The following is a 55,630-nucleotide window of genomic DNA, read 5'->3' on the forward strand; positions in this document are numbered from 1 at the left end:
CCACCGGTCGACCGTGCCGTAGACCGCCGGGACGGGGAAGTTCGACAGGTAGGTCGGCACCACCAGGCCCGCGGTGTCGCGGGTCGAGAGGGCGGTCCGGTTCGTCGTCGCGCTGTAATTGTTGAAGCGGGGATCGAGCGGGTTGATGGCGGGATTGTCGCCCTGGTAGCGGGCGAAGATGCGCTTGGCCGGCTCGGTCGAGCCGCTGGCGCGGGCGACGTCGTCGATGAAGGCGACGGCCGCCGCGAGCGGTGTCGCCGTGCCGTTGCCGAAGGTCCGCGACCCGGCATTGGCGTTGTTGCCGGTCGCGATGTTGGCCGCGTAGTCGGCGAGCGTCGTGGCGACGTAGGTGGTGGGCGTCAGGCTCGTCGGGGTCGTGCCGGAAAACGAGGCGCCGGCACCCGTGAGATAGGCCGAGGTCAGCGGCCCGAGGCCGTTGAGGATGCTGTAGGCCTGGCCGGTGCGGTCGTCGTGGATCGCCGCCAGGGTCTGCGCCTCGGTCCGACCCTGCGTCATGGTGACGACGGTCTGGTAGTTCTGGGTCAGCACCGCCGGGTTGCCGGCGAGGAGCCCGGCATAGGAATCGAGCACGCGGTTCAGCACCGTGCCCGGATTGACCGAGGTGCTGTTGGCAAATCCCACCGGCGGCGAGGTCGGCACGGTTTGCGCCCAGGCTTCGACCGGGAACAGGCATGTCGCCGCCAGCAGGGCGACGTTGAGTTTCGATCGCATGAGCCCCTCGGAGTCTTTAGTCCGTTCGGAGCCGCCGCCTAGCTTGGCCGTATGAAGTCCGGATGACGATCATGCTGGCGGATACATCGAGAAACAATGTGCAGCGATTGATTATCCGGCATCATATCAAGTATTGCGGTCGATTTTTTGTCCCGCCGTCGTTTCGCCGGACAGTCGAGCGATCCCTTCGCCGCACCATCGGACGGGGCGCGGCGATCACTCGGTCTTTCCCACACCCTGATGTGGCCGGACGGCATCGTCATCGGGAGAAGGCGGACATTTATCCGCCGCCCGGGATCGTATCGGTCCCGGGCGGCAGGTCACGGATGACTGTCTTCATGCCGGATCGCGCGCTCGCATGGCGGTCGGCGAGCCCGCGAGGCCCGGCATTACGCCGCCCGGACGGTGGCGAGGAAACGGTTCACCTCGGCGCCGAGATGCTCGGACTGCCGCGACAGCTCGGAGGATGCCGCCAGGACTTGGGACGCCGAGATCCCGGATTGCTCGGCGACGCCTGCGACCGCCGCGACGCCGTGGGTCACCTCGTCGGTGCCGGCCGCCGCCTGGGAAACGTTGCGGACGATCTCCTGGGTTGCCGACCCCTGCTCCTCCACCGCCGCCGCGATGCCCGTCGCGACGGTCGAGATCTCCTCGATCCGCGCGGTGATCCCGCCGATCGCGCTCGCCGCCTGGCCGGTCGAGGCCTGGATCGCCGCGATCTGGCTGGTGATCTCCTCGGTGGCCTTCGCGGTCTGGCCGGCGAGTTCCTTCACCTCCGCCGCCACCACGGCAAAGCCGCGTCCCGCCGCGCCGGCCCGGGCCGCCTCGATCGTGGCGTTGAGCGCCAGGAGGTTGGTCTGGCTGGCGATGGACGAGATCAGCCCGACCACGTCGCCGATCCGGGCGGTGGCCTCGGTCAGCGTGCGCACCTCCCGGGCGGTCTGCCCGGCTTCCGCGACGGCGGCCTGGGCGAGCCGCGCCGAGCCGTCGACCTGACGGCCGATCTCGCCGACCGAGGCGCCGAGTTCCTCCGCGGCGGCGGCGACCGTGCCGACATTCGCGGCGGCCTGGGCGGCCGCGGCCGCCACGGCGTTGGACTGGCTGGCGGTCTCCCGCGCGGTGGCGGTCATGGCCTGCGCCGTGGCCTGCAACTCGGTGGCCGAGGCCGAGACCCGGCCGACGATGCCGCCGACCGCCGCCTCGAAGGCATCGGCCATCTGGCGCATCCCGGCGCGGCGCTGCTCCTCGGCCGAGGCGCGGGCCAAAGCCGTCTCCTGCTCCAGGGCGCGGGCCCGCAGCATGCTCTCCTTGAACACCTGCACGGCCGCGGCCATGGCGCCGATCTCGTCGCGGCGCGCCGTTGCCGGCACCGTCTCGTCGAGCCGGCCGGCGGCGAGCGCCGCCATGCTGCCGGAGAGCCCGACCAGCGGCCGGGCGATGCTGCGGCCGATCAGCGTCGCGGCGGCGGCGACGAGGAGCGCCACCAGGCCGGCGCCGACGAACAGGTTCTTCAGCCAGCCATGGACCTGGACCGCGGTGTCGTCGGCATAGATGCCGGAGCCGACGACCCAGCCCCAGGGCCGGAAGCTGCGGGCATAGGATACCTTCTCGACCGGCACGTCGGAGCCCGGCCGCGTCCACGTGTAGGTCTCGAAGGCCGCGCCGTCCGCCTCGACCTTGCGCATCATCGCGGCGAAGAACTTGCGGCCGGACGGCTCGGCGAGGCCGCTGACGTCCCGGCCGACCAGCTTGGCATCGGCATGCGCGACCAGCCGCGACTGCATGTCGTTGATCCAGAAGAACTCGCCATTGCCGTAGCGCAAGGCGCCGATCGCCGCGGCGGCGGTCTTCTGGGCGGAGTCCCGGGTCATCCGCCCGGCACGCTCCTCGGATTCGAAATGCACCAGCAGGCTGTGGGCGGCGTCCACCAGGTCCTTCGTCTTGAGGGAGCGGCCGCTGGTGACCGCGCCCGCGAGATCGTAGGCGGACAGGCCGAGGATGAGGAGGAGCCCGACCAGCGCGACGCCGGTCAGGGCCTGGATCCGGGCGGCGATCTTGAGCGACATCGAGGGCCTTGGGTGAGGGCGAGCCGTCCCCGGGCGTCGGAACGCGGCCGGTCCGGGTCGCCGACGGGTTGCAGGCAGACGGCCGGTGCCGCAGGACGGACCCGGCCGAGAGAGTGCCCCGATTCAATCGAGCGCGTCGCGACCATGCGGCCTAACCGTTACAAGGACGATAACGCAGAGGCATCCGGTCTCGCGGGACAATCCTCGGCAAGGAGCGCCGGGGCCGCGACGAGGCCGGGCGGCGGGCGCGGCCGGCGGCTTTCGCCGCCGATGAGCGGTTTTGTTTCCTTCTTGCCGTCACTGCACCTTTTCTGTCGATCATCCCCGTAAGCATTTGTTCGGGACTGGACGGGTAACTGATGAGGACAGAAGGGGCCGTGCGGCCGCCGGGAGGGACGCGATGCCCGACGAGAGGACCTTCGTCCTCGTGACCGACAGGCCGGACCGCAGCGCCGCGATCAGCGCGGCCCTGCGGGCGATCGGGATCTGCGACGTCGTCGGACCCGAGGAGACGTGGCGGGACCGGCGGGCTCTGGCCGGCGTCGTCTCCGACCTGACGCTGTCGCGGCCGGAGGCCGATCATTGCCTGCGCGCGCTCCAGCGCCGCTTCGCCGACCGGCCCCTGCCGGTGGTCTGCCTCCTGCGCAAGGCGACCCAGGATGCGCTGCGCCACGCCAAGACCCTCGGGGCGACGGTGTGCATGCCCGCCTACGTGCCGCCCGAGACGATCGTGGCGGCCCTGGCCAACCAGGCCGGGATCATGGCCGGCGCCGCCGAGCAGGCGGTGAGCCAGGGCGTCGTCCGGGCCGGGGAGGCGCTGACCGGCCTCATGGCGGAGACCCGGGCCGGCCTGCCGATCCGCATGGGCACCGTCGAGGCCGGCCTGGGCCCGATCCTCACCGCGGTGCAGGAGGGCGGCCTCGCCCGCTGGCTCGACACGGTCTGGACCCACGACGACGCCACCTACCAGCATTGCCTGCTGGTGGCCGGCCTCGCCGCGCAATTCGCGCTGCATCTCGGCTTCCGGCACGAGGACCAGTTCCGCTTCGTGCGCGCCGCGCTGATCCACGATGTCGGCAAGGCCCGCATCCCCCTCGAGATCCTCAACAAGCCCGGCCGCCTCGATGCGGACGAACTCGCCGTGATGCGCACCCATGCGGCCATCGGCCACGAGGTGCTGCTCGCCGGCGGCGAGCGCGACCCGATGACCCTCTCGGCGGTGCGCCACCACCACGAGATGCTCGACGGCTCCGGCTATCCCGACGGCCTCGCCGGCGACCGGATCGGCGACATGGTCCGCCTGCTCACCATCTGCGACATCTACGCCGCCCTGACGGAGCGCCGCCCCTACAAGTCCCCGATGCCGATGGCCGACGCGATGGGGATCCTGTCGGCCATGGACGGCAAGCTGGAGGCGCGCCTGGTGCAGTCCTTCGGCGAGGCGATGGCGGCGGCGGTGTGAGCGGGCCCCCGGGTGGGAGTGTCGTCCGGGGATGTGTCGCGTCCGGCCTGAGATCAGGTGCGGCGCCCCGGGGATAGAAGGCCTGTTCGCCCCGACATGGTTCTGGCTTACGCGAGATCGACCGAGCGCAGGTGTATCGAATAGGGTCGGGATGATCCAGGCGATTCCTGCGTTATGCCAACGGCCCGAGATGCTGACGCATCGATTCGATCTCGGGCAGGCCCGAGATCGACGGGACCGTCGACCCATCTCGAATTTTCGACACCAAGCCCAGAAGTCCGGGACCTCGGGCTTGGCGTAAATTTGAGACTTGGCGAAAATTCGAGACCGGAACCAAAGGTCGTTTTCAACGACCGTTGGTATTAGACAGCGCGTTTCACCCCTTCTCTTGGAGGAAATGTGGCCCGGATAGACGAAAAGTCCCGGACTTCCTGGGTCCCCGGATCGCTGTCCCGCCTGGCGAAGGGCGCATGCACCCTCACGCCGAGCGCCGCTCCTCCGGCCAGCAGAGGGCCGCGAACGCCGCCGCCGGCATCGGCCGGCCGAACAGGTACCCTTGCGCTTCCGCGCAGCCCTCCGCCGAGAGTTGCCCGGCCATCGCCTCGGTCTCGACGCCCTCGGCGATCACCGAGAGGTCGAAGCTACGGCCGAGGGTCAGCACCGATCGCACGATCGCCCGGTCCTTGACCGCCTGATCCTGGCCTGAGCCTTCCATGCCCTGCACGAAGGACCGGTCGATCTTCAGCCGCGTCAGCGGGAAGCGCTTGAGCAGGCTCAAGGAGGCGTAGCCGGTGCCGTAATCGTCGAAGGCGAGGCCGATGCCGAGGTCGCGCAGGGCCCGCAGCGGGGCGATCAGGGCTTCGTCGTGCTGCAGGATGATGGTCTCGGTGATCTCGAGTTCGAGGGAGGAGGCCGGCAGGCCGGACTCGGCGAGCGCCGCCCGGACCTCGTCGACGAGGCTCGCCGAGTGGAACTGCGCGCCGAAGAGATTGACGCCGACGCGCAGGTCCGCGGCGCCGGCCCGGTGCCAGGCGGCGGCCTGCGCGCAGGCCTCGCGCAGCACGAAGCGTCCGACCGGCGCGGCGAGCCGGCTCGCCTCCAGGGGAGCCAGGAACGCCGCCGGGGCGAGGAGGCCGAGCCGGGGATGGCGCCAGCGGATCAGGGCCTCGGCGCCGACGATCCGGCGGTCGGCGAGGCGCACCTGCGGCTGGTAGAACACCTCGAATTCCCGGGCCGCCAGCGCCCGCGGCAATTCCTGCTGGCGGGCGGTCCAGGACAGGGTGGCGTCGCGCAGGGCCGGCGTGAACACCCGGTGGCAGTGCCGCCCGCCGCGCTTGGCCTCGTAGAGCGCCATGTCGGCGCAGGCGAGCAGCGCGTCGGTGAGGGGGCCGTGCACCGGGCTCAGCGCGATGCCGATGCTCGCCCCGATATGGAGGGGCTGGCCGTCGACCGGGAACGGCTCGGAGAGGCTGTGCAGGATCGTCTCGGCGACCGTGACCGCGGCGGCCTCGTCGCAGCCGGGCAGCAGCACCGCGAACTCGTCGCCGCCCATCCGGGCGACGAGGCCGTCCCCGGCAAGGCAAGCGCGCAGGCGCGCCCCGGCCTGCCGGATCAACGCGTCGCCCGCCTCGTGGCCGAGGGTGTCGTTGACCTTCTTGAAGCCGTCGAGGTCGATCATCAGGGCGGCGGCCGGCGCGTCCGGTGCAGCGGCGAGGCGGGCCATCGTCAGGGCGAGGCCGCGGCGGTTGCTCAGGCCGGTCAGACCGTCGGTCTCGGCCTGCCGGCGCAGGGTCTCCATCAGGCGGGCGCGCTCGCGCATCCGCTCCTCCAGCACCGCGAGCGCGTCGAACAGCCGCCGGATCTCGACGATGCGCAAGGCCGGGCCGAGGGTCGGACGCCTGGCCGGCACGCCGCCCTCGGCGAGCGCCATCGCGGTCTCGCGGGCGATCAGCAGCGGGCGCAGCACCGAGGCGCGCAAGGATTGCAGCAGGGCGACCAGCAGGGCCAGGACCGCGACGGCGCCGCAGGCGACCCCTGCGAGCCGCATCCGCACCGCGTCGCGCTCGGCGGCAAAGCCCGCCACCATCCCGGCGAGGTAGCGGTCGCGCAGGGCCTCGACCGGCTTCAGGGTCGGCACGTAGCGGTGGGTCAGCTCGTCCGCCGAGAGGCCGTAGCGGCCGGCGGCGCGGCCCTCCGCGATCGTCGCCTCGATGAGGCCGAGCCCCTGCCCGGCGAAGGTCTCCTCGACCTCGCGAAAAAGCGCTTCGAGGGGCTGCCCGGGCCCGAACGCCGCCTGCCCGCGCAGGAGCCGCAGCAATTCCAGGATGCGCCCCCGGATCTGCGTGGCGTCGGTGAACTGGCGGGTATCGAGGGGGCGGTGCACGGCGACGGCCGGGATGATGGCGGAGCCGATCCGGCCGCCATACTCGCGCAGGTCGCTCACCGCGTGGCCGATCAGGGCCGATCCGGCGAGGGCGGGATCGGCCCGGCCGATCGCCTGGATTTCCCAGGCGACCACGCCCTGGAACGTGTCCACCGCGGCGATCATCCGGGCGATGGCGCTGGCGAGGCCCTCGAGGTCCCGCTCCGCCTCCGGCAGGCCGGCCACCCGGTCCACGTCCCGCCGCGCCGCGTGGAGCCGGGCGGCGGTCGCCGAGAGGAGGCGGGAGGGCAGGGCGTGGCCGGCCTCGTCCGCCGCCGGCTCGCGCAGGGCCGCCAGCGCCCCGTCGCTCGCCGCGCGGAACGCGGCCAGTCGCGCCTCTGCCGCCGGATCGCTGCCGGGCGCGATCGACATCATGACGTTCGCCGGACCCCGCTCCGCCGAGAGGCGGTTGGCGGCCTCCAACACCTGCCGCAGCCGGCTGATGTGCAGGAGGTTGCGCTCGCTGCCGCGATAGGCGGTGACCGAGGGCGCGATGACGATGGCCGTGAGGGTGAAGAGCCCCGCCGCCATGAGGAGGGCGGTGCCCCAGAGGCGGCGCCCGAGCCTGACCTCCCGCGATCCGGACGACGCGCGGCCGAACCGTCTCGAGGGAGGGGCCGGTGCCGGAGATGGGTGCTGCACGGGTAACCCTCGGGAAGAGCCGGAGCGACGCGCCGGCCTGCTGCCGTCGTTGCTGATGGGCTACGCGGCAAATCTTTCCGAATGCTGAGAGCCGCCGACGGGCTGCCGGGAGAGGCTCGCTCCCGGTGCCCGCTACCCGCTTGATCTCTCGGAGGAAATCGTCCGCGGCGTCGAGACGGACGCTGCGACCCTGCATGAGCCATCGTCCACGATCGGTTAGCTCGCGGTAAGACGCGCCTCGGCGAGGCAAGCGGCCAGGGAAGCGGCGAGGCAAGCGGCGAGGCGGCGGATGCCCGCCCGGATCGCGTCCGGCTCGCTGCCGGCAAACCCGAGGAGCAGCCCGGCCCGGTCCGGCCGCGCCGCCGCGACGTGGTAGAGCGGGCCGACCGGGTAGACGCCGATGCCCGCCGCCCGCGCCGCCGCCGCCATCCCGGCCTCGGCGGCGGCCGGCACTCCCTCGAACCAGGCGACGAGGTGCAGGCCCGCCGCCGCGCCCTCCACCCGCACCGCGTTGCCGAAGCTCTCGGCCAGCGCCGCGAGCAGGGCGGCGCGGCGGCCGGCATTGCGCCGCCGGGCCTGGCGCAGGTGGCGCTCGTAGCCGCCCTCGGCCAGGAACTCCGCGAGGGCGGCCTGTTCCAGGCCCGGCGCCTGCCGGTCGGCGAGGCGCTTGGCGTCCGTGAAGACCTCGCCCAAGCCCGGCGGCACCACCAGGTAGCCGAGGCGCAGCTGCGGCGAGAGGGTCTTGGAGACCGTGCCGGCATAGATCACGCGGCCCGCCCGATCGAGGCTCACCAGCGCCTCCACGGGCCGGGCGTCGAAGCGGTACTCGCCGTCGTAATCGTCCTCGACGATCATCGCGCCGCACGCTTCCGCCCAGGCGAGCAGGGCCTGCCGGCGGGCGGCGGGCAGCACGCCGCCGAGGGGGAACTGGTGCGAGGGCGTGACGTAGGCGAGGCGCGCGGGCCCGATTCCGGCGAGGCGCCCGGTTTGCAAGCCCTCCGCATCGACCGGGACCGGCAGGAGCGCGGCGCCGGCAGTGGCAAAGGCCCGGCGCGCCGCACCGTAGCCCGGATCCTCCATCACCACCCGGTCGCCGGGATCGACGAGGAGCCGGGTGCAGAGGTCGATGCCCTGCTGCGAGCCGTTGACCACCACGATCTGGTCGAGGCCACAGCTCACGCCCCGGGCGCGCCAGAGATAGGCCTGCAACGCGGCGCGCAGCTCCGGCAGCCCGCGCGGATCGCCGTAGCCGAGGCGCGCCGGCCGGCGCAGCAGCACGGCGTTGAGCGCCCGCCGCCAGGCGAGGACCGGGAAGTCGTCGCCCGAGAGGTCGCCGTAGCGGAAATCGATCGCCGGCGCCGGACCTGAGGGCGGCGCGGGCTCGGCGAGCAGGCGCCGCCCGAAGGCGGAGAGACGATGCGGCGGGATCGGAGCGGCCGTAGCCGGCGAGGCCCCCGCCAGGATGCCGGCGGCGACCCGCGTCCGGGCCCCGGGCCGGGTCTCCAGGTAGCCCTCGGCGACGAGCTGGTCGTAGGCCGCCGTCACGGTGGTGCGCGAGACCCCGAGCTCGGCCGCCAGCGCCCGGGTCGAGGGCAGGGCGCTGCCCGGCGGATAGACCCCTCGCGCGATCTGCGCCTTCAGGTCGGCGCCGATCCGGGCGCTGACCGGCAGGGGGGTGGGCGAGGGGCGGGGCGAGGGGGCGTCCAAACCGGCCTGGTCCTCGACGGCCTGACCCGGACGGGTCGTCGAAGGCGGCCTCAATACGCCTCGCCCGCCATTCCCGCCGTCACCAGCGCCACGCCCGAGCTGGTGCCGAGCCGCGTCGCCCCGGCGGCGATCAGCGCGCGGGCGGCCTCGAGGCTGCGCACGCCGCCCGACGCCTTGACTCCGACGGCGTCGCCGACGGTCGCACGCATCAGGGCGACGTCCGCCCCGGTGGCGCCGCCGGTCGAGAAGCCCGTCGAGGTCTTGACGAAATCGGCCCCGGCCTCGACCGCCAGGGTGCAGGCGAGGCGCTTCTCGGCCTCGTCGAGCAGGCAGGTCTCGATGATGACCTTCAGGACCCGCCCCCGGCAGGCCGCCCGGACCGCAGCGATGTCGGCCCGCACGGCCGCGTGGTTCCCCTCCTTCAGGGCCCCGAGCGCGATCACCATGTCGATCTCGGCCGCACCGCGGCGCACCGCGCCCGCGGCCTCCGCCGCCTTGTCCTCCGGCGTCGCCGCCCCGAGCGGGAAGCCGACGACGGAGCAGGGGGCGACCTCGCCGCCGGCCAGGATCCCGGCGGCGAGCCCGACATGGACCGGGTTGACGCAGACCGCCTTGAAGCGGTGCGCCAAAGCCTCCTCGCACAGGCGCCGCACCTCGGCCGAGGTCGCGTCGGCCCGCAGGAGAGTGTGGTCGATCAGGCGGGCGAGGGCGGATGCGTCCAAGGGAATCCTCTCCGGGCGACGCGAGCCCGGATGCCCGGCGCCGCGACGGCAGGAGTGCAATCGCGGCGGCCGGACCGTCAAGCGCCCGAAGCAGACTTAACGTCGGCAGGCCGACGCGACGTCCGCTTGGATTCTTGTTTCGTCGCAGGTTCTTATCGCAAGACCGGCGGCGACTTTTGCGAAACCTGCCGAGGATCAGCGCCTGCCGGCCTGCCGGATCGCCGCGACGATCGTCTCGACGAAGGCGACGCCCGGCGCGGTGAAGGTGATCGCGTCGTCGCTCAAGGTGGCGAGGCCGCGCTGCTCGACCTCGGCGGCGCCCTCCGGGTCGGCGTGGTGGCCGTTGCCGTCCCGGCGCACCACGGAGCTGACCGGCTGGCCGCTGATCAGGTGATGGTAGGCCGCGAAGGCGAAGATCGACAGGGCGCGGTCGGAGAGGGCGCGGTCGGAAACGGGATTGCTGTCGGCAGCCATCGGGTCGGGCCTCGGGGAAGGGGCCGCCGCAGGATGCGGGGCGCGGTCCCGACCCAACGCCCGGGCTCCGGAAAGGGCCTGCGCCCCCAAATGACGCAGCCCCGACGGGGGCGAGCCCCGCGCGAAAGCCTCACCGCAGCCGGGCCGGGAGCGGCATCGCCGAGGTCTTCTCGTCGTAGACCACGGCGTAGCTGCCCGCTTCCAGGTCGAACAGCGCGTAGTCGAGGCCCTTGATGGTCTCGGTCCGGAAATGCACCCGCTGGCCGCCGCGGGTGATCGCCGCGAGGCGGTGCGACAGGGCCGAGACCGGCAGCATCCCGGTCACCCGCTCGGGCCCCTCGGCGAGATCGACCCGGAAGGTCAGGTCGTGCCCGTTCCAGGCCAGGGCCTCGAACCGGGTCGCCTCCCGGCGGTCGAGCCAGCGCAGCATCTGGGCGGCCGAGATCATCGCGACGCCCCGCTCGCGGGCGGCCGCGACCAGGTGGTCGAAATAGCCGTCGGTGTAGTCGTAATGGGTGCCGAAGGCGCCGAAGAACTGCTCGGGGCCGAGCGCCCGGTCGAGCATCGCGTCGATGCCGGCGCGCTGGTCGATGCCGTTCTCGTTCACCAGGTGGCTGGCGGCCTGGTAGATGTCGAGGACCCGGCCGTCGAGGTCGGCAAAGCGCATCGGGAAGCCGGAGCCGTTCATGAAGCCCGGCCGGCGCCGGATCCACGAGCCGGGCCAGTAGTAATAGCCGAGATCGAGGCGGATGCCCGCCGCCCGCTCGATCTTGGCGGTGTCGGCCCAGCCGTTCCAGGTCACGCAATGCAGGCGGTGGGTCTCCTGCGCCGGCAGGCCGAGCTGCCGCCCGATGCCGCCGACCTGCCGGCTCAAGGCCAGGCCCAGGGTCGCGGCATCGACGTCGCGGCAGCCGGTATCGGCGTGGATGCCCGTCTCGAAGCCGAGCGCCGCGTAAGCGTGCGCCTGGTCCGGCGCGAGCCGCGTCGCCGGCGTGACGTAGGAGGTCGCCCGCGCGCAGTCCCAGGTCTCGGGCCGGCAATCGAGCGGGCTCTCGGCGACGAGGCGCTTGTAGGCGTCGAGGGTGCCGCGGCGGGTGGCGTGGTCGTCGCCCGCCATGATGAGGGCGGCGCGGCGCTCGTCGGGCAGGTACCAGACCCGCGGCAGCGGCAGGCGCTCGGCGCTCATCGTCACGATCAGGTTGGCAAGCAGCCGCTGCTGCTCGTCGGCCTGCGGGATCGCCACCCGCGAGAGGTCGAGGTAGTCCGGGAAGAACAGGTCGTTCGGCCGCCGCGGCGGCAGCCCGTCCCGCTCCTGGCCGGCGAAGGCCGGGTTGCCCTGGCGCAGGCGCACCACCGAGGTGGCGAGGTCGAAGGCGAAGGCCGCCGCCTGGCCCTGGCCGGCCCGGTGTAGCGAGACCGCCGGCCAGGGTAGGGTCTCGGCCCCGGTCGAGAGGCGGGCGAGGATCGTGGCGTCTTCCGGCACGTAACGGCTCGCCGGCCCGTGGAACTGCATCGCCTGGCGGGCGATGCCGCGGGCGGCCGGCGCTCCCGCATCGACCTGCAGGTAGCGCTCGACCGGAGGCGCCTCCCCGGTTGCTGCAAGGCCGAACAGCGGCAGCCAGACGCCCTCCGGCCGGATCGCGATCAGGTTGCCGCCCTCCTGCACCCAGCCGGAGAGACGCGCGGCCAGGGCCTCGTCCGGCGCTTCGGTCATCAGCACCAGGGTGGCCCGGGCGAGGCGGTCCGGGGTGAGATCTCCCGTGGCGACCACCGAGAACAGGTTCAGCCCCTCCGCCCGCAGGATCTCGGCGTAGTAGGGCCCGAAGGGGTTTTTCGGCCCGACCGCGACCAGGACCGGCGCCCCGGGCATCGCGGCGAGGCGAGGGGCGGCCGCCACGGTGAAGCGCCCCTCCGCCGGCTCGGCGAGGGACAGCCCGAGGGCGCTCTCAGGCCGGCTCCCGGTCCCGACCGCGATCCGGTAGGTCGCGCCGGGCCGCAACGGCACCTTCGGCACCAGCCGGGCCGCGTGCTGGTCCGCATCGTAGCCGATCGCCGCCGGCACGGCCGCGCCGCCCTCCTCGTGCAGGGCGATCGTCTCAGGGCCGATCGTCTCCGGTGCCATCGCGCGGGAGAAGCCGACCGCGATCGGCAGGCCGGGATAGACTTGCGCCGCGCCGTCGTTCGGCATCACCGCCAACACACGTGGAGACAGGGAGCCGTACAACAGACGGGCCGATGTCGCGAACATCAGGCACACTATTGCCGACACCAGCAGGCGCACGACCATTCGCTGCATCACATCTCTCGCCGAGCATCGATTGTTGGTATGACCGATGCTTAGCAGGCCGATACACATGAGGACAGCCGGGACGGCAACGGCGCGCGCATCCCTTGGGTGTACGGGGTAAGCCCCGCTACCTCTTTGGTCGATGGTGGCCGAAACGCGCGACGAGGCGGCGGCCTAGGGCCGCGGCGATCGTGTCAAGCAGCATTATACGGAAGGTCCGGCCGGTGGCGCTCCCAAGGGGACTCGAACCCCTGTTTTCGCCGTGAGAGGGCGACGTCCTAGACCGCTAGACGATGGGAGCTGGCCCGGCGGGATGACGGGGGTATAGCGACGGTTCAGACGGGGCGCAACCCTCTTGGTCGGCGATTTCGGCGGCCATGTCGGCCATCCATGTCGGTGGGTCAATTCGACCGGCTATGGCACCGGAGCTTGGCGTGCCGGAGGCCCGCACGCCCTGGGGCGGCGATTGTCGAGAAAGCAAGCAGGAGTGGTTTAACCCTGCCGCTCAACACCGCGCCGCGTGCGTGGATGGCCCTGCTCCCGATCGGATGCGATCGCGTTACCCCTGGTATCGCTATGACGTTGCGGCATGTCGGAGCCTGGGTTGGGATGAGCGAGGGACCAATCATCGCGGCCGGAGGTAGAGCGGATGCTCGGGTCCGTTCCCCCGAAGACAAGCGGAGCCGGCGCCGCTACGGCACGGTGATGCCGGCGACGGTGGTTCTGCCCGATTACGGCCGCATCCCTTGCGTCGTGCGCGACCTGTCGGCCACCGGCGCGAAGATCAATCTCTCCCGCCGCCACATGCTGCCGGACCGCATCTGGATCGTCATCCCCCAGATGACCGTCACGCGGCGGGCGAGACTGGTCTGGCGGAACGGCGAGTTCGCCGGGGTCGCGTTCGACCGGCCGTTGGAGTGATGCGGTCCTCGCTCGACGCGAAAAGGCCCGGGACGGGGGCCGCCTAAAAGGCGGCCCCCGTCCCGGGCCTCATCGTCGTCCGGCTATGTCGGAACGTCTATTCCGCCGCCTCGATCTGCGGCCGCTCGTGCTGCCGGCGCTCGCGCTTGACGAGGTCGGCGGTCAGGAAGGCCACTTCCAGCGCCTGCTCGGCGTTGAGGCGCGGGTCGCAATAGGTGTGGTAGCGGTCGCGCAGATCCTCGGCCGTCAGGGCGCGAGCGCCGCCGGTGCACTCGGTGACGTTCTTGCCGGTCATCTCGAGGTGGATGCCGCCGGCATGCGTCCCTTCCGCCTGGTGGATGTCGAAGAAGCCCTGGATCTCCTTCATCACCCGCTCGAACGGCCGGGTCTTGTAGCCGCTCGCCGTCACGGTGTTGCCGTGCATCGGGTCGCAGGACCACACGACGTTCCGGCCCTCGCGCTCCACCGCCCGCACCAGGGCGGGCAGATGGTCGCCGACCTTGTCGGCGCCGAAGCGGCAGATCAGGGTCAGGCGGCCGGCTTCATTCGTTGGGTTCAGCAAGTCCACGAGTCTAATCAGGTCGTCGGCCTTCAGCGACGGGCCGCATTTGAGGCCGATCGGGTTCTTGATGCCGCGAGCGAACTCGATATGGGCGTGGTCGGCCTGGCGGGTGCGGTCGCCGATCCACAGCATGTGGCCCGAGGTGGCGTACCAGTCGCCGCTGGTCGAATCGACCCGGGTCAGGGCCTCCTCGTAGCCGAGCAGCAGCGCCTCGTGGCTGGTGTAGAAATCGGTCTGGCGCACCTCCTGGTGCGTCTCCGGGTTGATGCCGATCGCCCGCATGAAGTCGAGGGTCTCGGTCATGCGCTGCGCCAGGTCGGCATAGGCCGAGGACTGGGGCGAGTCCTTGACGAAGCCGAGCATCCAGCGATGCGCGTTCTCGAGATTGGCGTAGCCGCCGGTCGCGAAGGCGCGCAGCAGGTTCAGCGTCGCGGCCGATTGCCGGTACGCCTCGATCTGCCGGCGCGGGTCGGGAATCCGCTCCGCTTCCGAGAAGCCGATGCCGTTGACGATGTCGCCGCGGTAGCTCGGCAGGGAGACGCCGTCGACCGTCTCGGTCGGCGAGGAGCGGGGCTTCGCGAACTGCCCGGCGATGCGGCCGATCTTCACCACCGGCGACCCGCCCGCGAAGGTGAGCACCAGCGCCATCTGCAGGAAGACGCGGAAGAAGTCGCGGATGTTGTCGGCGGAATGCTCGTCGAAGCTCTCGGCGCAGTCGCCGCCCTGGAGCAGGAACGCCTCGCCGGCCGCCACCTTGGCCAGGTTCTGCTTCAGCTTGCGCGCCTCGCCGGCAAAGACCAGCGGAGGAAAGCTCGCGAGCTGCCGCTCCACCGCCGCAAGGGAAGCGGAATCCGGATAATCCGGGACCTGCTGAATCGGCAGCCGCCGCCAGCCAGTGGGGGTCCAACGCTCGCTCATCGTCCTCTCCTCGCGCACCTCTTCGATAACCGGTCAGGTCGGTCGCGGAAGCCGGGCTTATAGGGGGGTTTGGGCGATCGCGCGAGGGGTCTTTCCGCAACGGGCGGGCAGGTCGCCGCGTCCCCGGCGCCGTTGCGGCGGTCCGTGCGCGCCTTACCTGCGGTTGTGCTTGTCCCCGGCCTCACTTGCCGCTGGATCCGATCGTCAGTACATGACAGTCTTCGCACCGGATCGGTGCCGCCATGATTGCCTCTATATTGATCATCAGCTCCGCCGCAACGCTTCGGATTGTTCGCTCTTCGATCGCGCGAGGCCTGCCGCGATGAGCGGGCGCCGACGATCGCCGCCGCCGGCCGGCCCCGCCGCCGCGGCACCCGGAACGGGCGCGCCGGGCGGGATGGAGCGCTGCCTCGCCGCCATCCTGGTCGCCGACGTGGTCGGCTATACCCGGCTGAGCGAGATCGCCGAGGAGGCGACGTTCCGCCGCCTGAAGGCCCTGCGCGGCGGGATCATCGATCCCGGGGTCGCCGCCCATGGCGGCCGGATCGTCAAGAACACCGGCGACGGCTTCATCGCCGCCTTCCCGGCGGCCGCTCCGGCGGCGGATTGCGCCCTCGCGCTCCAGCGCCGGATCGCCCGGGCGACCGAAGACGATCCCGAGGAGTCGCGGCTCCTGTTCCGGATGGGGGTCAACCTCGCCGAGGTCATCGTCGAGGACGGCGACGTGTTCGGCGACGGCGTCAACGTGGCGGCCCGCCTGCAGGCCTATGCCGAGGCCGGCGACGTGATCGTGTCGGAGGCGGTGTTCGCCGCGGCGAGTGCCGAGGCGAGGGCGCGGGCGATCGATCTCGGGCCGCTGCCCCTGCGCAACCACGCCCGGCCGGTGCAGGTCTTCGCCCTGCGGGCCGGCTCCGGCCCGCGCACCGGCGAGAGCGCGCCGGGCACCGAGGCGCGGGCCTCGATCGCGGTGCTGCCGTTCCGGGGCGGCCAGCCGGGCCGCCCGACCCTGGCCGACGGCTTCACCGACTGGATCGTGCGCGCCCTGTCGTCCTTGCGCGACCTGTTCGTGATCTCCCGCGGCTCGACCCTGGCCTATCGCCGCCGGCACACCGACCCGGCGGCGTTCGGGCGCCGCCTCGGCGTGCGCTACGTCATGGACGGGGCGATCCAGCACCATGGCGGCCGGCTGCGGGTCTGCACCACGCTGATCGAGTGCGGCACCGGCGCGGTCGTCAGCGCCGACCATCACGAGGGCCTCGTCGACCAGGTCTTCGCCCTCCAGGATGCCATCGCCCTCAAGCTGATCCGCCACCTCGCGCCGCATGTGCGCGAGCGCGAGCTGCAGCGGGCCCTGCGCAAGCACCCGGCGAGCCTGACGAGCTACGACCTGCTGCTCCAGGCCCTCGACCAGCTCCACAAGATGGATCCCGACAGCTTCGCCCGGGCCGGGGGGCTGCTGCAGCAGGCGATCGCCCTCGATCCCTCCTACGCGCCGCCCTTCGCCTACGCGGCCTGGTGGCACGTCCTGCGGGTCGGCGAGATGGGCTCGCCCGATCCCGACGGCGACGGACGGGCGGCGGCGGAGCGGGCCCGGGCGGCGATCGCGCGGGACGGCGACGATCCCCTGGCGCTGGCGATCTACGGCCACGTCCAGGCCTTCAGCCTGCGCGACCCCGCGACGGCCCGGCGCTTCCTCGACCGGGCGATCGAGGCCGGCCCGAGCGTCGCCATCGCCTGGACGATGAGCAGCGCCGCCCACGGCTTTGCCGGCGACGGCCGGCTGGCGGTGCGGCACGGCGAGGAGGGCCAGCGCCTGGCGCCGAGCGACCCCTACACCTTCTGGCACGAGGGCCTGCTCGCCCAGGCGCACTACGTCGCGGGCGACTACGACGAGGCGGTCGCCTGGGGCTTGAGCGCGGTGGCCCGCAACCGCGCCATCCGCTTCACCCTGCGTATCCTCGCGGCGAGCCTGGCGGCGGCCGGCCGGTTGCCGGAGGCGCGGGAGGCGGCGGGCGAGCTGATGCGGCTGCAGCCGGATTTCCGTCTGAGCGTCTACGCGCCGCGCTGCCCCTTCGCCCCGCCGGTCCTGACGCGCTGGCTCGACCATCTGCGGGCGGCCGGGCTGCCCGAGTGAGGGGAACGAGGCGACCCTCGCCGAAAGGATGAGCGGCCTGCGCCGGAAGCGGGTCTGGCCCGGATGCGGGCCGGCGGCACCATCCGGAACGGCCTCATCCCGGCTTCCCGGAAGGTCCGGGCCGGACGGGCGAGACTGGGACGCGAGACTGGAACTTGAGCCGGGGAGGGGAGCGATGACCGGCAACACGGGGAATACGGGCAACACCGGCAATACGGGCAATACCGGCAATGCAGGCCTCGACGGCGATGCCGGCGGCGGCTGGTTCGTGCCCGACCGGGCCGATTTCCCGTTCTCCCTCGAGGTGACGGGGACCGGCGAGGAGATCGGCTCCCTGCGGCGCCGGGTGTTCATCCGCGACGAGACCCCGCCGGGGGACACCCGCAAGACGCTCGCCTTCCGCGCCGCCGACACGCCGAACGGCCGCTCCCTGGCCTTCGAGAACCGCGCCTGGGCCGGGCGCTGGTACGCCTACCGGGTGCTGCGCGAGTTCGCCGCGTCCGCCTGGGACACCGACGCGCTCAGCGACCACCTCGCCGGGATCCTCCTCGCCCTGAACCTCAAGACCAAGGACCCCGCCCACCTGAAGACCGACCAGGAGATCGAGCTCGACGAACTCGTGGCGATGGCGCGCAACGAGCGCGCCGCCGCCCTGGGCGAGATCCTGGCCCAGGACGTCGAGTTCGTCACCGCCTTCATGGAGGCCCTGTCGATCACGCCGGGCTCGCATCCGCGCACCTACCGGGTGCTGCACGCGGCGAGCCTCGTCGGCTCGTTCGCGGCCCTGCGCTTCAAGGAGGCGTTCGACCGGCCGCGGCCCTCCTTCCTGTGCCCGGCCCTGCTGCCGCCCGTGCCGGTGCCCGGGCATGCCTCGTTCCCGAGCGGCCACGCCACCCAGGCGCGGCTGATGGCCCGCTGCGTGGCCTATGCGCTGCGCCTCGCCGGCCTGCCCTACGCCGAGCGCCTGCCGGCCAACGCGACGCTCAAGGCGCTCGCCCGGCGCATCGCCCGCAACCGCGAGATCGCCGGGCTGCACTACCCCAGCGATTCGACCGCCGGCCGCGTCCTCGCCGACGCGGCGTTCCGGGTCCTGTCGCAGCATGCCGGCACCGGGCTCGCCCGGGCGGACTATGCCCTGCCGGCCTTCGGCGATGCCGTCATCAAGGCCGCCCGGGAGTTCAACCCCGAGTTGGTCCTGCCTTAGGACGCGCCGTGATCAGGGAGGTGGACGCGATGACCCAACCCCCCAAGCAGCCTCTACCCAAGCAGCCTCTACTCAAGCCCCCGTCGCCGCTGCCGATCCGGCCGCTGCCGCTGCCGCCCGCCGGTTTCGACCCGTCGACGGCGCAGCCCACCCTGGTCCTGCGCTACGGCCTGCCGGCGCCGCGGCCCGGGGACGGCCCGGCGGCGGCGGCGTTCCGCCGTGCCTTCCTGGCCCCGCCCGCCGGCCGGCCCCTGCTCTTCGTCGAGGCGGTGCCGCCGGGCGCGGCGCCCGGGCCGGTGACCGTCCGCACCCACGGCCTCGTCCCGGCGGGCCGCAGCGTCAACTGGTCGGGCGGGTCGCTCGCGGCCGAGGGCGCCCGCAGCCTCGTGGGCGTGATGGCGCGCTGGCGCGTGCCCGCGGTGTCGGGCGCGGCCGGCCGGCCGGCGCGTGCCTCGGCCTGGATCGGCTTCGACGGCCAGGGCTTCTACCGCAATGCCAGCCTGCCGCAGATCGGCACGCTGCAGGCCTGGGACGGCGCCGGCGCCCATTACGAGGCGTGGGTGCAATGGTGGGCCCGGGGCGAGGAGCACGCGCCCCAGACCCTCGGCCTCGACGTCGCGCCCGGCGACGAGGTCTCGGCGATGCTCACGCTCCTCGACCCCGCGACGGTGCGGTTCAACCTGAAGAACGAGACCACCGGCACGATGCTCCAGGCCTTCGACGTCGCGGCCCCGGGCGGGCGGCACGTCTCGGGCGCCACCGCCGAGTGGATCCTGGAACGCCCGAGCCCGCTCGGTTCCGACGGCTGGCATCCCTATCCGCTCGCCGACTACGCGACCTGTCCGTTCACCGCCTGCCTGGCGCAAACCCGCGGCCCGGGCGAGGCCGCGCCGAGCGAGCACGACCTCGCCCGGGCGAGCCTGATCCGCATGATCGCGATCGAGGCCGATCCGGCCCGGATCCGCACGATCTCGTACCCGGCGCGGGTGGCCGGCGACCCGCGGGCGCTGAGCCTGACATACGGGTCGCCGTTCTGAGGGCGTCCCGCATCAATGGAAACTGGCTCACCCCACCGCCACCGGCTGCTTGACCACCGAGGGGGTGCGCATCGTCACCAGTTCCTCGCCGGCCGTCGGGTGGACTGCGATGGTGCGGTCGAAATCGGCCTTCTTGGCGCCCATCGTCACCGCGATGCCGACCGCCTGGATGATCTCGCCGGCATCGTGGCCGAGCACGTGGACGCCGACGACCTTGTCGGTCGCCCGCTCGACGATGATCTTCATCAGGATCCGCTCGTCGCGGCCCGACAGGGTCGCCTTCATCGGCCGGAACCGGGCCTCGTAGACGTCGATCTCGCCGCAGAGACGCCGCGCCACCTCCTCGCCGTGGCCGACGACGCCGATCTCCGGGGTCGAGAACACCGCGGTCGGGATCAGGTCGTGGTCGACCGCCCAGGGTTTCTGGCCGAACACCGTGTCGGCGAAGGCGTGGCCCTCGCGGATCGCGATCGGGGTGAGAGCGGCGCGGTTGGTCACGTCGCCGACGGCGTAGATCGAGGGCGCGGCGGTCTGCGAGAACCGGTCGACGGGGATCGCCCCGACCGAATCCAGGGTGATGCCCGCCTTCTCCAGCCCGAGGCCGGCGACGTTGGGGCGCCGCCCGGTCGCCACCAGCACCTGGTCGACCAGGATCTCGCTGCCGTCGTTCAGGGTGGCGCAAATCGCGCCGTCGCGCCGGTCGAGGCGGTGCACGGTGGTGTTGAGGCGCAGGTCCATCCGCTTGGCGTAGGCCTCGCCGAGGGCCTGGCGGATCTCGCCGTCGAAGCCGCGCAGCAGCCGGTCGCCGCGGTGGAGCAGGGTGGTGCGGGTGCCCAAGGACGCGAACACGCCCGCGAACTCGACCGCGATGTAGCCGCCGCCGACCACAAGGATCCGCTCGGGCTGGGTCTCCAGCTCGAACACCTCGTTCGACGTGATGGCGAGCTCGGCGCCGGGGATCAGCGGCTCCTTCACCGGGTGCGCGCCGACCGCGACCAGGATGTGTCGGGCGCGCACCCGGGTGCCGGAGCGGACCAGGCGCACCGTGTGCGGATCCTCGATCACCGCCCGATCGGCCACCACCTCGACGCCGGCCCGCATCAGGTTGGTGGCGTAGATGCTCTCCAGCCGCGTCACCTCGGCGTCGCGCCTGGCCTTCAGGGTCGCCCAGTCGAAGCGCGGGGTGCCGACCTCCCAGCCGAAGCCGGCGGCATCCTCGAACTCGTCGGCGAAGCGCCCGGCATAGACCATCAGCTTCTTCGGCACGCAGCCGCGGATCACGCAGGTGCCGCCGACCCGGTACTCTTCCGCGAGCTGCACCCGCGCGCCGTAGCCGGCGGCGATGCGCGCCGCCCGCACCCCGCCGGAGCCGCCGCCGATCACGAACAGATCCACATCGAACTCTTGCTCGCCGAAAGCCTGGTCTCGGGTCTCGGTCATGGGGCTCACCGCTCGTCCGTTAGATCTTGCGACTGATACTGCAAGGCGCGCAGCCAGGCGATGGCGGCGCCGACCCCGGCGGTCCACCAGGCCTGCCAGGCGCCGTGCTCGACGAAGGCGACGATGCCGGCGCACGCCAGCAGCGCGAGCGCGGTGCTGCGCGGGACCGTCGTCCAGGCCGACAGGGCGCGCAAGGTCAGGACCAGGACGAGTGCGGCGAGCGTCGCGCCGACGACGCCCAGCTCGGCCCAGACCTGCAGGAAGCTGTTATGCGGATGCCCGACCGCCAGCATGAAGCGCATCTCGGGCTCGATCCGCTCGGCCGCCGGCACGTCCTGGAAGCGCCCGGATGTGCCGTAGCCGGCCCCGCGCCAGGGATCGGCGGCGACCGCCGCGCCGAAGCTGCGGGCGATGGCGACCCGGGCCCGGGTGGAACTGCCGGCGAGCCGCTGGTGCAAAGCCTCCGGCATGGTGCGGGCCAGGAGATCGCCCTCGACCGGCGCGAGGATCAGCGCCCCGAGGAGGGCGGCGCCGGTGAGGCCGATCCCGGCCCGGGCGGGCAGCCAGCGCAACGCGCAGACGGTGAGTGCGCCGGCGGCGAGCCCCAGCACCGTCGCGCCGCTGACCGAACGCCAGGCCGCCACGGCGAGACATGCAGCCACGAGCGCCGCAAGGCCGCGCCGCCCGGTGGCGGCGAGGAACGCCACCAGGGGGAAGGCCAGCAGCATCATGATGAGGAGCGGCCGGTTGAACGCGAAGGCGGCGACGCGTTGCCCCAACGCCTCGCGGATCATCAGCCCGGAGGCGAGGTCCGCCACCACGTAGGCACAGGTCGCGATCATCACCCAGGCCGCCGGCCCGGCGACGCTGGCCAGATGCGGCGGCGCCAGGCGCGCCACCAGGTAGGCGCCGGCGAGCGCCGGCAGGAACTCGGACAGGGTGCGCAGCGACAGGCCCGGCAGCGGGCTCCAGGCGAGGCTCAATCCGCACCACGCCAGGAAGGCGAGCGCCGCGATCCCGACCGGCGTCGCGAGCGGCGCGACGAGGGGCGCCCGCAGCGGACGCCCGGCCAAAGCTGCACCTGCGAGCAGCAGGAGCCCGGCGAGGCCGACCACTACCGGGCTCGACCGGTTCGCCACGGCCATGCAGGCCGGCAGGGCGGCGATGACGATCGCGCCGAGACGATCGAGCGTCTCGGCCCGCTCTCCGGCCGTGCGGGCGGTCACTGCAGCTGGTGGCCGCGCTTGCCCATCTCGGCCCGCACCCGGACCATCATGTATTCCGAGACCTCCTGGGTCCAGGTCTGCATCGCCTGCACCATGTCGTCGAGCACCTGGGGTTGGGTCTCGACGTAGCGCTTGCCGGCGGGCGAACGGAAGAAGGTGGCGATGTCGCGCAGCTCGGCTTCAGTGAGCTTGTTGGCGTAGATGCGCGAGGCGGTCTCGATGATGCGCTGCTTCTGCAGCTCCAGCTCGGGCTGCAGCTTCTCGATGACGTCGTTGAGGTCCTTGGTCAGCTCGGGCCGGGTGACCGCCGCCTGCCTGATCTGCTCGCCGAAGGCCGGGAGGATCGAGTCGAACGAGCGGGCGATGCCGGAGGAGAGCATCACCTCCTTGGCCAGCGCGAGGTGGCTCGGGGTGATCGCGGCCTGCTGCGGCGCGGCGGGTGCTGCCGGGGCGGCGGGCTTCGTCTGGGCGAGGGCGGGGCTCGACACGGACACGGCGAGGAGACCCGCCAGGAGGAGTCGGGTACGGCGCGGGGACATCGATTGGCTCCGGAAGGCGGCGCCCGCTCGGGGGCGGCCGTGACGAACGAGGCGGGCGGCGCGTCAGGCCGCCCCGAGGGTGACGATGCGGGGCTGGCCGTCGGCCGCCTCCGCGACGATCGCGCCGGTGGCGAGGCCGAGGAACAGGCCGTGCTCGACCACGCCCGGCACCGCCACGAGGGCGCGGGCCAAGGCCTCCGGATCGGGGATGCGGGACAAGCCGGCATCGAGGATCAGGTGGCCGCCATCGGTCAGGAACGGCGCGCCGTCGGTGCCCTTGCGGACGGAGAGCGGCCCGGCGCAGCCGGCGGAGCGGATCGCCGCCGCGACCGCGAGCGTGGTGGCGACGAGGCCGAAGGGCACCACCTCGATCGGCAGGGGGAAGCGCCCCAGCGTCTCGACGCGCTTGGCCCCGTCGACGATCACCACCATGCGCCGGCTCGCCGCCGCCACGATCTTTTCGCGCAGCAGCGCGCCGCCGCCGCCCTTGATGAGGCGGAGCTGCGGGTCGATCTCGTCGGCGCCGTCGACCGTGAGGTCGAGGTCGGGCGTCTCGTCGAGAGTGGTGAGCGGGATTCCCGCCGCCTCGGCGGCCCGGCGCGTCGCCTCGGAGGTCGGCACGCCGACGACCTTGAGCCCGGCCCGCACCTTCTCGCCGAGAAGCTCGACGAACAGGGTCGCGGTCGAGCCGGTGCCGAGGCCGAGGCGCATGCCGTCCTCGACCAGCCCGACCGCCCGGGCGGCGGCGGCGCGCTTGAGCTCGGCGGGGCTCACCGCCGGCCTCCGCGGGATTGACGGATCTGGGACATCGGCATGGCGTCTCGATTCGATTGTCTCGTCCGCCGTGACGCACCCCTGGGGCGACAGCAAGGCGGGCGGGGCGTCCTCACGGCCGGCCCCGCTGATCGAGAGGCCCCCTAGCACGGGGCCAGGGGAGGCGGAAGCGGCGATCCGGCCTCGCCGGGAGACGATGCCGATGCTAGACTCGGTCCGACGAGGCAAGCCCATGATCGATGCCGCGATCATCGACCTGACGTATCATCTCAGCCGCCAGCCTCCGGCGATCGTCTCGCCTCACCTTGCCGTGCGGGGCGCGGCCACGGCGCGCGCGTCCGAACGGCTGGTCCGCGATGCGGAACGATGGAACGCCGAATGGGCGCGCGACGCCGAGGCTCAGGTCGATGCGCTTCGGCTTCGGATGGAGAAGGGGCCGGTCACGACACAGGATCTGCGCCAGCTCGACCGGCTGATCGACCTGCTCACGGAACAGACCGACGCCCAGGCCGCGACGTTCCGCAGCCAGGAGAAGCGAACCCGGCGGTTCCTGAAGCAGGTCAAGGCACGCGCGCCCGACGAGGGCGCGCGGCTCACCGCCGAGCGCGACCGCCTGTTTGCCGCCTATGCGCGGTCCTGCCTGATTCGCTTCGACCTCATCCTGGCTTTGCGGGCGCTCCGCGCGACCTACGATCCTGCCGCGCGGTCCGGCCCGATCTTCACCGATCCGGCCGCGCTCGAGGAGTATCTGCGCGCGCCGGCGGCCTGATGGTGGCACTCCGGCTCTCGGACCGCTTCCGGGAGCGGCTCGCCCTCCTGTCCGAGGGGCGGCGCGAGCATGTCATCAACCGGCTCATCCGCTTCCAGCGCGCCCCGCAGGAGCGTCAGCTGCGCCTGCGGCCGGACCTGATCGACGGCGAGACCGTCTATACGGCCGTCGATTGCGGCGGGCACGAGATCATTGGGGAATGGGAGCGGGCCGCTGGGCCGCGCACGACGTGACCCGTCGTGGATCCGCGCGCCCGCCGCCTCGAATCGTTCAAGGCTTGGCCGCCGGCGCCGCGCTGCCGGCATTGCCCTGGGGGGTGCAGACCACGGCGTCGTCGAGGACGTAGCAGATGCTCATCGCGCCGGTGCGCTGGTTGACCCGGAAGACGCCGGCCTCGCGCAGGTGACGCGAGGCGACCAGGCTGTAATCGGACGGGGCCTGGGGGCCGGCGCCCTCGCCGGGGCCGAAGCACAGGGTGGTGCCGATCGTGTTCTCCTGCAACCCGTACTGGCAGGAGATGACCTCGCCGGTGGCCTTGTCGACCCGGTAGACCCGGTTGAGATCGGCCTGGGGGGCCGGCACGAACTCGTAGGAGGCGGCATGCGCCGCGCCCGCGGCGAGCAGCCCGGCCGCGATTCCGGCGGCCCTGATCCGATAACCCGCAATCCCCAGCATGGCGGCCGCTCCTCGCACGCATCGCGACGACGGCCCATGCCTGCGCGGCGGCCGACTCGTCCGTTTCGGGCTGTTATAGCTCGGCCCCGCTTGTCCCGGGCTTGCCTCGCCCACGGGTTCCGCCCCGCTTCGCCCGCCTGTATGGGAGGCGTCCCGACGCCTTGAGCCAGCGAGAGACTATGCCGACCACCAGCCCCGACGCCCTGCCGCCGATCGTCGTGTTCGACCTCGACGGCACCCTCGCGGAGACCGCGGGCGACCTGATCGGCACGCTCAACATGATCCTGGAGCGGGAGGGATTGCCGTCCGTGGCGGTCTCGCAGGCGCGGGAGCTGATCGGGGCGGGGGCGCGGGCGCTGATCCAGCGCGGCTTCGCGGCGGGCGGACGCGAACTGACCCCGACCCGGCTCGACGAACTCTTCCGGGTGTTCCTGGCCCATTACGGCCAGCATCTCTGCGAGGTGTCGCATCTCTTTCCCGGCGTCGTGGACTCCCTCGACCGGCTGGAGGCGGCGGGCTACCGGCTCGCGGTCTGCACCAACAAGCCGGAGGACCACTCGGTCCGGCTCCTGGAGCTGCTCGGGATCCATGGACGCTTCGCGGCGATCTGCGGCCGCGATACATTTCCCTACTTCAAGCCCGATCCGCGCCACCTCACCGAGACGATCGTGCGGGCCGGCGGCGATCCGGCCCGGGCCGTGATGGTGGGCGATTCGCGCACCGACGTCGCCACCGCCAAGGCTGCCGGCATCCCGGTGGTGGCGGTGCCGTTCGGATATACCGACGTGCCGGTGGAGGAGCTGGAGCCGGACGTGGTGATCCAGCATTTCGAGGCGCTGTACGAGGCGGTGCGGCGGCTGGATCCGGGCGTGGCCTGACACGCTCCATCGTCATCCGGGGTCCTGCCGCAGGCGGGACCCCAGGGTGACCCTGAGGGGGCAGCGATGGCCACGGTACACGACAGGACCGTTCACGTGAGGCTTTGGTCTTTCCCACCCGCGACCTCATCCTGAGGTGCCCACGCAGTGGGCCTCGAAGGAGGGCTCCAGGGATCGCAGAGGCTTCTGGAGCCCTCCTTCGAGGTCAGTCGATCTTCGATCGACTGACACCTCAGGATGAGGTTGAGGGTGGGAGAGCCCCATCGCCTGCAGGCTTCAGGCTGCTGTCGTGTCACGTGAGCAAGATCGCCGGACGAAACCCTAGCGGATCGAAAATCTGGAGAAAGAAGTGGTGGGCGCGACAGGGATTGAACCTGTGACCCTTCGCGTGTGAAGCGAATGCTCTCCCGCTGAGCTACGCGCCCGCCGATCGGTCCCGTGCGGGGTGTGATGCGGCGTAAGAGCCGAATCGCGGACCGAACCTGTCTCGATGGCAGGATCGCTCGGCGACGGGACGCCGGGATCGAAGCCATCCAACTCTAAAAAGGGTGGTGGGCGCGACAGGGATTGAACCTGTGACCCTTCGCGTGTGAAGCGAATGCTCTCCCGCTGAGCTACGCGCCCTGTGAGCCGGCTTCTAGGCGGGGCGACGCGGCGCGTCAAGGCGCTTCGTCGCCCCGTCTCCGGCTCCTCGCTCCGACTACTCTGCTGGCACCGCCGCGGCGAGGTCGGTCGGCACGAAGCGGCCGTCCTCGCGGCGGGTCATGTCGATCCGCCGGTCGTGGAAGGCGGTCAGCGTCGAGCGGTGGCCGATCGACACGATGGTGGTGTCCGGAAGCTCCGTGCGCAGCATGCGGTAGAGCGCGGCCTCGGTCGGCTCGTCGAGGGCGGCGGTGGCCTCGTCGAGGAAGAGCCAGTCGGGCCTGGCGAGCAGCGCCCGGGCGACGGCGAGGCGCTGCTGCTCGCCGAGCGACAGGGCCTGCGCCCAGGGCGCCTCTTCGTCGAGGCGATCCGCCAGGTGCGGCAGCCGCGCCGCCTCGAGGGCCGCCCGGACCGCCGCGTCGTCGTGGCGCCCGGCGGGCTCCGGATAGGTCGTGGCGGCGCGCAAGGTCCCCATCGGCAGGTAGGGCCGCTGCGGCAGCAGCATCAGGCGCGCGCCCTCCGGCGTCGTGACCGAGCCCTCGCCGAAGGGCCAGATGCCCGCGATGGCGCGAAACAGCGTCGACTTGCCCGAGCCCGAGGGGCCGGTGAGCAGCGTCGTCTCGCCCGGCCGGAACGAGAGGGCGGGCGCCTCGGCGATGCGCCGCCCGTCCGGCAGGTCGAGGGCGAGGCCCTTGAGGTGGAGACCCGCCCCGCTCGCCGGCCCGACCGCCAGCGCGCTGCCCGCCGCCATCGCGTCGGCCCGGTTCATCGCCGCGTCGAAGGTGGTGAGCCGGTCGACCTGCGCCTTGTAGTCGGCCAAAGTCACGTAGAACGTGATGAAGAACGACATCGTGCTCTCGACGCGCGAGAACGCGCCGGCGGTCTGCGTCATCACCCCGAGCGGGATCTGGCCGGCAAAGTAGTACGGCGCCACCAGGATGTAGGGGATCACCACGTTGACCTGCTGGTAGCTGACCGTGAAGGCGGCGAGCTTCTTGCGGCGGTCGACGATGGCATAGAAATTCTGGATCAGGGCGGAGAAGCGGTCACCGAGCGAGACCTTCTCGGCCCGGGAGCCGCCGAGGAGCGCCACCTGCTCGCCGTATTCGCGCAGGCGGGCGAGCGAGAAGCGGAAATCCGCCTCGCGGCGCTGCTGCTCGAAGTTGAGCCCGACCAGCGCCTTGCCGATGCGGTGGGTGATCCAGGTGACGAGCGCCGAATAGATCAGCGCGCCCCAGACCAGGAAGCCCGGCACGTGCCAGTCGATCCCCGGCACCGTGAAGGCGGCCGAGATGTTCCACAGGATCACCGAGAACGAGATCAGGTTCGACACCGCCGACAGGAAGCTGATGGTCAGCGACTGCGTCGTCTGGGTGAACTGGTCGATGTCGTCGGCGATGCGCTGGTCGGGGTTGTCGGCCTGGGCACCGGAGAAGCCCATGCGGTAATGGGTGTCGTTGCCGAGCCAGCGGTCGACGTAGTGCCGCGTCATCCAGGCCCGCCAGCGGATGCGCAGGAACGACTGGATCACGTACTGGATGATGGCGCTCGCCACGTAGACCGCGGCCCAGAGGCAGAACACCGAGAACAGGAGCGACCAGAACGCCGCCGCATCCTTGCTCTGGATGGCGTTGAACCAGTCGCGGTTGAAGTACGACAGGCGGACGTTGATCGCGACCTGAGCGAACTCGATGCCGATCACCAGGGCCGCCATGGTCAGCGCGACCCAGCGTTCCTGCATCTTCACCGCCGGCAGCGGCCACAGCCGCACCGTCGTGACCTCGCGGGTCGTGTAGTAGGGATAGGCCAGGCGCCAGATCTGCAGGAGGGCCTGCTTCAAGCCGTGCATCGCGGTCTCCGGGCCGCCCGGCGGGCGGGCCTCATGCGGGCCCGCCTCTCAAGGCGGCGGGCCGGTGATTCGGTGGCGGTCGGGAGCGCCTGGCCTCGCGTGCCTCTCGCGACGCTCCCGGTCGCCGTCATCGCGGCGGGACTCTCGCGAGGGCATCCGAAGCCCGCGGCCGTCCGACCCGCCATGGGTCAGCCCCGTGGCAGGACCATGGCGCCGTTGCCGTTGCAAGTTAAACCCCGTTCACGCGTCAAGCCCGGTCCCCTTGCGGCAAGGCGTCGAACATCGGTGCGCGCCCCCGCGCGCTCGCCGAGACGTGAACGCACGGGGCCAGACCTGGGGCGCGTAGCCAAGGGCCGCGGTGCCCCGCCGCTGCCGCAATCCGCCCCGATGGTCCGCCGGTGTTCCGCGTGCCCCACGCCTGGAGCCGCGCGCGATCGCGTTGCGATCGGGGGCGGCTCCGGGTCTTCGATCTTGCAGCGTCTTCTCCGACGAACCGGTATTCGCTTCGCCGGAGAATGCTCCAGCCTGACGAGTGCGATTGCTCCCATGTCGTCCCTCTCGATCCTCGATGTCGACGCCGTGCGCGCCGCCCCCGTGGCGCACGACCCCTACCAGTACTTCCTCGGCCGGCAGGTCCTGCGCCCGGACGCGGTGCCTGAGCTGAAGCGCGACTTCCCGGCCATCGCCAAGCCCGGCTACCTCACGGTGGACGAGGTGCAGCTCACCGGCCGCTTCAAGGACCTGATCGAGGAACTGGAGAGCGACGCCTTCTCGCGGGTGCTGGGCGAGAAGTTCGGCATCGACCTCGTCTCCTGCCCGCGGCTCACCACGATCATGCGCCGCTCGCAGCCGAAATACGGCGCGATCCACACCGACGGCCCCTCGAAGGTGATGACGCTGCTCGTCTACATGAACGACGAGTGGGACGCGCCGGAGGCCGGGCGCCTGCGGGTGCTCTACGACGGCGAGCGGTTCGAGCCCTACGCGGTCGAGGTGCCGCCGACCATGGGGACGATGTTCGCCTTCCTGCGCGCCGACAATTCCTGGCACGGCCACCGCCCGTTCGAGGGCGAGCGCCGGGTGGTGCAGGTCGCCTGGGTGAAGGACGCGGCCGAGCTGGAGCGCAAGCGCAAGCGCAACCGCACGGCGCAGTTCCTGAAGGGCATCTTCGGCCGCTAGAGCGTTTTCCGACGGAGCGGATACCGGTTCGTCGCAGAAAATGCGGCAAAATCAAAGACCTAGAGAGCTTCGCGATGGCAGCGCGATCGTGAAGCGCTCTAGGCAAGTTTGCCCCTCGGGACAGTGTCCGCCGGGCGACACCGACGATTTCGCTGCGCGCTCGGTCCCGAAGCCCATGTCCATGAGGTTCGCGCGCGCTCTAAGACTTGACCGCCGGCATCCGTCGGGGGACCCTTGGGGGCATCATGAGGGCGTTTCACCGCGCGGGCCTTTTCGCGGCCGGCCTGTTCGTGCTGGCCGGCGCGGCCAGCATGGCCGGGCCGGGCCGGGCCGTCGCGCAGTCGGACCTCGAGATCCCCGCCGACCCGCCGGTCCTGTCGAAGCCTTACCGCTCGACGATTCCCATCTATCGCCGCCGTCCGCCGCCGGATGCGGTGCCGACGGAGGCGGGCCAGCCGGCGAGCACCTGGCGCGAGCCGCCGGGCCGGGTCGGCGCCCGCGATGGCGCGGCGCCGCTGCGGGATGCGGGCCCGGACGAGTCCGGCTTCGGTCCGGTCAAGCCCGCCCCCGCCCACGACCTCGCCCCCCGCGACCTCGCGCCCGAGGACGATCCGGAGGACAGGACGCCGGCCCCGCCCGTCCGGACCGCCACGCCGCGGCCGAAGCCCGAGCCGCGCGAGGAGGGCCGGGCGGAGCGCGAGCGGCCCGTCAAGGAGGCTCCCCGCGCGGTCGAGGCGATGGGGGACGCCGACGAGGACGTGCCACCGGCCTATGCGGGCGTGTGGGGACCGGGCCTTGCTGCCTGCTCCAGCCGACGCTCCGCCCGCCACGGCCTGCTGCCGGCGGTGATCCGGCCGGGCAGCGCCCGGGCCGGCAAGACTGTGTGCCGGTTCCGGAACACGCGGCGCGAGGGGCGGAGCTGGACCATGACCGCCTCGTGCAGCAGCGCCGGCCGCCACTGGACCTCGCGGGTGCGCCTGACCGTGGCGGGCAGCCGCCTGACCTGGGCGAGCGAGCGCGGCTCGGCCACCTATACCCGCTGCGGCGGCTGAAGCAGGGAGCGCCCTGCAACCGGCCTTGACTTGCCGCAAGCCCCGGTGGTGGAAAGGGGACCCGCCGTGAAGAGAGCCCCGATGGCCCCGTTCCGCCCGCCCGCCGCGACGACGCTGCGGACCCGCGCCCCCGCCGAGCGGCCGGGAATCCGCACATGACCGGCAAGCCCGTTTCCGGCAAGCTCGTTGCTGTCGCCAACATGAAGGGCGGCGTCGGCAAGACCACCAGCGTGGTGATGCTGGCCGATGCGCTGGCCGCCGGCGGCGCCTCGGTGCTGGTGATCGACCTCGACCCCCAGGCCAGCGCCTCGGTGTGCTTTGCCGGCGACGGGATCCTGGCCGAGATGATCACCGGGGGCCGCACCCTCGACTATTACCTGGGCCTGCGCATCGTCGACCGCGACAAGGCCGCCCTGCCGGACTTCATCCGCGACTACGTCTCGAGCACCACCCATCTCGGCGAGCCGCTGCCGATCTCGCTGCTGGCCTCCGGCCCCTCCTTGCGCATCGTCGAGCGCGAGATCATCTACGCGCTCACCAAGCGCAAATACTCGATGCACGCCATCGAGGGCCACCTGTGGAAGCTGTTCCAGGAAGACTTCGCGCCCTTGCGCGACCAGTACGACTACGTGCTGTTCGACTGCGCCCCCGGCATCTCGCCGATGACCGAGGTGGCGATCCGGGCGAGCGACCTCGTGGTGGTCGCCTGCATCTCGGACTTCCTGTCCACCTACGGCCTCAAGGCGTTCTACGAGACGATCTGGGGCGTCGGCAGCGCCTCGGAGAGCATGCTGGCGCCCAAACGACCCCCGCACGTGCTGATCACCCGCTGGCAGAACACCAAGCAGCAGGCGACCACCTACGCCACGCTCCAGGAGAGTGCCGCTGCGGAAGGCGCGCGGTTTCGACTGTTCAGGACCCGCGTGCCGCAATCGGCGGCCCTGGCGAACGCGCTCACCCTGGAGTATCAGACCTTCGCCAACAAGTATCGTGACGCCAGCCGCGACCTGATCGGCGAGGTGATCACCCCGGTGGTGGCCGAGCTGAAGGAGGCCCTGGATGGCGCTTGAGATCGACGGCCTCGCGGTCCTGTGCGCGATCGCGGAGGCGCCGGAGGCCTTCCCGGCGATCCGCAGCGACGTCACCAAGGCCGCCCACGCCCTGGTGACGAAGCAGCTGAAGGCCAAGACCCTGGATCTGGCGGGCCTGCGGGCGGTGCGCGAGGCGCTGGGCCCCCAGCCCCTGGCGCTGATCGTCGACGGGCTGAAGGATGCCGAGGTCAAGGCCCTGGTCACCCGCCTCGACAAGCACCACCCGGACCTCAAGGACGGACCGGCGGTGGCGCATCGCCGCCACCTGATGGCGCTCGCCGCCGACCTCGACCCGGTCGCGGCGCCGGTGGCGAAGCCCAAGTCCGCGAAGGGTCCGGCCAAGGGGGCGGCCAAGGAGCCTGCCAAGGCGAAGCCCGCCGCCAAGGCGGTCCCGGAGAAGGCGGCCCACGAGACGCCCGCGGCGGCCCCGGAGCCCGCCGAGATGCCCGCGCCGCCGGCCCGCCCGGCCTCCGAGAAGGCTCGCGCCCTGGTGCGCGGCAAGACCGCCCCCGCCGACGCCCTCGCCTCGGCGGCGATGGCGGCCCGCCCGCCGCGGCGCCCGCGCCAGCAGGAGTGAGGCGGTGGCTCACCGCCCACCGCGGTGGGAACGGGATCGCGCATCGGCCCGCATCGCCGACCACTCGACCCACCCGTCCAGCAGCAGGTGCGGCAGGGTCAGGGCGGCGAGGAGCTGGAGCGTCAGTGCGAGCAACCGCTCGACGCCGTGTCCCTGCGGATAGGTCGGCCATAGCAGAAGGCCGACGACCAGCGTGAGCCCGAAGACCGGCAGCGCCAGCAGGACCGCCCGGCCCATTCCGTCCACCGCAGGCGCCCGGACGGGGTCGTCGGCCAGCGCCCGCATGTGCCGCGGCGCGTGCAGGCAGACGAAGTAGAGCCCGAAGGCGCTGAGAGGCGGCAGGACCAGGAAGGCGAGGCCCAAGGCGGCGACCTCCGCGAGCACGCGCGGGGCAGGCCGGCCCGCGATGAGCCAGGCGAGGGCGAGGCCGAGCCAGGCCCAGGCGGATGCCGTCCACCATGTCGGCGGCACCGGCATCGCGGTGTGGGTCACCACCGCGAAGATGCGGGCGGTCTCGTCGGGGCTCGCCAGGGCCGGTAGCGCGACCGGCAGGCCGCCCCTGACGAGGGCCTCGATCGGACGACCCGGCCCGGCATCCTCCCGGCCGAAATGCAGGACCGACAGGCCGAGGAACCCCGCGAGGGTGGTCCCGGGGGCCAGCCTCCACGCGATCAGGACGGCCGCGGTGAGCGCGAGATAGGGGGCGGCGAAGACGGCGAACCAGGCCCGGCCGAAGCGCGGGCGCAGGAAGGGTCTCGCCACCTCGCCGTCGAGGGCGCCGTGCGGCACGCCGAGACCGATCACCAGGGCGAGGACGGCGAGCCAGCCCGCCTGCCGCGGCAGCAGGGCGGTCGCAGCGAGAAGCAGGGCGGCCGCGGGGAGCAGGCAGGACGCCGCTCCCCGAAGGAGGCCGGGCCGCAGGATCTGCGGCATCGGCGCGCCGGCCAGCGCCGGGATCGGGGAAGGCCGGCGCATCATCGGCGCCTACTCGGCCGCCGCGAGGTGGGGGCGCACCGGTGCCGCCTTGCCCTCGGCGAGGTCGCGCTCGACCCGCTTGGCGGTCTGCATCGTCGCCATCACGCCGTAGACGACCTTCGCCACGAGATCGAGCACCGCGATGATGCCGAGGCCGAGCGCCGGACCGAGCAGACCGAGCCCGTCGTCGCCGAACAGGAGCACGACCGGATAGGCGAGCCAGATCACCGACAGGAACACGGCGTTGCGCAGGAAGTCGGCGCGGGTATCGTCCCGCTCGCGGGCGTTCTCTTGGCGCAGCTGCACGAAGATGCCGTAATATACCGCCAGGAAGGCGCCGCAGGAGATCGCGAACCAGGTCCATTTCAGCCACGCCACCTGACTCAGGCCGAAGACCAGCGCGGTGACGATCATGATCAGATCGGAGCCGATCATCCCTCCGACGACCGCCCGGCGGCGCATGCCGCTGTGCATCGCGGTGTTCGCCAGGCCGAGCAGCAGCAGCGGCGTGGTGAACGACCAGTCGATATAGCGGGCGAAGTAGAACGCCCGGGTGGCGGTGCCGGCATCCGGCCCGGCCGGCAGGACGATGCTGCCCTGCCCGGTCGCCATCGCGAGATACGAGCAGGCGGCGATGATCGGCACGAGGCCGTGGATGATGGTGTCCGTTTCCTCGGCCGGCGTGCGGCTCTTGCCGATGAACAGGATGAGGGCAGCGCCGACGCTCATGCCGGCGAAGCCGAGCCAGAGCCAGAATTGAGGTGACATCAAATCGTCCGTTGCTCGAAGGACAGGACCATTGCGGCGGCTCGGATCGGGCCGTTGCAGCGCGGCACGGCAACACAGCATCTCGCGCCCGGTTCCTCACGGTGAGATGGCAAATCTGACGCAGAAGGACGAAGTTATGCCGGGAGGCCCCCGCGTCGCACCAGTTTTATCTTATTTTGTCTGGATCGTTTCTCTGACGATAGGCCACCACGTCTCCGGCGATCGATAAAATGGCACGGAAGAGGAGGATTTTTACGCGACGCTACAGCGTGATGGCCCTTCGGTACCGATCGTTGCCGCTTGATACCTGGCTGGAGTATTTAAAATATTGACGTGTATCTATAATTGAAATTTGCGAATGTAAATTATCGATATACAAAATTTATAATATTATTCATTTGGAGTGGCGCCTTTCTGCCGAGACGCTGCGGATGTCACGGCGGGAGAGTACGACGATCTCGTCCCGGCGCAGCGATGACGATCGGGGCAGTCCGTGCACCGGACTTGCCGAGGGTACGGGATGATGGGGCCGTTGGCCGCATTCCCCCGCTCCTGTGCTTCCGGATGCCGCGATCCGATCCCGGACCGACCCGGCGGCGTCCGATCCGTTGCGCCGAGTCATCCGGGGTCTTAACTCAAGAGACGGACACGCCCGGAGGAGCGCCCGATGACCAAAGGTTCCGATCTGCTCGTCGCCGCCCTCGAGAACGAGGGCGTGGACCGGATCTTCGGCATCCCGGGCGAGGAGAATCTCGACGTCGTCGAATCGCTGCGACAGTCGAAGATCGAGCTGGTGCTGACCCGCCACGAGCAGGCGGCGGCCTTCATGGCGGCGACCCATGGGCGCCTCACCGGACGGCCCGGCGTGTGCATCTCGACGCTGGGCCCCGGCGCCCTCAACTTCACCACGGGGGCGGCCTACGCCCATCTCGGCGCGATGCCGATGCTGATGCTCACCGGCCAGAAGCCGATCATGAGCGCCCGCCAGGCCCGGTTCCAGATCGTCGACGTGATCGCGGCGATGCGCCCGCTCACCAAGATGACGCGCCAGATCGTGTCGGCCGCCTCGATCCCCACCATCGTGCGCGACGCCTTCCGGGTCGCCACCGAGGAGCGGCCGGGCCCGGTCCACCTCGAACTGCCGGAGGACATCGCGGCGGAAGAGGCCGACGTCGCCCTGGTGCCGTCGCACCCGATCGACCGGCCGGTGGCCAACCCCGCGGCGATCGAGCGCGCCGCCGCGATGATCCTCCAGGCCCGCCGCCCGCTGATCATGATCGGCGCCGCCGGCAACCGCCCGCGCCTGGTCGAGCCGCTCTCCGACTTCGTGCGCCGCACCCGGATTCCGTTCTTCAACACCCAGATGGGCAAGGGCGCGGTGACCGGCGGCTCGAACCTCTACGTGGGCACCGCGGCCCTGTCGGAGCGCGACTACGTCCACGAGGCGATCGACAGCGCCGACCTCATCATCTCGATCGGCCACGACACCGTCGAGAAGCCGCCCTTCCTGATGGGCCGGGTCGCGGGCGGCCCGCGGGTGATCCATGTCGGCTACGTCTCGGCCAGCGTCGAGCAGGTCTTCCATCCGGATGCCGAGGTGGTGGGCGATATCGGCACCACCGTCACGGCGCTGGCCGACCGGCTCGGCGGACGGCTCGATCCGGAGCCCGCCCTCCTGGAGATGCGCCAGCACATCCTCGCCCGCATCAACGACCGGGCCGAGGAGGACCGCTTCCCGGTGACGCCGCAGCGCCTCGTCCATGATGTCCGGGCGGTGATGCCGGAGGACGGCATCGTCTGCCTCGACAACGGCATGTACAAGATCTGGTTTGCCCGCAACTACCGCACCCACGTCGCCAACACGCTGCTCCTCGACAACGCGCTCGCCACGATGGGGGCGGGCCTGCCCTCGGCGATGATGGCCAAGCTCGTCCATCCGGAGCGCCGGGTCCTGGCGGTCTGCGGCGACGGCGGGTTCATGATGAACAGCCAGGAGCTCGAGACGGCGGTGCGCCTCAAGCTCGACCTCGTGGTGCTGGTGCTCGACGATAGCGCCTACGGCATGATCCGCTGGAAGCAGGCGGTCGATCGGTTCCCCGATTACGGCATGACCTTCGGCAACCCGGATTTCGTCGTCTACGCCGAATCCTACGGCGCCAAGGGCCATCGCGTGACCTCCGCCGAGGCGCTGGCGCCGACCCTGGAGGCCGCCTTCGCGGCGGGCGGCGTGCACCTCGTGGCTGTGCCGATCGACTACTCCGAGAACACCCGGGTGCTGGTCGACGAACTCGGCGGCCATGCCCCGCAGGTCGAGCCGGGCTAGGCGGTGCGGATCGCCGTGCCGGATTCGCGCTGGCGCCGGCGCGCGGCCGGGGCGCTGATGCTGCTCGCCGGCGCTGGCGTCGCGGTCTCCGCGCCCGTCCTGCTGCCGGACTGCGCGCAGGCCTGGCGCCTGCGCGAGGCCGCCGACGACCCGGCGGCGCTGGCGACCCTGCGCCTGGCTTCGGTCGCCGATCCGGAGCGGATCGGTGCCGGCCTCGACGCGGCCGTGGCGGCGGGCGACGACGACCTGGCGCACAGCTTCCTGGCCTTGGCCGAGGAGCGGGGCGTGGCGGTCTCGCCCGAGCGGCGGGCGGCCGTGGCGGCGCTCGCCGAGACCGCGCCGCGCCGGGCGCTGACCGACGCGGCGACCGGTTTCGTCAGCGGGGAGGGGGCCGGCATGGCCGGGCTCGCCGGCGCCGTGGCGGGCGACCTCGTCGGCTACGGCGATCTGCGCGATGTGTGGCGCGAGGGCGGGCGGCTCGCCCGCGGCGAGGCCTACGACCCGCTGCTCCTCGGGCTTGCCACCGCCGGGCTGGCGCTGACCGGCGCCACCATCGTGTCCCTCGGCTCGAGCGTGCCGGTCCATGCCGGCACCACGACCCTGAAGCTCGCCGCCCGCACCGGCAAGCTGTCCCGGCCGCTGGCCGCGCATCTCACCCGCAGCGCCGGCGCCGCGATCGACCGGGAGGCTTTGGGCCTTGCCACCGCGGCCGCCGGCCGGCTCGACATCGCTGCCCTGCGCCAGGGGGCGAAGGGGGTTCTCAAGCCGGGCGCGTTCCGCGAGATCCGCAGCGTCGGGGAGCAATCGGCCCGGATCCAGGCGCGGCTCGGCGCCCGCGGCACCCTCCAGGCCCTCGCCGTGGCGGAGAATGCCGACGACCTGCGCCGCGTCGCCCGCCTGTCCGAGGGCCTGGGCGGGCGCACCCGCGCAGTCCTGGCGCTGCTCGGCCGCGGTGCCCTGGTGCTGGGCTCGGCCCTGCTGGCGATCCTGCAGGGCCTCTGGCTCGGCCTCGCCTGGTTTCTCGCCGCCGCCCTGTTCTGCCGCCGCGCCGGCACGGCCCTCGGCCGCTTGATCTGGCGCCGCCCGCGCCGGGCGGGAGCGACGCCGCGCCTGGCGAGCGCGCCCGCCTGACGGCGTCGACCGGACGGCGGGTGGCCCGTCTCGGGAGCCGGTTCGATCGGCCGGTGCAGCGGATGTGGCGTGGGCGTCGAACACGCTCCGCGACATACCGGATTCCTGGCTGCCCGGATCAGGGGAGACGATGCGGGGTCGATCCCGTATTCATGAGGCGAACGCACTCCAGAAACGAGCAATTGCTGTAAAAATTCACGGATCAGGCAATTTGTTATCTGGCGTGAAATGAAATCGTACTGCCTGGATTGCAGGTGATCGTCTCCGAAGATGCCGCGATCGATTGCCGAGCCGACGGTGAGGATCGCCAGCACGGCGGCCTCGACCATGGCGCCGGCACCGAGACGAAGCGGTCGATCATTCGGTGGCCCGCGTCTCATCCGAAAGGATGATACCAATCCCGACCACAGGGCTCCGATTGATGCCGGATGCAAGCATCTGACCGCAATCAGACCAATCATGTCTGATTTAATCACTGCGCCGCGGCTGCGATGAACAGTCTTGTGCCGCAGAGGTTTTGGTACTTATATGGACCCGAACGGGTCGAGACCCGCTCGTTCGCGACGGCTTGCCGGGGGGCGACGATGCACGCGTGCAGTGGGTGTGGGGTGGAGGACGGGCGGCGCCGCAGCCGCGTGACCGGGACCACCGCACCGTGACCGCCGGCATGACCGCCTGGCAGCCGGCGGCGGCCGCCGCCCTCGACGCCCTCGCCCTCGCGGTGCTGGTGGTCGACCGGCAGGGGCACATCCTCCACGCCAACCGGGAGGCGACGGACCTCCTCGACCGGCCCGACGGAGCCCTGTCGGGCCAGCACGCGACAGGCGGCTGTCACGGCACCAAGCATCACGGAACCGCGCATCACGTCGTCAGGCACCTCGGAGCACGCCAGGCGGAGGGCCGCTCGCGGCTCCAGGCCCTGATCCAGGCGGCCTGCGACGGGCGGCCCGGGGAGGCGGTCGGCTTCCTGCAGCTCGAGGGCGGCGGCCCGGACGAGCCGGGCGTCTCGGTCTGCGTCTCGCCTCTGGACGACGAAGCGGCGCCGGGGCGGGCGGTGGTGGTGGCCCGGCTCCTGCGGGCTCAAGGGAAGATCGAGGTGCAGCTGCGTACCCTGTTCGGCCTCACCCGGGCCGAGGCGCAGGTCGGCGCAGGCCTGGCCCATGGCGGCTGCCTCGCCGAGATCGCCGCGGAACTCGGCATCAGCGTCACCACGGCGCGCACCCACGTCGCCCGCATCTTCCTCAAGACCGGGACCCGGCAGCAGAGCCAACTGGTCGCCCTGGTGGCGGCGGTGCAGTTGCCGGTGGCCTACGGTGCCGAGGTGGCGGCGGTTCGGGCTCACGCCCTCAGGTCGAGCCGGTAGGCGTAGGCGTCGCCGCGAAACAGGCCCTCGACATACTCGATCATCCGGTCGTCCCGGGCATAGGAGTGGCGCTTGATCAGCAGGCAGGGCAGGGCTTGCGTGAAACCGAACACCGCGCATTCCGTCTCGTCCGGCATCGCCGCCTCGATGGTCTGGCGGCAGCGCACCAGGGCCGCCCCGTGCGCGCCCAGGAATGCGTAGACCGAGCCGTCGAGATCGCCCTCGGCCAGCGCCGGCACCGCCGTGAGGTCGTACCACGCCACCTCCCGCGACAGCGGCATGCCGTCGCCGCAGCGGATGCGGACCAGCTTCAGGAACGGGGCGGTCGAGGGCAGGCCGAACAGCGAGGCGATCGAGCGGTCCTGGACCACGCGGCGATCGACGATCCGCGTCGAGGGCACGCGGCCGAGTTCCCGCATCTCCTCGGTGAAGCCCTTGAGCCGGTCCATGCCCGGGCTGAGCCGGGTGCGCCCGGCCGCGACGATGAAGCCGTGCCGGCCATGGGCGGTGAGGTAGTGCTGCCGGCGTAAGGAATCGTAGCAGCGCTGCACCGTGGTGCGGCTCACGCCCAACGCCTCCGCGAAGGGCCGCTCGGCCGGCAGCGTCGTGCCGCCCGCCACCGTGCCGTCCTCGATCAGCCCGCGCAGCTGCTCTTCCAGCTGCTGATAGAGCGGCTTCGCGGTATCGTGGCGCAGCCGCACCAGGCTCGTCAGGGCAGGGGGGCCCGGGCCGGGCCCGGACGAGGGCTCGGGCATCGGCGGCTCAGCCGATGCGACGGCCGCGCGCCGGCACGGCGCGGGCGACGGGATGGGGAGGGGGCATGAGCGCCGAAATCAGCGTCGGGGAGAGAGTCGACATGGTGGCCGATCCGGCTCTCTTCGTCCTCGGGAGCTTCGTGGTGGCCTGTTCTGCCACGGTTGACCGTCTGCCGCGAGCGGGCGAATCGCTGAGGGCACAGGCTTTCCTGGTCGAGCCGGGCGGCAAGGGCCTCAACCTCGCGGTCGGCGCACGGCGTCTCGGCGCCACGGTCGACGGCCTCCTGGCGATCGGCGACGACCCGCTCGCGGCCCTCGCCGCGCCGGCCCTCGCCCGTGCCGGCCTGCCCGCCGCGATGCTGCACCGTTTCGCCGGCCCGACGGGGGCCGGCATCGGCTTCATCGACGCCTCGGGCGAGAACTGCCTCGCGGTGCATCCGGGCGCCAATGCCCGGCTTGGGGCCGCGGAGGTGCGGGCGGCGGCGGAGCGGATCGCCGGGAGCGCCCTCGTCCTGGCGCAGTTCGAGGTCGGTGACGATGCGGTGGCGGAGACCTTCCGGATCGCCCGCGCGGCGGGCGTGCGCACCCTGCTCAACCCGTCGCCGTTCCGGGTGCCGTCGCCTGAGATTCTGGCGCAGGCCGCGATCCTGGTCGTCAACGCCGTCGAGGCGGCGGCCTTCGGCGCGGCCCTCGGGATGCCCGTGCCCGATGGCGGGAGCGGGGCGGGCGAGGGGGGCCCGGAGGCCTGGGGCGGCCTCGCGGAGGCGCTCCTCGCCCGCGGGCCGGACCTCGTCGTGATCACCCTCGGGGCCGGTGGCGCGCTCGCCTTCCGGATCGGCCATCCCGTCCTGGCCCAGCCGGCCTTCTCCGTGACGGCGCTCGACACGCTCGGGGCCGGCGACGCCTTCACGGCGGGGCTCGCGGTCGGTCTCGCCGAGGGCCGCCCGCTCCCCGAGAGCCTGCGCATGGCTGCCGCCTGCGGTGCCTGCGTGGTCTGCCGCAAGGGCGTGTTCGAGGCCCTGCCGGACCGCGCTGCCGTCGCGGCCCTGGTGGCCGGCACGGCGTGAACCGCCCCGATGCCACCGCCGAAAAGAAGTTTTTCAAAAAATCGGATCGGCAAAAAATCGGGCCTGCCCGTCTCAGGTGAACAGGCCCGCGAGCAGGCTGCCGACCATCGCCACCACCGCGAGGGTCACGAGGAACCGGATGTCGTCGAGTCTTTCCCTGATCATCGCCGAGCCTCCTTCGCCGCGTGACAGGGCGACGTTTAGGACGTAAGGGCGTCTTGCGCCGTGCGCATCCGCACCTTTGCTTGATGGATGGTGAACGCGGCCGGTCCGGGATTGTCCGGACCTTGTCGGTCCCGGCGCAAGGCCCTGCGGGCTCGCGCAAAACACGGTGAATCCCACTCAGCTTGACCGTTGACAGACGTCCTCGCACCTAAGAAAAAAGGCCACACGCGAGGTGTGGCCCAAGTCTAGGGAGGAAACGCCCAAAGAGGGCAGCAACGCTGCGACGCCATCGCCGCGTTGCCATTAAAAGCTAAGCCCTGCCCGCTCGGCTGGCAAGGGTCTATCCGCGTTTTGTGGTATCCACGTCGCAGGTGATGCTGCGGCGCAACGCCTCGCTCAGCGTCAGTCTACCGAACCCGACCTCGGTGCCGCGTTCCGCTCTCGCTGTCCAAGTCACCGAGGCAAGTCACCGAGGCTTGAGTCATCGAGGCTCAAGTCACCGAGGAGGCCGCCGCGATGACGCCGATCGATCCCACGACACGTCGCATCCCGGTCCGCGGCCTGACCCTGTCCGTCGCCGAGGCCGGCCCGGAGGACGGGCCCCTCACCGTGCTGCTCCACGGCTTCCCCGAGACCTGGTGGGGCTGGCGGCACCAGATCGGCCCGCTCGCGGCAGCGGGCTTGCGGGTGGTGGCGCCGGATCAGCGCGGCTACGGCCTGTCGAGCCGGCCGGAGGGGATCGCGGCCTACCATCTCGACCGTCTCGCCGACGACGTGACCGGCCTCGCCGACGCCCTCGGGCATGATCGCTTCCGCCTCGTCGGGCACGATTGGGGCGGCCTCGTCGCCTGGTGGGTGGCCGCGCGCCATCCCGACCGGCTCGAGCGGCTGGCGATCCTCAACGCACCGCATCCGGACGTGTTCGGCGCCTATGCCCGCCGGCACCCGACCCAGATGCTGCGGAGCGTCTATGTCGGGCTGTTCCAGCTCCCCGGCCTGCCCGAGGCGCTGCTGCGCGCCGGCGATTGCAGGGCCCTCCGCCGCGCCCTGACGAATTCGAGCCGGGCCGGGGCCTTCTCGCCCCACGATCTCGACCTCTACGCCGCCGCCTGGCGCCGGCCTGGCGCCATCACGGCGATGCTGAACTGGTACCGGGCCCTGCGCCTGAGGCGGGGGCCGGCGCCGGGACCGATCCGGCCGCCGGTCCTGGTGCTGTGGGGCGAGCGCGACACGGCGCTCGAACGCGGGCTTGCCGCCGAGAGCCTGCGCCTCTGCGAGCAGGGCACTTTACGCTACTTTCCGCAGGCCACCCACTGGCTCCAGCACGAGGAGCCGGCGGCGGTCGGCGAAGCCCTGATCGGGTTCCTGACCGCCCCCGTCGCGACTCAGGCCTGATCGCCGAACAGCAACTGCTTCGTCGCCGCCGTCACGTCGTCCTGCCGCATCAGGCTCTCGCCGACGAGCAGCGTGCGGATGCCGGCACGCGCCAGGATCTGCGCGTCGCCGTGGCTGCCGATGCCGCTCTCGCCGACCAGGATCCGGTCCTGGGGCACCAGCGGGCTCAGGCGCACGGCGTTGTCGAGTGAGACCTTGAAGGTCCGCAGATCCCGGTTGTTGACGCCGATGAGCCGGGTGCCGAGGGGCAGCGCGCGGGCCAGCTCCGCCTCGTCATGCACCTCGACCAGCACGTCCATGCCGAGATCGTGGGCGGTCTCGACCAGGGCCGACGCCTCGTCGTCGTCGAGGCTCGCCATGATGACGAGGATGCAGTCGGCGCCCCAGGCCCGGGCCTCGACCACCTGGTAGGGCTCGAACAGGAAGTCCTTGCGCAGGACCGGGAGCGAGCAGGCGGCGCGGGCCGCCGTCAGGTATTCGGGCTTGCCCTTGAACGAGGGCTCGTCGGTGAGCACCGACAGGCAGGTGGCGCCGCCCGCCTCGTAGGCGCGGGCGAGGACCGGCGGATCGAAATCCTCGCGGATCAGGCCGCGGGAGGGCGAGGCCTTCTTGATCTCGGCGATCAGCGCGAAGCGATCCTGCGCCACGTGGGCGGCGATCGCGTCGGCGAAGCCCCGGGGCGGGTCGGCCTTCGCGGCGCGTTTCTCCAGTTCGGCCAGCGGCACGCGCAGCTTCGCCGAGGCGATCTCGCGCCGTTTGTAGGCCTCGATATGGGCGAGCACGTCGGCCGGGCGCGGCCGGCCCTCGCCGTCGGAAGACGTCGTATCGGTGTCGGACAAGGCCGTGTCCTCCCCTCGGGAGCGTGTCGGGGATATCGAGTTCAGGGAGACGCCGTCGAATTACGCGTTCGAGACGACCGCCAGGCGCTCCAGGACCGCCCTGGCCGCGCCGGTATCGATCGCCTGGGCGGCGCGGGTCACGCCGTCCTGCAGGCTGTCAACGCGCCCGGCCACCATCAGGGCCGCTGCGGCATTGAGGATTCCGATGTCGCGGTAGGGTGTGCGGGCGCCGTCGAGGACCTCGCGCAGGGCCCCCGCATTGTGCGCCGGGTCGCCGCCGCGCAACTCCTCCGGTTGCGCCAGGCGCAGGCCCAGCTCCCGCGGATCGAGGGTGAAACGGCGGATCGCGCCGTTTTCCAGGGCGACTACGGCGGTGGGGCCGGTGGTGGTGATCTCGTCGAGCCCGTCCGAGCCGTGCACGGTCCAGACCCGGCGGCTGCCGAGTTCGCCCAGCACCCGGGTCATCGGCTCGGCGAGGGAAGCCGCGTAGACGCCGAGCAGCTGCGCCGACACCCCGGCCGGGTTGCAGAGCGGCCCGAGCACGTTGAACAGGGTCCGGGTGCCGATCTCGACCCGCACCGGCGCGACGTGGCGCATCGAGGCGTGGTGCGACTGGGCGAACATGAAGCACAGGCCTGCCTCTGCGAGGCAGCGGGCGAGGTGATCGGGGGTGAGGCCGATGCCGACGCCCAGCGCCGCGAGCACGTCGGCGGCGCCCGAGCGGGACGAGGCGGCGCGGTTGCCGTGCTTGGCCACCGGCACGCCGCAGGCGGCGGTGACGATCGCCGCGAGCGTCGAGACGTTGTAGCTGCCCGAATGATCCCCGCCGGTGCCGACGATGTCGATCGCGCCCTCGGGCGCCGCGACGCGGGTCATGCGCTCGCGCAAGGCGCCCGCGGCGCCGGTGATCTCGTCCAGAGCCTCGCCGCGGACGTGCAGGGCCATCAGGAAGGCGCCGGCCTGGGCGTGCGTCACCTCGCCGGAGAGCAGGTGATCGAAGGCGCGGCGCGCCTCCTCGCGCGTCAGCGCGGCGCCCGTGGCGACCTTCGCCAGGTAGGGCTTGAACGAGTCCATGACGAGTACGTGCCTGATCTCAGCGCCTGTGTCGGGCCGGTCCCGTCAATGCACATCTCGGCCGCGCTTGTCACCCCGGGCCTTCATATTCCACGCCGCGGCGAGGGCGAGGAAATTGCGCACCATGGTCTCGCCGTGCTGCGACAGGATGCTCTCGGGGTGGAACTGCACCCCGTGCACCGGCCGCTCCGCATGCTCCAGGGCCATGATCAGCCCGTCGGCCTCCGCGGTCACGACGAGGTTCGCCGGGCAGGTCGCCCGCTCGACGACCAGCGAGTGGTAGCGCGTGGCCGAGAACGGCCCGTTGATGCCGCGAAACAGCCCGGTCGCCCGGTGCCGCACCTGCGAGACCTTGCCGTGCATCGGAGCCGGCGCCCGCACCACATCGCCGCCGAAGGCCTGGCCGATCGCCTGGAGGCCGAGGCAGACGCCGAGCATCGGGATCTCGTCGCTCAAGCTCCGCACCACGTCGAGGCAGATACCGGCCTCGCTCGGCGTGCAGGGGCCGGGCGACAGCACCAGGGCGTCGGGCGCGCGCCGGCGGATCTCCTCGACGGTGATCGCATCGTTGCGCACCACCTCGATCGCGCCGGCGAGCGGCCCGATCAGGTGGACGAGGTTCCAGGTGAAGGAATCGTAGTTGTCGATGACCAGGATGTCGGACATGGGCGCCTCTCGGCGCGCGGTGTGGGGCTTGGGGCGGCCGGAGGTCAAGGGGGAGGGGCGCGGCGCCTGGAATACGTACGGGGCCGGGGGCGCCTCCCAAGGACTATCCCTGCCCAAGAGCCGAGGCATTCTTTCTCCCACCCTCGACCTCATCCTGAGGTGTCAGTCGATCATGGATCGACTGACCTCGAAGGAGGGCTCCAGGGATCGCGGCGACATCTGGAGCCCTCCTTCGAGGCTCCCTTCGGTCGCACCTCAGGATGAGGCTGCGGATGGGGTCAGATGTGTCGAATCGAAGGCGTCGATGCCCAAGAAAAAACCCGCCCCTCCCTTGCGGGACAGGCGGGTGCGAAGTCGAGGGTCCGTGGTGGAGGGCCGTGCCTATTCCCGCTCGCCGGTGAGGCTCAGCAGCATCTGGAACAGGTTGATGAAGTTCAGGTAGAGCGACAGGGCGCCGAACACCGCGAGCTTGGAATTGGCTTCCTCGCCCCAGTTCTCGGCATACTGCTCCTTGATCGACTGGGTGTCGTAGGCGGTGAGGCCGGTGAAGATCACCACGCCGATCAGCGAGATCGCGAATTGCAGCGCGGACGAGGCCAGAAAGATGTTGACCAGGCTGGCGATGACGAGGCCGATCAAGCCCATCACCAGGAACGAGCCCATCCGCGAGAGGTCGCGCTTGGTGGTGTAGCCGTACAGGCTGGTCGCCCCGAACATCGCCGCGGTGATGAAGAAGGTGCGGGCGATGCTGGTGCCGGTGAAGACCAGGAAGATCGAGGCGAGCGACAGCCCCATCACCCCGCAGAAGGTCCAGAACAGGGTGTGGGCGGTGGCGGCCGAGATCCGGTCGGCGCGGAACGACAGCACCATGATGAAGGCCAGCGGGGCCAGCATCACGACGTATTTCAGCGGCGTGCCGAAGAGCGGCTTATAGAGTGCCGGGGTCGAGGAGACGCCGAGCGCGACGAGGCCGGTCAGCGCCAGGCCGAGGCCCATCGTGTTGTAGACCCGCAGCATGTGGCGCCGCAGGCCCTCGTCGAAGACCGCACCGGCGGGAGCCGCATGGGTCTGCCAGGCGTAAGGAGTATTCATCGGGGAGAGTGCTCCGGGATGGGGCGGGTGAGACGGTCAGTGCTTCAGGGCCGCCAGGGTGGCGGCGGCGCGGCCGAGATCGGGCTCGCTGCCCGAGCCGCTGAGGGCGTAGGCGCCGTGCCCGGCCTTCCAGTAGACCGTGACGGCCTCCGGCGAGCGGACGATGGCGGGCGCGCTCGCCTCCGCATCCGGCATGCGGGTGGCGAAGAGCGCGACCTTGCCGAGCTGGCCGGCATCGATCGCGACCTCGACGCCCGCGCCGCTGCGCGAGGGAAAGATCTGCATGTCGTCGACGCGCCAGTCCGACGGCAAGTCGGGCAGGGCGATGCCGGTCGCCGCCTCGACCTCGCGGCGGTCATAGGCCGGGGTCGGGCGCTGCGAGGTCACCCGGGCGCGGACCTGGGCGGCCTGGCGGGCCTGCAACGCCTCCTCGACGAAGGTCGGGGAATAGGTCGAGGCGTTGGTGTTCTGCACGCCGAAATCGCCGGTCTCGTTGTGCAGGAGCCAGCCGGTCCCGACCAGCATGGCGATCACGGCGGCGCGCTGGAGCCGCGCGCCGATGCGCCGCCAGGTCAGCGCCCGGTCGAGGCGGCGGGCCGCCGCGGCGAGGCGCTCGGGCGAGGGGCCAGGCCGCACGTCGACACCGTGCCCCTCGATTCCCTGCACCGGCCCGAAGGCGGCGCGCAGGGCGTCGCGGGTGTGCAGGTCGGCCATCACCCTGGCCGCCACCTCCGGCCGCGCCGCCAGATGCTCCTCGACCTCGATCCGCCGGCCGAGGTCGAGCTGGCCATCGATATAGGCGTTCAGGTCGGCCTCGGTGATCGGATCCATGGTCGTCTCCGGTGAGTGTTCGCCGCTCATCACGACGCCCTCGTGCTGGTGCCGCCCTCGACCACCCGCAGGCGCGGGGCCGGTCGCTCGGGCGCGTCCTCCGGGGCCGGCAGGCGGGAGACGCCGCCGCTCTCGATATTGCGCAGGGCCGCCCGGGCCCGTCCGAGGCGCGACATCAGCGTGCCGATCGGGATGCCGAGCACGTCGGCGGCCTCCTGGTAGGCCAGCCCCTCGATGGTCACGAGGTGCAGGGCCTCGCGCTGCTCAGCCGGCAGGCGCCCGAACGCCTCGCGCACCTGGGCCAGGCGCACATGGCCTTCCTGGGCCGGCGGCGTCGCCTCCTCGACGATGTGGCCGAGGGCATCGGCGTAGCGTGCTTCCACCTTGCGGCGGCGCTGGTCGTCGATGAAGGCGTTGTGCAGCACCGTCATCAGCCAGGTGCGCAGGTTGGTGCCCGGGCGCAGGGAGCCCTGGCGCTCGAGGGCGCGCACGAGGGTGTCGTGCACGAGGTCGTCGGCCTGCGCGGCATCGCGCGTCAGGGACCGGGCGTAGCGCCGGAGCGGCACCAGGAGGTCGAGGACATCGGGGCGCTTGCGAAGCATCATAATGGGTGAACGTGCGCCGGGCGGCGTCTAATCCCGCGGGGTCTCGCTGTTCTGCGGGAGACGTTCACATCCGCGTGAGCGGCGGATGTCAACCAGCTCGACCTCAACCCTCCCCCTCTGCGGGGGAGGGTGGCGAACGCAGTGAGCCGGGAGAGGGGCAGCGCGACGCTAATCGACGTGGCGCCTTTGAGACTGGTCGCGACTTCTCCGGAGGCGGCGTCCCCTCTCCCGGCCCCCTCCGGGGGCCACCCTCCCCCGCAGAGGGGGGAGGGTCGGGTTGCGGGTCTTCGACCAACGACAAGGGGCCCACGCGGGGCCCCTCGCACTCACACCTGCGGATGGCGCACGTTCAGTGCGACAGGATTCGCGACAGGAAGGTCTGGGCGCGCTCGCTGCGGGGCGATCCGAAGAACTCTTCCTTCTGCGCGTCCTCGACGATCTCGCCCTTGTCCATGAAGATCACCCGGTGGGCGACCTTGCGGGCAAAGCCCATCTCGTGGGTCACCACCATCATGGTCATGCCCTCCTTGGCGAGCTCGACCATCACGTCGAGCACCTCGCCGACCATCTCGGGGTCGAGGGCCGAGGTCGGCTCGTCGAACAGCATCACGATCGGGTTCATGGCGAGCGCCCGGGCGATCGCCACGCGCTGCTGCTGACCGCCGGAGAGCTGGCCCGGGAACTTGTGGGCATGGGCCTTGAGGCCGACCCGCTCCAGCAGGGCGAGGCCCTTGGCCTGCGCCTCGTCCTTGCTCCGCCCGAGCACCTTGCGCTGGGCGAGGCTGAGGTTGTCGGTGATCGACAGGTGCGGAAACAGCTCGAAATGCTGGAACACCATGCCGACCCGCGAGCGGAGCTTGGGCAGGTTGGTCTTCTTGTCGGCGATCTTGGTGCCGTCGACGGTGATCTGGCCCTTCTGGAACGGTTCGAGAGCGTTGACGCACTTGATGAGCGTCGACTTGCCGGAGCCCGAGGGGCCGCAGACCACCACCACCTCGCCCTTGGTGACGGAGGTGGTGCAGTTCGTCAGCACCTGGAAGTCGCCGTACCACTTCGAGACGGTGTCGATGGCGATCATCGGGCCGGTGGTCGCCGCGACGGGCGGGCGCTCGGTGAGCAGGGTACCGACGGGGCCGGTGCCCGGCGCCGCGTCGGCCGCGGCCTGCGGCTCCGAGACGGGGCTGACGGGCGGCATCGCGGAGGAGGTCATGGCGCGGATCCTATCGGATGATGGCGACCCGGCGCTGCAGGCGGCGCACCAGGAGCGAGGCGATGAAGCAGACGGCAAAGTAGACGACGGCCGCGAACAGGTACATCTCGACGAGGCGCCCGTCGCGCTGCGCGATCTTGGAGGCGGCGCCGAGGAAGTCGGTGATCGACAGGACGTAGACCAGTGAGGTGTCCTGGAACAGCACGATGGTCTGGGTCAGAAGCACCGGCAGCATGTTGCGGAAGGCCTGGGGCAGGATGACGTTGGCCATCGATTGCCAGTAGGTGAGGCCGAGCGCCGAGGCCGCCGCGCCCTGTCCCTTGGGGATCGACTGGATGCCCGCCCGCATGATCTCGGAGAAGTAGGCCGCCTCGAACAGCGTGAAGGTGATGAGCGAGGACGAGAAGGCGCCGACCTGGATCGGCCGCTCGGACCCGGTGACCCACTGCCCGATATACGGCACCAGGAAGTAGAACCAGAAGATCACCAGCACCAGCGGCAGCGAGCGCATGAAGTTGACGTAGACCTTGGCGATCTGCGGCAGCACAGGCAGGCCCGACAGCCGCATCATGGCGATCAGCGTGCCGAGAATCACGCCGCCGATCGCCGCGAGCGCGGTCAGGGTCAGCGTGAAGGTCATCCCGTCGAGGAACAGGTAGCGCCAGGAATTCAGGATGACGCCGAAATCGAAATTCGAGAACATCGCGAGGACCCTGCCCGAAGCGTTAGAGGATCAGCGGCCCGGCACCGCGACGCGGCGCTCGATCACGCCGGCCACGGTCACCACCAGCAGGTTGATGACGATGTAGATGAGGGTCGCCGCCGTGAAGGCCTCGAAGACCTGGAACGAGAATTCCTGCATCGCGCGGGCCCGGGCGGTCAGCTCCAGGAGGCCGATGGTCAGCGCCACCGACGTGTTCTTCAGGTTGTTGAGGAACTCGGAGGTCAGCGGCGGCAGGATGATGCGGTAGGCGTTGGGCAGCAGCACGTAGCGGTAGGTCTGGGCGGTGGTGAGCCCGAGCGCCGTGCCGGCCATGCGCTGGCCCCGCGGCAGGGCCTGGATGCCGGCCCGCACCTGCTCGGCGACGCGCGAGGCGGTGAAGAAGCCGAGGCAGACCACGGCGGTGTAGAACGGCGCGTTCGGCAGTTGCTTCAGCCAGGTGCCCCAGGATTCCGGCAGCACCTCCGGCAGCACGAAGTACCAGAGGAACATCTGCACGAGGAGCGGGATGTTGCGGAACAGTTCGACATAGGCGTTGCCGACGGCCTGCGCGGCCCGGCTCGGCAGGGTGCGCAGCACGCCGACGACCGAGCCGATGGCGAAGGCGATGACCCAGGCGCAGAGCGCCGTGAGGATCGTCCACATCAGGCCCGACAGCAGCATGTCGGCGTAGGTGCCGTTCCCCTCGGGCGACGCCTCGAAGAAGATGCCCCAGTTCCAGTTGTAGTTCATGCCCTGTCTTCCGGGTCCGCTCGGTTCTCGGGGAGGCTGATGTCGGCGTCCGATGGTATACGGTTTTCCGGCCCGGGCGAGGCCGGACGCGGGCGAAGGCACAGGGAAAAAGTGCCGAGAGGGAACGAAGTGGGGCGCCGCCCTGCCGCAGCGAAAGCGGCGCCCGGTCTTCAGATCAGTAGGCGGCCGGGTCCGGGCTGTCGCTCGGCTTGGCGAAGGCGTGCTGCAGCGCCTCGCTCATCGGCAGGTTCAGGTTGATGTCCCGCGGCGGGATCGGCTTCATGAACCACTTGTCGTAGGTGACCTTGGCCTCGGGGCTCTTGTAGAAGGCGGCGGTGGCGGCGTCCGCGACCTTCTTGAACGGCGCATCGTCCTTGCGCAGCATGATGCCGTAGGGCTCGGGCTTCGACAGGGCGTCGGTCGAGATCGCGTAGGCGGTCGGCTCCTTGGACGAGGCGGCGAGCGAGGCGAGCAGCACGTCGTCCATCACGAAGGCGGCGGCGCGGCCGGTCTCGACCATCAGGAACGCCTCGGCGTGGTCCTTGGCCGGCAGGATCGTGATGCCGAGCTTCTTCTCGGCGTTGTACTCGTTGATCTGCTTGATGTTGGTCGTGCCCGAGGTCGACACGACGGTCTTGCCCTTCAGGTCCTCGAACTTCGTCAGGCCGCTCGACTTCTTGGCGATGAAGCGGTTGGCGGTGAGGAAGTGGGTGTTGGTGAAGGCGACCTGCTTCTGCCGCTCGACGTTGTTGGTGGTCGAGCCGCATTCGAGGTCGACGGTGCCGTTGGCGATCAGCGGGATGCGCGTCGCCGACGTCACCGGGTTGAGCTTGACCTCGAGCTTGTCGAGCTTCAGCTCGGACTTCACCGCGTCGACGATCTTGTAGCAGATGTCCATCGCGAAGCCGACCGGCTTCTGGTTGTTGTCGAGGTAGGAGAACGGCACCGAGGAATCGCGGTAGGCCAGCGTGATCTGCCCGGTCTCCTTGATCTTCTTCAGCGTCCCGCTGAGATCCTGGGCCGAAGCGGTGCCGGCGGAGGCCGCCAGACCGGCGAGCAGGACGGGAAGCAGGCTTCTCAAACGCATTCGTGCTCTCCTATTGGGCATCGACCTAGTCCGCCACGGCGATCATCACGTCAAGGGTTAGGCTCGGGGCCGCCGCCGCCGCCGGGTGGGGCATTCTGCGCAAGACCTGACAAACCGAGGGCCGTGCCCGGCCCGCCCCTGGCAAGGCGCGGGCCAGTCGGCGCCGGTGCAGGTCGCCCCTGGCTGGGCACCCCCTCGCGGCGGGCCTGTTGCACCGTGGCCGCGCCCGCGCGAAGGTGTCCTGCCGGTGATTGCCACGCGCGCCCGGCACCCGTGACGCCCCCGCGACGACGGACCGACGAGACCGATGCAGATCGCCACGCCCTACCTGATGTTCCTCGGCGACGTGCCCGACAAGCTCGCCGCCAAGACCGCCTACGGCATCGTCGACTGGCGGCCCGAATGGTGCGTCGGGCAATTGCGCCTGCCCGGTTGCGCCGCCGATCTCGGCATCCCGGACCTGACGATCGCCGAGGGCGTCGCCAAGGGCGCCCGTACGCTGATCGTCGGCGTGGTCAATGCCGGCGGCGTGCTGCCCGAGCACTGGATCTCCACCATCGTCCAGGCGATCGAGGCCGGGCTCGACGTGGCGAGCGGGCTTCACACCCGCCTCGGCTCGGTGCCGGCGATCGCCGAGGCCGCGTCGCGCCACGGGCGCCAGCTCCACGACGTGCGCCATTCCGACGAGCGCTTCGATACCGGCAAGGGCACGCGGCGGCCGGGCCGGCGGCTGCTCACCGTCGGCACCGACTGCTCGGTCGGCAAGAAATACACCGTGCTGGCGCTCGAGAAGGGCATGCGGGCCCGCGGTCTCGACGCCGATTTCCGCGCCACCGGCCAGACCGGGGTGTTCATCTCCGGCCGCGGCGTCGCCATCGACGCGGTGGTGGCCGATTTCATCTCCGGCGCCGTCGAGTGGATCGCGCCCGCCGCCGATCCGCAGCATTGGGACCTGATCGAGGGCCAGGGCTCGCTGTTCCATCCGAGCTTCGCCGGCGTCAGCCTCGGCCTGCTGCACGGCGCCCAACCCGACGCCTTCGTGGTCTGCCACGAGCCGACCCGCACGACGATGCGCGGGGTCAAGCACCCGCTGCCGAGCATCCGCGAGGTGATCGACCTCACCATCCAGCTCGGCCGCCTGACCAACCCGGAGATCCGGCCGACCGGCATCGCCATCAACACCCAGGCCCTGGCGGAAGGGGAGGCGAGGGCGCTCCTCGACACGCTCGCCGGCGATTACGGCCTGCCGGCGACCGATCCGGTGCGGTTCGGCGTCGAGGGGCTGGTCGACCGGCTGGTCGCGGAGTTCCCGGCGTGATCCGGCTCGCGACGACAATCGAGCGCTGGCCGATTGCCGGCCGCTTCACCATCTCCCGCGGCAGCCGGACGGAGGCCGTGGTGGTGGTGGCCGAGGTCACGGACGGCACCGTCACCGGCCGCGGCGAATGCGTTCCTTACGCCCGCTACGGCGAGACCGTGGAGGGCGTGCGCGACTTGATTGCCCAGCAAGGCGAGGCGCTGGCCGCCGGGCTCACCCGCCGGGATCTCGCCGGCCGGATGCCGGCGGGGGCCGCCCGCAACGCCCTCGACTGCGCCCTGTGGGACCTCGAAGCCAAGCGGAGCGGCAGGCCCGCCCACGTGCTCGCCGGCATCCCGGCGCCCGCGCCGGTGACGACCTGCTACACGCTGAGCCTCGGCACGCCGGAGGAGATGGCGGCGGCGGCCCATATGGCGGCGGCGCGGCCGCTCCTGAAGGTGAAGCTCGGCGGGGCGGGCGATCCGGAGCGGATCGCCGCGGTGCGCCGGGGTGCGCCGGCGTCGCGGCTCGTGGTCGATGCCAACGAGGCGTGGTCGGCCGACACGCTGGAGGCCAACCTCGCGGCCTGCGCGGCGGCCGGGGTGGAACTGATCGAGCAGCCCCTGCCGGCGGGCGATGACGGGCTGCTGGCCCGGATCGCGCGTCCGATCCCGATCTGCGCCGACGAGAGCCTGCACGGCGACGTCGACCTCGACGCCCTGAAAGATCGCTACGACGCGATCAACATCAAGCTCGACAAGGCCGGCGGCCTCACCGAGGCCCTGCGGCTTGCGCAGGACGCGAAGGCACGGGGCCTGTCGATCATGGTCGGCTGCATGCTCGGCACCTCGCTCGCCATGGCGCCGGCGATGCTGCTCTCAGGGTTCGCCGACTTCGTCGACCTCGACGGCCCGCTGCTGCTGGCCAGCGACCGCGAGCCCGGCCTGAGGTTCGAGGGCAGCCTGGTCCACCCGCCGGAGCCCGCCTTGTGGGGATGACGGATTTTTCCGCCTGAACCGACCCGAGCCCGAGCCCGGCGCGCTTGCGCCGGGCCGGCAAAGGATGCTCTCTGGCCGTCAGGGACCGGGGACGGGTCCCGCATCCGGGAGAGACCGAACGCCATGATCCTGGTCAGCGTGATGTATCCGGGCGGCGCCGACGCCCTGCCCTTCGACCTCGACTATTACCTCAAGCACCACATTCCGCTGGTGCGCGAGCGCTGGTCCCCGATGGGCCTGGACAAGGTCGAGGTGGTGAAGGCCGGTGGCACGCCCGACGGCAGCCCGGCCCCGTTCCAGGTGATGGCGCTCCTCGCCTTCCGCTCGCTCGACGACTTCCAGAAGGCGGGCGCGGCCCACGGCAAGGAAATCTTCGGCGACATCCCGAATTTCTTCAAGGGCCAGCCGGTGGTGCAAATCAACGAGCCGCAGAGCTTCTGATATCCGGACCACCGTTCGACCGCGCTGCGGTCGGGCGGTGGTCCGGGCCCGTTGCTTTGCCGCCTTGTCCTCGCGGACCGGTCTCCACGTCGTCGGAAAATGCTCGAGCGATGATCGATATCGTCAAGGTCCTGCGCGAGCAGCATCCGGATCTCGGCCCCTACGTGCTCGCCCTGCGCGAGCGGTCCGGCCTGGTCGCGCCGGACGATCCCGACGCGCTCGCGCAGGAGGTGCGGGACTGGACCGTCACGGAGGCGCCCAGCACCGCCTATAGCCGGCGCAGCGTGACCTACGTGCTGTTCCCGGGCCTGCCGGAGGAGACCCGCACCCTTGGCGTCGTCGCCTTCGCAAGCGCGGCGGATCTCGCTCGCTTCGCCACCCGCTGGACCTGACCGTTCATCTGCCGCGGTTACTTGCTGAGGTTACTCGCCGCCGTTACTTGCCGCCGTTACTTGCTTCGTGCGGCGATGTCGCGCGGCGGCACGGGATCGGCGCCTAAGCGGGTGCTCAGGGTCAGACCGAGATCGACGCAGAGCACCAACAGGATGCCGGCGAGCAGCGCGATGACCGCCACCTGGCCGCGGGGGCTGAACCCGACCACCATCGCGCGCGGCTCCTCCTCTGCCGCCGGGAGGCGCAGGGCCTCCTCGGGCTCCGGCACGGCCGCATCCTCCGGGGCGGCCGGCGCCTCCGCCACGAGGGCGAACCGGGGCCGGTAGCCGCCCACCGGCACGGTGACGCGGACCTCGAGCCCCGCAGGGTGCTGGGCATAGGTGTCGTCTAGCGCCCGCCGCAGGCGGCCGGCCTCGACCCGCACGCTCGGATCAAGACTCGCATCGAAATCGGGGCCGCGGCCCAGCGCCTGGGTGGCGATGGTGTAGGCTTTGATGGTCGCGCCCCGTCCGGCCAACTCCTCCTCGACCACGAAGCGCAGGAAGCGCGCCAGCTTCGGCGAGCGCAGGAAAGGCGGCGAGCGCAGCAAAACCTCAAGGGTCTCGACCACACGGTCGGCCGGTACCTCCTCCTCGGTGTCGGACATCGCAAAGCCTTCCCGGCGCGGCCGGAGACGCGCTCCGGACCGTCGCATCCCGCTGCGCGACGCAGCCGGATCCACAACACTCCGACTGAGTATAGTGGCGGGAACGCGAGATGTTAGCCCTTGCCGCCCGGTGAGCCGGCCGACCCTGGGGATAGCCTGCGTGAGAGGATGGCGGATTTCGTGGGCGTTCAATCGCTGCGGGGCGGGAACGGCACGGTGAAGATCAGGTGCCGTGCCTCGTCGCGCACCTCGACGCGCCACGCGCACCAGTCGATCCGCGTCGCTTCGGGGCCGTTCATCGCGTCGTCGATCAGGGTCTGCGCCTGGCGATGCGCCTCGGCGATGTCGCGGCAATCGAGGCCCGCCTCGTCCGGCACGCTCTGCGTCGAATCCAGGATATCGAAGAAGTAGCGGGGCACGGCAGATCGGGCTCAAGGCTTTGTTGGACAGAAAAAAGCAATACCACCGCCTCGCCCGTTATCGGCTCGGAGCCGTACAGCAATTCCGATGATCGCTTGTTAGGTTCACAATCTGGAAACAGAGGCAGTCGGCCAAAGTTCCGCTTGCTGCTCATACGACAGGCATAGGCCTTTCGGTCTAGGCGCAGTCTGTACCATCGGATCCTTGCCTGTTCATGGCGAAACGGGGTCAGCGCATCTCCCGCTCGGCGGCGCCGCGCCAGGCCGGTTGCCGGTCATGGACCGTCAGGGTGTCGCGGGAGGGCGCGCGGCCCGCCTCCGCCGCGACTGCGCGCAGGCCCGCCCCGAGGGTGCGCCCGGCCTCCGCGGCGGCGGCCTCGCCCATCCGGGCGCGCAGGAACTCGGGCCGTAGGGAATCTGGCAATGCGGCGAGGACCGGCCCTGCGATCTCGGCGAGCCCCGGGGCGGCCTGCGCCGTCCGGGCCGGGGAGGGCGCCTCGCCGAGGCGCAACGGCGACAGGTAGTAGATCGCGCCGATCACCAGCCCGGCCCGCAGCCAGAAGGCCATCCCAGTCTCTCCCGCTCACCGCCGGCCTGCAACGGCACCACCCTGGAGCCGCAATGGTGAAGCCTTCGCCGCCGGGACCGCGGCGATC

51 protein-coding genes and 3 tRNA genes (1 of these 54 cut by a window edge) are annotated in these 55,630 nt (G+C 71.4%); 21 read left to right on the top strand and 33 right to left on the bottom strand.

Annotated features, from left to right (window positions below; all coding sequences use genetic code 11):
- Together AC3AOF_RS06355 and AC3AOF_RS06360 are read right to left on the bottom strand one after the other, a co-directional pair.
- Positions 1 to 732, bottom strand: the 5' portion of a protein-coding gene (locus AC3AOF_RS06355) for an autotransporter family protein (RefSeq protein WP_488347993.1). Its footprint begins 2,865 nt before the window's first position; the window shows 732 of its 3,597 coding nt (coding positions 1-732); its start codon is at positions 730 to 732; the stop codon falls past the left edge of the window.
- 389 nt (positions 733 to 1,121) lie between these two features.
- Complete coding sequence (locus AC3AOF_RS06360) at positions 1,122 to 2,798, bottom strand: methyl-accepting chemotaxis protein (RefSeq protein ID WP_488347994.1); 1,677 nt, start codon at positions 2,796 to 2,798, stop codon at positions 1,122 to 1,124.
- 400 nt (positions 2,799 to 3,198) lie between these two features.
- Between AC3AOF_RS06360 and AC3AOF_RS06365 the strand changes: the two genes are divergently transcribed.
- The gene (locus AC3AOF_RS06365) at positions 3,199 to 4,260 is read left to right on the top strand and encodes an HD-GYP domain-containing protein (protein ID WP_236991566.1); all 1,062 of its coding nucleotides are present in this window, start codon (positions 3,199 to 3,201) and stop codon (positions 4,258 to 4,260) included.
- 478 nt (positions 4,261 to 4,738) lie between these two features.
- Here AC3AOF_RS06365 and AC3AOF_RS06370 read toward each other — a convergent pair whose 3' ends face one another.
- The 6 genes from AC3AOF_RS06370 to AC3AOF_RS06395 form a co-directional block, all read right to left on the bottom strand.
- Positions 4,739 to 7,213, bottom strand: coding sequence for a putative bifunctional diguanylate cyclase/phosphodiesterase (locus AC3AOF_RS06370; RefSeq protein WP_488347995.1), 2,475 nt, complete (start codon positions 7,211 to 7,213; stop codon positions 4,739 to 4,741).
- 327 nt (positions 7,214 to 7,540) lie between these two features.
- Positions 7,541 to 9,031, bottom strand: a complete 1,491-nt coding sequence (gene pdxR, locus AC3AOF_RS06375) for a MocR-like pyridoxine biosynthesis transcription factor PdxR (RefSeq protein ID WP_488347996.1) — start codon at positions 9,029 to 9,031, stop codon at positions 7,541 to 7,543.
- A gap of 50 nt (positions 9,032 to 9,081) precedes the next feature.
- On the bottom strand, positions 9,082 to 9,753 hold the full coding sequence (deoC, locus tag AC3AOF_RS06380; protein WP_236991563.1) for a deoxyribose-phosphate aldolase: 672 nt from the start codon (positions 9,751 to 9,753) through the stop codon (positions 9,082 to 9,084).
- A gap of 195 nt (positions 9,754 to 9,948) precedes the next feature.
- Positions 9,949 to 10,227: a hypothetical protein gene (locus tag AC3AOF_RS06385; RefSeq protein ID WP_488347997.1), complete on the bottom strand. Its 279-nt coding sequence runs from the start codon at positions 10,225 to 10,227 to the stop codon at positions 9,949 to 9,951.
- 130 nt (positions 10,228 to 10,357) lie between these two features.
- Complete coding sequence (locus AC3AOF_RS06390) at positions 10,358 to 12,415, bottom strand: Ig-like domain-containing domain (RefSeq protein WP_488347998.1); 2,058 nt, start codon at positions 12,413 to 12,415, stop codon at positions 10,358 to 10,360.
- Positions 12,416 to 12,739: 324 nt separating this feature from the next.
- Positions 12,740 to 12,815, bottom strand: a tRNA-Glu gene (locus AC3AOF_RS06395).
- Between the two features lie 308 nt (positions 12,816 to 13,123).
- Between AC3AOF_RS06395 and AC3AOF_RS06400 the strand changes: the two genes are divergently transcribed.
- Positions 13,124 to 13,435, top strand: coding sequence for a PilZ domain-containing protein (locus AC3AOF_RS06400; RefSeq protein WP_236991560.1), 312 nt, complete (start codon positions 13,124 to 13,126; stop codon positions 13,433 to 13,435).
- 97 nt (positions 13,436 to 13,532) lie between these two features.
- On the opposite strand, the gene AC3AOF_RS06405 is transcribed toward AC3AOF_RS06400, so the two are convergent.
- On the bottom strand, positions 13,533 to 14,915 hold the full coding sequence (locus AC3AOF_RS06405) for a class II 3-deoxy-7-phosphoheptulonate synthase (protein ID WP_236991559.1): 1,383 nt from the start codon (positions 14,913 to 14,915) through the stop codon (positions 13,533 to 13,535).
- Between the two features lie 322 nt (positions 14,916 to 15,237).
- On the opposite strand from AC3AOF_RS06405, the gene AC3AOF_RS06410 reads away from it, so the two are divergent.
- From AC3AOF_RS06410 to AC3AOF_RS06420, 3 genes are all read left to right on the top strand, one after another.
- A complete protein-coding gene (locus AC3AOF_RS06410; RefSeq protein ID WP_488347999.1) occupies positions 15,238 to 17,049 on the top strand; it encodes an adenylate/guanylate cyclase domain-containing protein in 1,812 nt (603 codons plus the stop codon).
- A 175-nt stretch (positions 17,050 to 17,224) separates the two neighbouring features.
- Positions 17,225 to 18,253, top strand: coding sequence for a phosphatase PAP2 family protein (locus tag AC3AOF_RS06415; RefSeq protein WP_488348000.1), 1,029 nt, complete (start codon positions 17,225 to 17,227; stop codon positions 18,251 to 18,253).
- A gap of 29 nt (positions 18,254 to 18,282) precedes the next feature.
- A complete protein-coding gene (locus tag AC3AOF_RS06420) occupies positions 18,283 to 19,290 on the top strand; it encodes a G1 family glutamic endopeptidase (RefSeq protein ID WP_488348001.1) in 1,008 nt (335 codons plus the stop codon).
- Between the two features lie 27 nt (positions 19,291 to 19,317).
- Here the strand turns inward: AC3AOF_RS06420 and gor are convergent, their stop codons facing one another.
- The 4 genes from gor to rpiA form a co-directional block, all read right to left on the bottom strand.
- Positions 19,318 to 20,730 carry a glutathione-disulfide reductase gene (gor, locus tag AC3AOF_RS06425; RefSeq protein ID WP_236991555.1) on the bottom strand — a complete coding sequence of 471 codons (1,413 nt, stop codon included), beginning with the start codon at positions 20,728 to 20,730 and terminating at the stop codon, positions 19,318 to 19,320.
- A gap of 5 nt (positions 20,731 to 20,735) precedes the next feature.
- Entirely contained in the window at positions 20,736 to 21,956 is a 1,221-nt protein-coding gene (locus AC3AOF_RS06430; RefSeq protein ID WP_488348002.1) for an O-antigen ligase family protein, read from the bottom strand.
- Positions 21,953 to 22,495 carry a DUF2059 domain-containing protein gene (locus AC3AOF_RS06435; protein WP_236991553.1) on the bottom strand — a complete coding sequence of 181 codons (543 nt, stop codon included), beginning with the start codon at positions 22,493 to 22,495 and terminating at the stop codon, positions 21,953 to 21,955. Before AC3AOF_RS06435 ends, AC3AOF_RS06430 begins: the two co-directional genes overlap by 4 nt.
- Before the next feature lie 63 nt (positions 22,496 to 22,558).
- Positions 22,559 to 23,269: a ribose-5-phosphate isomerase RpiA gene (rpiA, locus tag AC3AOF_RS06440; RefSeq protein ID WP_236991552.1), complete on the bottom strand. Its 711-nt coding sequence runs from the start codon at positions 23,267 to 23,269 to the stop codon at positions 22,559 to 22,561.
- 232 nt (positions 23,270 to 23,501) lie between these two features.
- Between rpiA and AC3AOF_RS06445 the strand changes: the two genes are divergently transcribed.
- Positions 23,502 to 24,038, top strand: a complete 537-nt coding sequence (locus AC3AOF_RS06445) for a hypothetical protein (protein WP_236991551.1) — start codon at positions 23,502 to 23,504, stop codon at positions 24,036 to 24,038.
- Positions 24,038 to 24,271 (top strand): hypothetical protein, encoded by a 234-nt coding sequence (locus tag AC3AOF_RS06450; protein ID WP_488348003.1) that lies wholly within the window; start codon positions 24,038 to 24,040, stop codon positions 24,269 to 24,271. Before AC3AOF_RS06445 ends, AC3AOF_RS06450 begins: the two co-directional genes overlap by 1 nt.
- A gap of 37 nt (positions 24,272 to 24,308) precedes the next feature.
- Here the strand turns inward: AC3AOF_RS06450 and AC3AOF_RS06455 are convergent, their stop codons facing one another.
- Entirely contained in the window at positions 24,309 to 24,713 is a 405-nt protein-coding gene (locus AC3AOF_RS06455) for a hypothetical protein (RefSeq protein WP_236991549.1), read from the bottom strand.
- Positions 24,714 to 24,892: 179 nt separating this feature from the next.
- Here AC3AOF_RS06455 and gph point away from each other — a divergent pair, with 179 nt between their 5' ends.
- The gene (gph, locus tag AC3AOF_RS06460; protein ID WP_236991548.1) at positions 24,893 to 25,591 is read left to right on the top strand and encodes a phosphoglycolate phosphatase; all 699 of its coding nucleotides are present in this window, start codon (positions 24,893 to 24,895) and stop codon (positions 25,589 to 25,591) included.
- Between the two features lie 350 nt (positions 25,592 to 25,941).
- Here the strand turns inward: gph and AC3AOF_RS06465 are convergent.
- The 3 genes from AC3AOF_RS06465 to AC3AOF_RS06475 form a co-directional block, all read right to left on the bottom strand.
- A tRNA-Val gene (locus AC3AOF_RS06465) sits at positions 25,942 to 26,016 on the bottom strand.
- Positions 26,017 to 26,140: 124 nt separating this feature from the next.
- Positions 26,141 to 26,215: transfer RNA gene (locus AC3AOF_RS06470), tRNA-Val, on the bottom strand.
- Between the two features lie 76 nt (positions 26,216 to 26,291).
- On the bottom strand, positions 26,292 to 28,082 hold the full coding sequence (locus tag AC3AOF_RS06475; RefSeq protein ID WP_488348004.1) for an ABC transporter ATP-binding protein/permease: 1,791 nt from the start codon (positions 28,080 to 28,082) through the stop codon (positions 26,292 to 26,294).
- Positions 28,083 to 28,628: 546 nt separating this feature from the next.
- Between AC3AOF_RS06475 and AC3AOF_RS06480 the strand changes: the two genes are divergently transcribed.
- From AC3AOF_RS06480 to AC3AOF_RS06495, 4 genes are all read left to right on the top strand, one after another.
- The gene (locus tag AC3AOF_RS06480) at positions 28,629 to 29,261 is read left to right on the top strand and encodes a 2OG-Fe(II) oxygenase (RefSeq protein WP_488348005.1); all 633 of its coding nucleotides are present in this window, start codon (positions 28,629 to 28,631) and stop codon (positions 29,259 to 29,261) included.
- A 245-nt stretch (positions 29,262 to 29,506) separates the two neighbouring features.
- Positions 29,507 to 30,313: a hypothetical protein gene (locus tag AC3AOF_RS06485; RefSeq protein WP_488348006.1), complete on the top strand. Its 807-nt coding sequence runs from the start codon at positions 29,507 to 29,509 to the stop codon at positions 30,311 to 30,313.
- 155 nt (positions 30,314 to 30,468) lie between these two features.
- On the top strand, positions 30,469 to 31,383 hold the full coding sequence (locus AC3AOF_RS06490) for a ParA family protein (protein WP_236991544.1): 915 nt from the start codon (positions 30,469 to 30,471) through the stop codon (positions 31,381 to 31,383).
- Positions 31,373 to 31,981, top strand: a complete 609-nt coding sequence (locus AC3AOF_RS06495; protein ID WP_488348007.1) for a hypothetical protein — start codon at positions 31,373 to 31,375, stop codon at positions 31,979 to 31,981. The genes AC3AOF_RS06490 and AC3AOF_RS06495 overlap by 11 nt, the downstream gene beginning before the upstream one ends.
- Positions 31,982 to 31,990: 9 nt before the next feature.
- Here AC3AOF_RS06495 and AC3AOF_RS06500 read toward each other — a convergent pair whose 3' ends face one another.
- Positions 31,991 to 32,959: a Brp/Blh family beta-carotene 15,15'-dioxygenase gene (locus tag AC3AOF_RS06500; protein WP_488348008.1), complete on the bottom strand. Its 969-nt coding sequence runs from the start codon at positions 32,957 to 32,959 to the stop codon at positions 31,991 to 31,993.
- Positions 32,960 to 32,965: 6 nt separating this feature from the next.
- On the bottom strand, positions 32,966 to 33,724 hold the full coding sequence (locus AC3AOF_RS06505; RefSeq protein ID WP_236991541.1) for a bacteriorhodopsin: 759 nt from the start codon (positions 33,722 to 33,724) through the stop codon (positions 32,966 to 32,968).
- Between the two features lie 667 nt (positions 33,725 to 34,391).
- On the opposite strand from AC3AOF_RS06505, the gene AC3AOF_RS06510 reads away from it, so the two are divergent.
- The 3 genes from AC3AOF_RS06510 to AC3AOF_RS06520 all read left to right on the top strand — a co-directional run bounded on the left by AC3AOF_RS06510 (position 34,392) and on the right by AC3AOF_RS06520 (position 38,541).
- The gene (locus tag AC3AOF_RS06510; RefSeq protein ID WP_488348009.1) at positions 34,392 to 36,047 is read left to right on the top strand and encodes an acetolactate synthase large subunit; all 1,656 of its coding nucleotides are present in this window, start codon (positions 34,392 to 34,394) and stop codon (positions 36,045 to 36,047) included.
- A 3-nt stretch (positions 36,048 to 36,050) separates the two neighbouring features.
- The gene (locus tag AC3AOF_RS06515; RefSeq protein ID WP_488348010.1) at positions 36,051 to 37,178 is read left to right on the top strand and encodes a hypothetical protein; all 1,128 of its coding nucleotides are present in this window, start codon (positions 36,051 to 36,053) and stop codon (positions 37,176 to 37,178) included.
- 592 nt (positions 37,179 to 37,770) lie between these two features.
- The gene (locus AC3AOF_RS06520) at positions 37,771 to 38,541 is read left to right on the top strand and encodes a helix-turn-helix transcriptional regulator (protein WP_236991538.1); all 771 of its coding nucleotides are present in this window, start codon (positions 37,771 to 37,773) and stop codon (positions 38,539 to 38,541) included.
- Here AC3AOF_RS06520 and AC3AOF_RS06525 read toward each other — a convergent pair.
- A complete protein-coding gene (locus AC3AOF_RS06525) occupies positions 38,517 to 39,296 on the bottom strand; it encodes a GntR family transcriptional regulator (protein WP_236991537.1) in 780 nt (259 codons plus the stop codon). The genes AC3AOF_RS06520 and AC3AOF_RS06525 overlap by 25 nt on opposite strands.
- Positions 39,297 to 39,361: 65 nt before the next feature.
- Here AC3AOF_RS06525 and AC3AOF_RS06530 point away from each other — a divergent pair, with 65 nt between their 5' ends.
- A complete protein-coding gene (locus AC3AOF_RS06530; protein WP_488348011.1) occupies positions 39,362 to 40,363 on the top strand; it encodes a PfkB family carbohydrate kinase in 1,002 nt (333 codons plus the stop codon).
- A 681-nt stretch (positions 40,364 to 41,044) separates the two neighbouring features.
- The gene (locus AC3AOF_RS06535; protein WP_488348012.1) at positions 41,045 to 41,923 is read left to right on the top strand and encodes an alpha/beta fold hydrolase; all 879 of its coding nucleotides are present in this window, start codon (positions 41,045 to 41,047) and stop codon (positions 41,921 to 41,923) included.
- On the opposite strand, the gene trpC is transcribed toward AC3AOF_RS06535, so the two are convergent.
- The 10 genes from trpC to AC3AOF_RS06585 form a co-directional block, all read right to left on the bottom strand.
- Entirely contained in the window at positions 41,914 to 42,762 is an 849-nt protein-coding gene (trpC, locus tag AC3AOF_RS06540) for an indole-3-glycerol phosphate synthase TrpC (protein ID WP_488348013.1), read from the bottom strand. The two genes, AC3AOF_RS06535 and trpC, sit on opposite strands and share 10 nt — an antisense overlap.
- 60 nt (positions 42,763 to 42,822) lie before the next feature.
- Complete coding sequence (trpD, locus tag AC3AOF_RS06545) at positions 42,823 to 43,836, bottom strand: anthranilate phosphoribosyltransferase (protein WP_488348014.1); 1,014 nt, start codon at positions 43,834 to 43,836, stop codon at positions 42,823 to 42,825.
- A 45-nt stretch (positions 43,837 to 43,881) separates the two neighbouring features.
- The gene (locus AC3AOF_RS06550) at positions 43,882 to 44,502 is read right to left on the bottom strand and encodes an anthranilate synthase component II (RefSeq protein ID WP_236991532.1); all 621 of its coding nucleotides are present in this window, start codon (positions 44,500 to 44,502) and stop codon (positions 43,882 to 43,884) included.
- 381 nt (positions 44,503 to 44,883) lie between these two features.
- On the bottom strand, positions 44,884 to 45,594 hold the full coding sequence (locus tag AC3AOF_RS06555; RefSeq protein WP_099954738.1) for a Bax inhibitor-1/YccA family protein: 711 nt from the start codon (positions 45,592 to 45,594) through the stop codon (positions 44,884 to 44,886).
- 36 nt (positions 45,595 to 45,630) lie between these two features.
- The gene (locus AC3AOF_RS06560; protein WP_236991529.1) at positions 45,631 to 46,425 is read right to left on the bottom strand and encodes an anti-sigma factor family protein; all 795 of its coding nucleotides are present in this window, start codon (positions 46,423 to 46,425) and stop codon (positions 45,631 to 45,633) included.
- Between the two features lie 29 nt (positions 46,426 to 46,454).
- A complete protein-coding gene (locus AC3AOF_RS06565; protein ID WP_488348965.1) occupies positions 46,455 to 47,027 on the bottom strand; it encodes a sigma-70 family RNA polymerase sigma factor in 573 nt (190 codons plus the stop codon).
- Between the two features lie 352 nt (positions 47,028 to 47,379).
- Positions 47,380 to 48,108, bottom strand: coding sequence for an amino acid ABC transporter ATP-binding protein (locus AC3AOF_RS06570; protein WP_236992869.1), 729 nt, complete (start codon positions 48,106 to 48,108; stop codon positions 47,380 to 47,382).
- A gap of 142 nt (positions 48,109 to 48,250) precedes the next feature.
- Positions 48,251 to 48,943 carry an amino acid ABC transporter permease gene (locus tag AC3AOF_RS06575; RefSeq protein ID WP_236991527.1) on the bottom strand — a complete coding sequence of 231 codons (693 nt, stop codon included), beginning with the start codon at positions 48,941 to 48,943 and terminating at the stop codon, positions 48,251 to 48,253.
- A gap of 30 nt (positions 48,944 to 48,973) precedes the next feature.
- Positions 48,974 to 49,693, bottom strand: a complete 720-nt coding sequence (locus AC3AOF_RS06580; protein WP_488348015.1) for an amino acid ABC transporter permease — start codon at positions 49,691 to 49,693, stop codon at positions 48,974 to 48,976.
- Positions 49,694 to 49,868: 175 nt separating this feature from the next.
- On the bottom strand, positions 49,869 to 50,780 hold the full coding sequence (locus AC3AOF_RS06585; RefSeq protein WP_236991526.1) for an amino acid ABC transporter substrate-binding protein: 912 nt from the start codon (positions 50,778 to 50,780) through the stop codon (positions 49,869 to 49,871).
- 307 nt (positions 50,781 to 51,087) lie between these two features.
- On the opposite strand from AC3AOF_RS06585, the gene dgcN reads away from it, so the two are divergent.
- From dgcN to AC3AOF_RS06605, 4 genes are all read left to right on the top strand, one after another.
- Positions 51,088 to 52,098, top strand: coding sequence for an N-acetyltransferase DgcN (gene dgcN / locus AC3AOF_RS06590; RefSeq protein ID WP_236991525.1), 1,011 nt, complete (start codon positions 51,088 to 51,090; stop codon positions 52,096 to 52,098).
- Positions 52,095 to 53,075, top strand: coding sequence for an N-acetyl-D-Glu racemase DgcA (gene dgcA, locus AC3AOF_RS06595; RefSeq protein ID WP_236991524.1), 981 nt, complete (start codon positions 52,095 to 52,097; stop codon positions 53,073 to 53,075). The genes dgcN and dgcA overlap by 4 nt, the downstream gene beginning before the upstream one ends.
- A gap of 123 nt (positions 53,076 to 53,198) precedes the next feature.
- Entirely contained in the window at positions 53,199 to 53,516 is a 318-nt protein-coding gene (locus AC3AOF_RS06600; protein WP_236991523.1) for an EthD family reductase, read from the top strand.
- Between the two features lie 110 nt (positions 53,517 to 53,626).
- Positions 53,627 to 53,908 (top strand): hypothetical protein, encoded by a 282-nt coding sequence (locus AC3AOF_RS06605; protein WP_236991522.1) that lies wholly within the window; start codon positions 53,627 to 53,629, stop codon positions 53,906 to 53,908.
- Positions 53,909 to 53,964: 56 nt separating this feature from the next.
- On the opposite strand, the gene AC3AOF_RS06610 is transcribed toward AC3AOF_RS06605, so the two are convergent.
- The 3 genes from AC3AOF_RS06610 to AC3AOF_RS06620 form a co-directional block, all read right to left on the bottom strand.
- The gene (locus AC3AOF_RS06610; protein WP_236991521.1) at positions 53,965 to 54,555 is read right to left on the bottom strand and encodes a hypothetical protein; all 591 of its coding nucleotides are present in this window, start codon (positions 54,553 to 54,555) and stop codon (positions 53,965 to 53,967) included.
- A gap of 188 nt (positions 54,556 to 54,743) precedes the next feature.
- Positions 54,744 to 54,974, bottom strand: a complete 231-nt coding sequence (locus AC3AOF_RS06615) for a DUF6894 family protein (RefSeq protein WP_236991520.1) — start codon at positions 54,972 to 54,974, stop codon at positions 54,744 to 54,746.
- A gap of 229 nt (positions 54,975 to 55,203) precedes the next feature.
- Positions 55,204 to 55,542, bottom strand: a complete 339-nt coding sequence (locus tag AC3AOF_RS06620) for a hypothetical protein (RefSeq protein WP_236991519.1) — start codon at positions 55,540 to 55,542, stop codon at positions 55,204 to 55,206.
- Positions 55,543 to 55,630 lie beyond the last annotated feature (88 nt).

Source organism: Methylobacterium sp. 142-1Y (assembly GCF_057747795.1).

Bases quoted from the DNA above. Each gene is read 5' to 3' on its own strand.
- AC3AOF_RS06365 (WP_236991566.1), top strand. From the start codon at position 3,199: ATGCCCGACGAGAGGACCTTCGTCCTCGTGACCGACAGGCCGGACCGC.
- AC3AOF_RS06575 (WP_236991527.1), bottom strand. From the start codon at position 48,943: ATGTTCTCGAATTTCGATTTCGGCGTCATCCTGAATTCCTGGCGCTAC.
- AC3AOF_RS06455 (WP_236991549.1), bottom strand. From the start codon at position 24,713: ATGCTGGGGATTGCGGGTTATCGGATCAGGGCCGCCGGAATCGCGGCC.
- AC3AOF_RS06450 (WP_488348003.1), top strand. From the start codon at position 24,038: ATGGTGGCACTCCGGCTCTCGGACCGCTTCCGGGAGCGGCTCGCCCTC.
- AC3AOF_RS06605 (WP_236991522.1), top strand. From the start codon at position 53,627: ATGATCGATATCGTCAAGGTCCTGCGCGAGCAGCATCCGGATCTCGGC.
- AC3AOF_RS06570 (WP_236992869.1), bottom strand. From the start codon at position 48,108: ATGATCGCCATCGACACCGTCTCGAAGTGGTACGGCGACTTCCAGGTG.
- AC3AOF_RS06610 (WP_236991521.1), bottom strand. From the start codon at position 54,555: ATGTCCGACACCGAGGAGGAGGTACCGGCCGACCGTGTGGTCGAGACC.
- AC3AOF_RS06480 (WP_488348005.1), top strand. From the start codon at position 28,629: ATGTCGTCCCTCTCGATCCTCGATGTCGACGCCGTGCGCGCCGCCCCC.
- AC3AOF_RS06505 (WP_236991541.1), bottom strand. From the start codon at position 33,724: ATGTCACCTCAATTCTGGCTCTGGCTCGGCTTCGCCGGCATGAGCGTC.
- AC3AOF_RS06475 (WP_488348004.1), bottom strand. From the start codon at position 28,082: ATGCACGGCTTGAAGCAGGCCCTCCTGCAGATCTGGCGCCTGGCCTAT.
- AC3AOF_RS06560 (WP_236991529.1), bottom strand. From the start codon at position 46,425: ATGGATCCGATCACCGAGGCCGACCTGAACGCCTATATCGATGGCCAG.
- AC3AOF_RS06620 (WP_236991519.1), bottom strand. From the start codon at position 55,542: ATGGCCTTCTGGCTGCGGGCCGGGCTGGTGATCGGCGCGATCTACTAC.
- AC3AOF_RS06400 (WP_236991560.1), top strand. From the start codon at position 13,124: ATGAGCGAGGGACCAATCATCGCGGCCGGAGGTAGAGCGGATGCTCGG.
- AC3AOF_RS06535 (WP_488348012.1), top strand. From the start codon at position 41,045: ATGACGCCGATCGATCCCACGACACGTCGCATCCCGGTCCGCGGCCTG.
- AC3AOF_RS06360 (WP_488347994.1), bottom strand. From the start codon at position 2,798: ATGTCGCTCAAGATCGCCGCCCGGATCCAGGCCCTGACCGGCGTCGCG.
- AC3AOF_RS06490 (WP_236991544.1), top strand. From the start codon at position 30,469: ATGACCGGCAAGCCCGTTTCCGGCAAGCTCGTTGCTGTCGCCAACATG.
- AC3AOF_RS06485 (WP_488348006.1), top strand. From the start codon at position 29,507: ATGAGGGCGTTTCACCGCGCGGGCCTTTTCGCGGCCGGCCTGTTCGTG.
- AC3AOF_RS06550 (WP_236991532.1), bottom strand. From the start codon at position 44,502: ATGTCCGACATCCTGGTCATCGACAACTACGATTCCTTCACCTGGAAC.
- AC3AOF_RS06525 (WP_236991537.1), bottom strand. From the start codon at position 39,296: ATGCCCGAGCCCTCGTCCGGGCCCGGCCCGGGCCCCCCTGCCCTGACG.
- gor (WP_236991555.1), bottom strand. From the start codon at position 20,730: ATGACCGAGACCCGAGACCAGGCTTTCGGCGAGCAAGAGTTCGATGTG.
- AC3AOF_RS06565 (WP_488348965.1), bottom strand. From the start codon at position 47,027: ATGCTTCGCAAGCGCCCCGATGTCCTCGACCTCCTGGTGCCGCTCCGG.
- AC3AOF_RS06530 (WP_488348011.1), top strand. From the start codon at position 39,362: ATGAGCGCCGAAATCAGCGTCGGGGAGAGAGTCGACATGGTGGCCGAT.
- AC3AOF_RS06580 (WP_488348015.1), bottom strand. From the start codon at position 49,693: ATGAACTACAACTGGAACTGGGGCATCTTCTTCGAGGCGTCGCCCGAG.
- AC3AOF_RS06385 (WP_488347997.1), bottom strand. From the start codon at position 10,227: ATGGCTGCCGACAGCAATCCCGTTTCCGACCGCGCCCTCTCCGACCGC.
- AC3AOF_RS06600 (WP_236991523.1), top strand. From the start codon at position 53,199: ATGATCCTGGTCAGCGTGATGTATCCGGGCGGCGCCGACGCCCTGCCC.
- AC3AOF_RS06555 (WP_099954738.1), bottom strand. From the start codon at position 45,594: ATGAATACTCCTTACGCCTGGCAGACCCATGCGGCTCCCGCCGGTGCG.
- AC3AOF_RS06410 (WP_488347999.1), top strand. From the start codon at position 15,238: ATGAGCGGGCGCCGACGATCGCCGCCGCCGGCCGGCCCCGCCGCCGCG.
- AC3AOF_RS06415 (WP_488348000.1), top strand. From the start codon at position 17,225: ATGACCGGCAACACGGGGAATACGGGCAACACCGGCAATACGGGCAAT.
- gph (WP_236991548.1), top strand. From the start codon at position 24,893: ATGCCGACCACCAGCCCCGACGCCCTGCCGCCGATCGTCGTGTTCGAC.
- AC3AOF_RS06390 (WP_488347998.1), bottom strand. From the start codon at position 12,415: ATGCCGAACGACGGCGCGGCGCAAGTCTATCCCGGCCTGCCGATCGCG.
- AC3AOF_RS06585 (WP_236991526.1), bottom strand. From the start codon at position 50,780: ATGCGTTTGAGAAGCCTGCTTCCCGTCCTGCTCGCCGGTCTGGCGGCC.
- AC3AOF_RS06495 (WP_488348007.1), top strand. From the start codon at position 31,373: ATGGCGCTTGAGATCGACGGCCTCGCGGTCCTGTGCGCGATCGCGGAG.
- AC3AOF_RS06420 (WP_488348001.1), top strand. From the start codon at position 18,283: ATGACCCAACCCCCCAAGCAGCCTCTACCCAAGCAGCCTCTACTCAAG.
- AC3AOF_RS06435 (WP_236991553.1), bottom strand. From the start codon at position 22,495: ATGTCCCCGCGCCGTACCCGACTCCTCCTGGCGGGTCTCCTCGCCGTG.
- AC3AOF_RS06500 (WP_488348008.1), bottom strand. From the start codon at position 32,959: ATGATGCGCCGGCCTTCCCCGATCCCGGCGCTGGCCGGCGCGCCGATG.
- dgcN (WP_236991525.1), top strand. From the start codon at position 51,088: ATGCAGATCGCCACGCCCTACCTGATGTTCCTCGGCGACGTGCCCGAC.
- trpD (WP_488348014.1), bottom strand. From the start codon at position 43,836: ATGGACTCGTTCAAGCCCTACCTGGCGAAGGTCGCCACGGGCGCCGCG.
- AC3AOF_RS06445 (WP_236991551.1), top strand. From the start codon at position 23,502: ATGATCGATGCCGCGATCATCGACCTGACGTATCATCTCAGCCGCCAG.
- AC3AOF_RS06510 (WP_488348009.1), top strand. From the start codon at position 34,392: ATGACCAAAGGTTCCGATCTGCTCGTCGCCGCCCTCGAGAACGAGGGC.
- AC3AOF_RS06405 (WP_236991559.1), bottom strand. From the start codon at position 14,915: ATGAGCGAGCGTTGGACCCCCACTGGCTGGCGGCGGCTGCCGATTCAG.
- AC3AOF_RS06370 (WP_488347995.1), bottom strand. From the start codon at position 7,213: ATGGCGGCGGGGCTCTTCACCCTCACGGCCATCGTCATCGCGCCCTCG.